The organism is Herbidospora sp. RD11066 (assembly GCF_054661255.1).
Genome location: NZ_BAAGDO010000001.1, coordinates 1392349 through 1450019, shown reverse-complemented (window position 1 = coordinate 1450019; position 57671 = coordinate 1392349). Strand labels below are relative to the sequence as shown.

4 protein-coding genes (2 of these 4 only partly in view) are annotated in these 57671 nt (G+C 73.5%); all 4 read right to left on the bottom strand.

From position 1 onward, the window contains the following. Positions 1 to 12755 carry the 5' portion of a type I polyketide synthase gene (locus tag ACYQ78_RS06005; RefSeq protein ID WP_459799660.1) on the bottom strand. Its footprint begins 2179 nt before the window's first position, so 12755 of the gene's 14934 nt are visible here — the first part of the coding sequence; its start codon is at positions 12753 to 12755; its stop codon lies off the left edge, out of view. A 26-nt stretch (positions 12756 to 12781) separates the two neighbouring features. Continuing rightward, complete coding sequence (locus ACYQ78_RS06000; RefSeq protein WP_459799659.1) at positions 12782 to 30505, bottom strand: type I polyketide synthase; 17724 nt, start codon at positions 30503 to 30505, stop codon at positions 12782 to 12784. Between the two features lie 14 nt (positions 30506 to 30519). Next, positions 30520 to 45168 carry an SDR family NAD(P)-dependent oxidoreductase gene (locus ACYQ78_RS05995; RefSeq protein WP_459799658.1) on the bottom strand — a complete coding sequence of 4883 codons (14649 nt, stop codon included), beginning with the start codon at positions 45166 to 45168 and terminating at the stop codon, positions 30520 to 30522. A 203-nt stretch (positions 45169 to 45371) separates the two neighbouring features. After that, positions 45372 to 57671, bottom strand: partial view of an SDR family NAD(P)-dependent oxidoreductase gene (locus tag ACYQ78_RS05990; protein WP_459799657.1) — the 3' portion only. It continues 1617 nt past the right edge of the window; the window shows 12300 of its 13917 coding nt (coding positions 1618-13917); its start codon lies beyond the right edge, outside the window; the stop codon is at positions 45372 to 45374.

Genomic DNA, 57671 nt, shown 5'->3' with positions numbered 1-57671 from the left:
GGCTCGTCGGTCACCGTGACGCAGTCGGCGGCCATCGCGGTCAGCACCGCGTCGGGCCCGATCTCGACGAACACCGTCACACCCTGCGACTCCAGCCGCGTGACGGTGTCGTGGAACCTGACGGTGTCCCGCACGTGGGCGGTCCAGTAGTCGGCGTCCCGGCCGCCGTCGAAGGCGATGACCGCTTCCCTGTACGTGACCCCTTCGGCGACCCGCCGGAAGTCCTCGAGCATCGGGTCCATCAGGCGGGAGTGGAAGGCGTGGCTGACGTCGAGGCGCTTGGTCTTGCGACGCTTCTTCTTGAACCGCGCCGCCTCGGTTTCCACGGCGGCCTCGGCGCCGGAGATGACGACGGCGTTGGGGCCGTTGACGGCGGCGATATCGACATCCGGCGAAATTTCGCCCGGCGCGGCCTGTATGGCGATCATCGCCCCACCGGCCGGAAGCGCCTGCATCAGCGAGGCACGGGCGGAGATCAGCGCGCAGGCGTCGTCGAGCGAGAGGATTCCCGCGCAGTGAGCTGCGGCGATCTCACCGATGGAGTGCCCGGCGACGACATCGGGCCGCACACCCCACGACTCGAAGAGCCGGAAGAGGGCGACCTCGAAGGCGAAGACGGCGGGCTGGGCGTTGCCCGTCTGGCTCAGGTCGTCACCGATGTCCAGCTTCGCCGTCACGGCGTCGTGGGCCTCGGCGAAGGCGGGGTAGGCGTCGTAGAGCTCGCGGCCCATGTTCGCCCGCTGCGCGCCCTGCCCGGTGAACAGGAACGCCACCTTCCCATCGGGCCGCACGACGCCGCTGATCGGGGCGGTGCCCAGCCCGGCGACCAACTCGTCACGGTCATGACCGATGACGACGGTGCGGTGTTCAAGGTCGGCACGGGCCCGGGTCAGCGTGACCGCGACCCCATCAACCGAAATTTCCGGATTGCGGACAAGATGGTCCCGAAGCGCCCCGACCTGCGCCGCAAGAGCGGCAGCGTTCTTCCCGGACACGGGCCACAAGACCGGCGACCGCCGATCCGAACCATCCCCGGAGCCCGCACCACCGGCTTCCTTGCCCGCGATCGCCGGACCTGCGGCGTTCGCGCCCCCGGCTGACGTGCCCGCAAGCGCCGTGCTCGCGTCCGCCGTGCTTGTGCCCATGGTTCGCGTGCCCGGCTTGGTGGTGGTCGGGCGCTTTTCGCCCGACATTTCGGCATTTGCTCCAGCGCGGGGGTTCGGGGTGCTCGGCGCCTGGACAGCCTCCGGTGCCTGTTCCAGGACCGTGTGGACGTTGGTGCCGCTGATCCCGAAGGAGCTCACCGCCGCGCGGCGGGGGCGGCCCGTCGCGGGCCACGCGATCGGTTCGGTGAGGAGGGCGACGGCGCCTTCGGTCCAGTCGACGTGGGGGGAGGGTTCGTCGATGTGGAGGCTCTCGGGGACGACCCCGTGCCGCATGGCCATGACCATCTTGATCACGCCGGCCACGCCCGCCGCCGCCTGCGTGTGCCCGATGTTGGACTTGATCGAGCCGAGCAGCAGCGGCTCGGCGCGGTCCTGACCGTACGTGGCCAACAACGCCTGGGCCTCGATCGGGTCGCCCAGGCGGGTGCCCGTTCCGTGGGCCTCGACCACGTCCACGTCGGCAGTGGTCAGGCGGGCGTTGGCGAGCGCCTGGCGGATCACCCGCTGCTGCGACGGACCATTCGGAGCGGTGAGGCCGTTGGAGGCACCGTCCTGGTTGACGGCGGAGCCCCGGACGATCGCCAGGACCTCGTGGCCGTTGCGCCGGGCGTCGGAGAGGCGCTCGACCAGGAGCATCCCGGCCCCTTCGGCCCAGCCGGTGCCGTCGGCCGCGGCGGCGAAGGGCTTGCAGCGGCCGTCGGAGGCGAGGCCCTGCTGGCGGGAGAACTCGATGAACATGCCGGGCGTCGCCATCACGGTCACGCCACCCGCCAAAGCCATCGTGCACTCGCCCTGCCGGAGCGCCTGCACGGCCAGGTGCAGCGCCACCAGCGACGACGAGCACGCCGTGTCGATGGTGACCGCCGGGCCCTCCAGCCCGAAGGCGTAGGCGACCCGGCCCGACACGACGCTCGTCGCGGTGCCGGTGAGCAGGTAGCCGTCGGCGCCGGAGGAGTCGTACAGGCCCGTGCCGTAAGCGGAGGAAGCGGCGCCCGCGAAGACGCCGATCTGGGCGCCGCGCACCGACGACGGGTCGATGCCCGCCCGCTCGAAGACCTCCCACGCGGTCTCCAGCAGGAGCCGCTGCTGCGGGTCCATCGCCAGCGCCTCGCGCGGCGAGATGCCGAAGAAGTCGGCGTCGAAGCGGGTCGCGTCGTGCACGAAGCCGCCCTCGCGGAACCGGGTGCCCTCGCCGACCATGGCGTTCAGGGCGTCGAGGTCCCAGCCTCGGTCGGCGGGGAAGGCGTCCATGCCGTCGACGCCGGCGGCGACGAGGTCCCAGAGGTCTTCCGGGTTCCGTACACCACCGGGGTATCGGCAGCTCATGCCCACGATCGCGATCGGCTCGTCGTCGAGAACGGCGGCGACGGGGGCGGCGACGGCGGCCTCGGCGCCGAGCAGCCGGTCGGCGAGGTGCCCGGCCAGCGCGGACGGGGTCGGGTAGTCGAACACCAGGGTCGCGGGCAGCCGCTCCCCGGTGGCGACGTTGAGCCGGTTGCGGAGTTCCACGCTGGTCAGCGAGTCGAAGCCGAGCTCTTTAAAAGCCTTCTGTGCTGGTACGGCTTCCGCCGACCCATGCCCCAGCACGATCGCGGCCTGACCCCGCACCAGATCCACCAGAGCCCGTTCGCGTTCGGCCCCGGTGAGAGCGGCGAGCTGCCCGGCCAGCGACGAGGTACCCGCAGAGGCGGCCACCCCCCGCCGGACCGGCTGCCGGACCAGCGCCCGCAGAATCGGCGGCACCGGCCCCGCGCCGGGAGCGACCGAGAGGTGCATCGGCAGTTGCAGCGCCTCGTCCAGCGAGACCGCGAGGTCGAACAGCGCGAGACCCTCGGCGTGGGTGAGCGGCGCCATGCCACCCCGGGAGATGCGCTCCCGGTCGGCGTCGTCGAGCTCGCCGCCCATGCCGCCTCCGGCCCAGAGTCCCCAGGCCAGCGAGTGAGCCTGGAGTCCCAGCGACCGCCGGTGGGCGGCCAGGGCGTCGAGCGCGGTGTTGGCGGCGGCGTAGTTGCCCTGCCCGGCCGAGCCGAACGTCGCGGCCGAGGAGGAGAACAGCACGAACAGCGGCACGTCCCCGGCGAGCTCGTGCAGGTTGAGCGCGGCCTGGACCTTGGGCGCCAGGACGGCGTCCAGGGCGTCGGGGGTGAGCGACTCGATGGTCCCGTCGCGGACCACCCCGGCCGTGTGGATCACCCCGGCGAGGGTCTCGCCCGCGAGCAGGGCGGCCAGGGCCTCCCGGTCGGAGACGTCACACGCGGCGGTGCGCACGAAGTCGGACTGAAGCCCGGCCCGGCCCGACCGGCTGACCAGCAGCAGGTCGGTGTGGCCCTGGGCGAGCAGATGTCCGGCCAGAACAGTGGCGAGAGCGCCGGACCCTCCCGTGATCAGGACGGTGCCGCTCTTGGCGACCGGCTCGGGAACGGTGAGCACGACCTTGCCGATGTGCCTGGCCTGGGAGACGAACCGGAACGCGTCAGGAGCCCGGCGGACGTCCCAGCTGCGCAGCGGCAGCGGGGTCAGCGCGCCCGCCTCGAACAGTCCGAGGAGTTCGACGAGCAGCTCGCGGATCCGGTCGGGCCCGGCCTCCGACAGGTCGAAGGCCCGGTAGCCCTGGCCCGATCGGACGTCGGTCTTGCCCATCTCCAGGAACCGGCCGCCCTCGTTCAGCAGCCCGAGCGAGGCGTCGACGAACTCCCCGGCGAGCGCGTTGAGAACCACGTCCACCTGGGGGAACTCGTCGGCGAAGTCGAGCGTGCGGGAGCTGGCGACCCCGGCCAGCCCTTCGAGCACGTGCTGCTTCGACTCGGACGCGGTGCCGTAGACCTCCGCCCCGAGGTGCTTGGCGATCTGGACGGCCGCCATGCCGACCCCGCCGGCGGCGGCGTGGATCAGGGCCTTCTCGCCGCGCTTGAGGCCGCCGAGGTCGGTGAGGGCGTACAGGGCGGTGAGGAAGACGACCGGGACCGACGCGGCGGTCGCGAACGACCAACCGCAGGGAACCGGCGCGAGCAGCCGCGCGTCGGTGACGACCTGCGGCCCGAAGCCGCCCTGCGCCATGCCGAACACCCGGTCGCCGACGGCGAACGGCGTGCCTTCGCCCGCTTCCAGCACCACACCGGCGACCTCGCCGCCCAGCAGCCCGGCCTCACCGGGGTACATGCCGAGCGCGTTGAGCACGTCGCGGAAGTTGAGACCGGCCGCTCGTACACCGACGCGAACTTCACCGGCCGCGAGAGCGGGCGCCTCGTAGGGCGTGAGGGCCAGCCCGTCGAGGGTCCCCTTCACGGGGATGTCCAGCCGCCAGAGGTCGCCCGGCGGCACCAGCCCGGAGATCGAGCGCACCAGCCGGGGCGCGTAGGCCCGGCCGTCGCGGAGCTTGACCTGGAACTCGTCGGTGGCGAAGACGGCGTCGAAGGGGGTGCCGTCGGTGTCGATCAGGACGAACCGGCCGGGGTTCTCCGACTCCGCCGACCTGACCAGGCCCCACGCGGCGTTCAGCGCGACATCGCCGGGCAGGGCGTTCTCGGTGACCACGGCCAGGCGTCCCGGACGGTCGTCGGCCAGCCACCTCTGCACCAGCTCCAGCGTGCGGGCGGCGACCTCACCGACCGGGCCGGGCTCGACGCGGGCGACGACCACGTCACCCGGCAGGCCGTCGGTGGCGGGCAGGTCGATCGGGGTCCAGTCGACCCGGAACAGCGACTCGTTCACCGAGGGCGCGGTGTGCGCGGGGATCGGGCGGGACAGCACCCCGTCCACGGTCATGACCGGCCGTCCGTCGGCGTCGGCCAGCGTGAGGCTGACCGAGTCGGCGCCGGTGGGCGTCACCTTGACGCGGAGCGCGGTGGCCGAGGTGGCGTGCAGGGTGACGCCGGTCCAGGAGAACGGCAGGCCCGTCACGGAGAGCTCGGTGAGGAAGGTGCCGTGGACGGCGGCGTCGAGCAGCGCCGGGTGGATGCCGAACCCGGCCGGGTCGGTCTCCTCGGGCAGGGTGACCTCGGTGAAGACGTCGGCGCCCTGCCGCCAGGCACTGCGCAGCCCCCGGAAGGCGGGCCCGTAGTCGAAGCCGGCGAGGGTGTCGTAGAACCCGTCGACGTCGATGGTTTCGCCGTCCGGCGGCCGGGTGGTCAGCGGCTCGCCCGGGGCGCCGGTCTCGGCGAGGGTGGCGCTGACGTGGCGGACCCACGGCAGGTCGGCGGGCGCGTCGTCGGCCCGGGAGTGCACGGTCAGGTTCCGGCGGCCCGATTCGTCGGGTTCGCCCACGACGACCTGGATCCGCACGGCCGCGGGCAGCGCCAGCGGCGTCTCGATGAGCAGTTCCTCGACGTGGCCACATCCGACCTGGTCTGCGGCGTGGACGGCCATCTCGACGAACGCCGCGCCGGGCAGGATCGGCGTGCCGCCGACGACGTGCTCGGCCAGCCACGGGTGGAGCGCGGGCACCAGGCGCGAGCTGAACAGCAGCCCGCCGTCGGCCAGCGGCACCGCCGGTCCGACCAGCGGGTGACCGCCTTCGGCCAGCAGCAGCGCGGCCGGCTTGGGCCAGTAGCGGCGCCGCTGGAAGGCATAGGTCGGCAGGTCGACCGTCCGGGCCCCCGTGAACACCTCGGCCCAGGCGACGGTCCCACCGGACACGTGCACCCGCCCGGCCCCCTCGACGAACGCGCCCACCTCGTCGGCGGCCCGCACGAGCGGGATCCAGGCGTGCTCACCTTCGACGCACTCCTGCCCCATGGCGGTCAGCACCGCTTCGGGCCCGATCTCGACGAACCGGGTGACCCCTTCCGCCTCCAACCAGGAGATCCCCTCGGCGAACCGCACCGCCTCCCGGACATGGTCGACCCAGTAGCCGGGGTCGGCGACATCGGCGAGCTGGCCGGAGACGATCGGGATCTGCGGCTGGTGGAACGTCAGACCTTCGACGACCCGGCGGAAGTCCGCCAGCATCGGGTCCATCAGGCGGGAGTGGAAGGCGTGGGAAACGGTGAGGCGCTTGGTCTTGCGGCCCATCGCGGTGAACCGCGCGGCCTCGGCCTCCACGATGTCCTCGGGCCCGGAGATGACCACCGACTGCGGCCCGTTGACGGCGGCGATGTCGACATTTCCGGAAATTTCAGTATGTGCGGCCTGGATGGCGACCATCGCGCCCCCGGCCGGAAGCGCCTGCATCAGCGCACCCCGGGCCGTGACGAGGGTGCACGCGTCGTCGAGCGACAGCACCCCGGCCACATGCGCGGCAGCGATCTCACCGATGGAGTGCCCGGCCAGGAAGTCGGGGCGCAGGCCCCACGACTCGGCCAGCCGGTAGAGGGCGACCTCGAAGGCGAACAACGCCGGCTGCGTCACCTCGGTCTCGTCGAGCCGCTCACCGGTCGCGATGGCGTCGGCCACGCCGAGCCGGGCGCAGATCGTGTCGAAGGCTTCGGCGAAGGCCGGGAACGCCGCGTGGAGCTCGCGGCCCATCCCGGTCCGCTGCGCTCCCTGTCCCGTGAACAGGAACGCCGTCCGGCCTCCCGGCCGTACGACACCCTCCGCCACGCCGGGGGCGGGTCGCCCCTCGGCCAGCGCGTCCAGACCCGACATCAACCCATCCCGGTCACCGGCGACGACAACTGCACGATGCTCAAGACTTGATCGCGTGGTGGCCAGGGACAACCCCACATCACGGGGGTCGAACCCCTGCTCACCTGCCAGATGACGGCTCAGACCGGCCGCCTGGGCACGCAGCGCGGCCTCGCTCGCACCGGAGACCAGCCAGGCCGCCGGGACCCCCGGGTTAGGGGTCGATCCGGGGTCGGTGATCTTCACCGAATCCCGCACCGGGGCCTGTTCGATGATCGTGTGGACGTTCGTGCCGGAGATGCCGAACGACGAGATGCCCGCGCGGCGCGGGGCGCCCGTCTCGGGCCACGGGGTCGGTTCGGTGGCCAGGACCACCGAGCCGCCCGCCCAGTCGACGTGGGAGGTGGGGGCGTCGACGTGCAGGGTGCGCGGGATGAGGCCGTGGCGCATCGCCAGGACCATCTTGATCACACCGGCCACGCCGGCCGCGGCCTGGGTGTGGCCGATGTTCGACTTCACCGAGCCGAGCCACAGCGGCGTCTCCCGGCCCTTGCCGTAGGCCGACAGCAGGGCCTGGGCCTCGATGGGGTCGCCGAGGCGGGTGCCGGTGCCGTGCGCTTCGACGGCGTCCACCTGGGAGGCGGTGAGACCGGCCGAGGCGAGGGCCTGGCGGATCACGCGCTGCTGCGACGGGCCGTTGGGGGCGGTGAGGCCGTTGGAGGCGCCGTCCTGGTTCACGGCGGAACCGGCGACCACCGCGAGCACGGGGTGGCCGTGGGCGCGGGCGTCGGACAGGCGCTCGACGACGAGCATGCCGACGCCGTCGGAGAACCCGGCCCCGTCGGCCTGCTCGGCGAACGCCTTGCAGCGGCCGTCGGCGGCGAGCCCGCCCTGGAGGGAGAACTCGGCGAACAGGGTCGGCGTGGCCATCACGGTCACGCCGCCCGCCAGCGCCAGCGAACACTCGCCCTGCCGGAGCGCCTGCGCGGCCATGTGCAGCGCGACGAGCGACGAGGAACAGGCGGTGTCGACGGTGACGGCGGGACCTTCCAGGCCGAGCGTGTACGACACCCGCCCGGACAGCACCGACGCGGTGTTGCCGGTGCCGAGGTAGCCGCCGACGTCCTCACCGGAGCCGACGAGCAGGGTCGCGTAGTCCTGGCCGTTGGTGCCCGCGAAGACGCCGGTGGACGACCCCTTCAGCGCCAGCGGGTCGATCCCGGCCCGCTCCAGCGCCTCCCAGGAGGTCTCCAGCAGCAACCGCTGCTGCGGGTCCATCGCCAGCGCCTCACGCGGCGAGATGCCGAAGAACGCCGCGTCGAACCCGGCCGCGTCGGACAGGAAGCCGCCCTGGAGGCGGAAGCCGTCGGGGTCGGTGTACCGGTCGAGGTCCCAGCCACGGTCGGTCGGGAAGTCGCCGATGCCGTCGCGTCCCCCGGCGAGCAGCGCCCACAGGTCCTCGGGTGAGGAGACGCCGCCGGGGAAGCGGCAGGCCATGCCCACGATGACGATCGGGTCGTCGGTGTCGACCGCGACCGTGGCCACTGGGGCCGCGACGTCGTCGGCGCCGAAGAGTTCGTCCTTCAGGTGCCGGGCCAGCGCCGCGGGGGTCGGGTAGTCGAAGACGAGCGTGGTCGGCAGGCGGAGGCCGGTGACGGCGCCGAGGCGGTTGCGCAGTTCGACGGCGGTGAGCGAGTCGAAGCCGAGCTCCTTGAACGCCCGCTCGGCCTCGACCGCGTCCGGGGAGGCGTGCCCGAGGACACCGGCAACGTGGGTGCGCACGACGGCGAGCAGCCGCCGGAGCCGTTCCGCCGCCGGGAGGTCCGCCAGCGCGGAAAGGTCGCCCGTGGCGGGCGCCGACTCGGGGGCGGGGCGCGAGAGGATGCGCCGCATCTCCGGCAGATCGGACAGGGCGGGCAGCGGGCGGGCGGAGCTGAAGATGTGCGCGAGGCCGTCCCAGTCGATCTCGACGACGGCCAGGAAGGTCTCGTCGGCGGAGAGGGCCTGGCCGAGGATGGTCAGCGCGGTCGCGGGGTCGAGCGACCGGCCGCCCCGGCGCTTCATCTGCTCCTCGACGAGCCCGTGGTCGGCCATCCCGCCGCCCGACCAGTGGCCCCAGCCGACCGACAGCGCGGGCAGCCCGAGGCCGCGGCGGTGGTGCGCCAGGGCGTCGAGGAAGGCGTTGCCGGGGGCGTAGTTGCCCTGCCCGGCCACGCCGAACGACCCGGCGAACGAGGAGAACAGGATGAAGCTCTCCACGTCGCCGGCGAGTTCGTGCAGGTTGACGGCCGCGTCGACCTTGACCCGCAGCACCCGTTCGATCTGGGCGGGGGTTAGGTCCTCGACGACGGCGTCGTCCAGGATCGCGGCGGTGTGCACGACCCCGTTGACCGGGTGCTCGGCCAGCAGCGCGGCGAGCGCGTCACGGTCGGAGACGTCGCACGCCGCGACGGTGACCCGGGCGCCGAGGTCGGTGAGTTCGCGCCGCAGGTCGTCGGCGCCGGGCGCGTCGGGGCCGCTCCGGCTGACCAGCAGCAGGTGGTCGGCGCCGCGTCCGGCGTACCAGCGGGCCACGTGCGCGCCGAGCGCGCCGGTCCCGCCGGTGATCAGAATCGTTCCGGCCGGTACGTCTTCAGCGACCTCCCCGCCCTGGAACGGCGCCCGCGAGAGCCGCCGCCCGAAGACCCCGCCCTCGCGGACGGCCACTTCCTCTTCCCCGATCCCGCCGAGCACCGCGACGAGCCGGTCGAAGTCACGTTCGCCCATCTCGGCGGGCAGGTCGGCCACGCCGCCCCAGCGCTGGAGGTGCTCCTGGGCGACCACGCGCCCGAGCCCCCAGACGAGCGCCTGGAGGGGCGAGGTGACGATGTCCCCCCGGCCGGTGGCCACGGCTCCCCGGGTGAGGCACCAGAGCGGCGCGTCGATCCCGGCGTCCCCGAGCGCCTGCACGAGCAGCACGGTCCTGGCCATCCCGTCGCGCGACCCGTCGAGGGCGACCAGGGAGACGACCCCGGCGACGTCGGTGGGCAGGCGCTCGGCGAGTTCGTCCCGCGAGAGCCCGTTGATCGGGACGGTGACTACCCGCGTGGCCCGGTCGCCCAGCCCCCGCACGATCTCGGGCTCACCCGATCCGGCGACCACCACGAGCCAGGTGCCGGTCAGCGATCCCTCCCTGACCTGCGGCACTGGCTTCCACGTCACGCGGTAGCGCAGGTCGTCGGCCGGGTCGGCGTTCTTCTGGCGCCGCCGCCACGCCGACAGCACCGGGAGCGTGCCGCCCAGCCCGTCGATGTCGGCGGCGTCGGCCACGTCGAGGGCGGCGGCGACGGCGGCCGGGTCCCCGGCCTCGACCGCCGACCAGAACACCTGCTCCTCGGGCGTGACGATCAGCGGCGGGACGTAGGTGGGCCAGAACCGGGTGCGCTGGAAGGCGTAGGTGGGCAGGTCGGTCGTGGCGGCCCGGCCGAAGGCGGGCGTCCAGTCGACCTCGACGCCGGAGACCCAGGCCTCGCCGAGCGAGGTGTGGAACCGGGCGAGCGAGCCCTCGTCGCGGCGCAGCGTGCCGACGACGGTGACGTTCTCGAGCGTCTCCTCGATGCCGACGATGAGCCCCGGATGCGGGCTGGCCTCGACGAACGTGGTGTAGCCCTGCTCGGCCAGCGCTCGGACCGACTCCTCCAGCCGCACGGTCCGCCGCAGGTTCTCGTACCAGTACTCCCCCGTCATGACGGAGGTGTCGAGCCAATCGGCCGTCACCGTGGAGAACACCGGCACCTCGGAGGCACGCGGCGAGATCCCGGCCAGCGCGGTCAGCACGGCCTCGCGGATCTCCTCGACGTGGTGCGAGTGCGAGGCGTAGTCGACCGGGAGGATCCGGGTGCGGGCGTCGATGCGATCCCGCAGTTCCTCCAGCGCCTCGACATCACCGGACACCACGACCGACGAGGGGCCGTTGACGACGGCGACGCTGAGCCGGTCGTCCAATTCCAAAGCGGAAGCGGGCAGCGCGACCGACATCATGCCGCCGCGCCCGGCCAGCGGACGCAGCGCCCGCGCCCGCAGCACCACCACCGCCGCCGCATCGGCCAAGGTCAGCGCCCCGGCCACACACGCGGCGGCGATCTCGCCCTGCGAATGACCGATCACTGCGGCCGGTGTCACGCCGTAGGACTTCCACAGTTCGGCCAGCGACACCATCACCGCCCACAGCGCGGGCTGCACCACTTCGACGTCGTCCAGCGAACCGTCGCGCACCACGTCCAGCGGCGACCAGTCGATGTGAGGCGCCAGGGCCTCGGCGCACTCGGCCATCCGGGCCGCGAAGACGGGTGAGGTGTCGAGCAGGTCGGCGGCCATCCCCGTCCACTGCGAGCCCTGGCCGGGGAAGACCATGACCACGCGGCCGTCGCCGGAACCGGTCACGCCGCGCGCGACCTCGGCGCCGTCGATCAGCACCGCCCGGTGGTCCATGGCGGTGCGGGTGGTGGCGAGGGAGAGACCCACGTCCGCGACCGGCGCGGAAGTGCGCGAGGCGTGGGCGCGGAGACGTACCAGCTGATCGTCGAGACCCTGAGCGGTCTTGGCGGAGAGCACCCACGGGACCGACGGCGGCGGGGGGCCGGGCACGATCTCTTCCGCGTCCTCGTCGGCGGGGGTCTCCTCGATGATCGCGTGGGCGTTGGTGCCGCTCACGCCGAACGACGAGATCCCGGCCCGGCGCGGCCGGTCGCCCGCGGGCCACGGCACCGCCTCGGTCAGCAGCGAGACGGCGCCCGCGTCCCACTCGACGTGCGACGACGGCTCGTCGACGTGCAGGGTCTTGGGCAGGACGCCGTTCCGCAGCGCCATCACCATCTTGATGACGCCCGCGACGCCGGCCGCCGCCTGGGTGTGGCCGAGGTTCGACTTCACCGAGCCGAGCCACAGCGGGCGGTCGCGGTCCTGGCCGTAGGTCGACAGGAGCGCCTGCGCCTCGATCGGGTCGCCGAGCGTGGTGCCGGTGCCGTGCGCCTCGACGACGTCCACGTCCTGGGTGGTGAGGGAGGCGTTCTCCAGAGCGGCCCTGATGACGCGCTGCTGCGCGGGGCCGTTGGGTGCGGTCAGGCCGGAGGAGGCGCCGTCCTGGTTGACGGCCGTGCCGCGGATGACGGCGAGCACGGGGTGGCCGTTCTTCCGCGCGTCCGACAGGCGCTCGACGAGCAGCATGCCGACGCCCTCGCCCCAGCCGGTGCCGTCGGCCGCGTTCGCGAACGCCTTGCAGCGACCGTCGGGCGCGAGACCACGCTGCCGGGAGAAGTCGATGAAGGCGACCGGCGTCGACATGATCGTGACGCCGCCCGCCAGGGCGAGGGAGCTCTCCCCCGACCGGAGCGACTGGACGGCCATGTGCAGCGCCACCAGCGACGCCGAGCACGCCGTGTCGACGGTGACCGCCGGGCCTTCGAGGCCGAGCGCGTAGGCGATGCGGCCGGACACGACGCTGGCCGCGTTGCCGGTGCCGAGGTAGCCCTCGACGCCCTCGGTGCCGCTCATCAGCAGCGACGCGTAGTCCTGGCCGTTGCTGCCGACGAACACGCCGACCGAGGTGCCGCGCGCCGAGGCGGGGTCGATCATGGCCCGCTCGAACGCCTCCCACGACGTCTCCAGCAGGAGCCGCTGCTGCGGGTCCATCGCCAGCGCCTCACGCGGCGAGATCCCGAAGAAGTCCGCGTCGAAGTCGCCCGCCGCGTCGAGGAAACCGCCCTCCCTGGCGTAGGAGGTGCCCTGGTGGTCGGGGTCGGGGTCGTAGAGGGCGTCGGTGTCCCAGCCCCGGTCGTGCGGGAACTCCCCGACGGCGTCGCCGCCGGCCGCCAGCAGCCGCCACAGGTCCTCCGGTGAGCGCACTCCCCCGGCGTAGCGGCAGGCCATTCCGACGATCGCGATCGGCTCCTGCTCGCCCGACTCCAGTTCGCGCAGGCGCCGGTGGGCCTTCCGCAGGTCCGCGGTCACCCACTTGAGGTATTCCCGGAGCTTGTCCTCGTTTGCCACTCTCATCACTCCTGGAAGGGCGAGGTTCAGGACTTGCCGAACTCTTTGTTGATCAGGTCGAAGATCTCGTCGTCCGAGGCGAAGTCGAGCGCCTCGTCCTCGGCGTCCGCGCCCGGCCGGAACCGGGCGACGAGGGTCTCCAGGCGGGTCAGGATCCGGGCGGCGTCCTCGTCGTCGAGCGTGGCGAGGGCGGCCTCGACCTTGTCCAGGTCGCCGGATATCGCGTCGGCGGGGCCGCCGCCGGGCGCGATCTCGCCGCGCAGGAAGCGGGCCAGGGCGATCGGGGTCGGGTAGTCGAACACGAGGGTCGAGGGCAGCCGCAGGCCGGTGACGGCCGCGAGGCGGTTGCGCAGCTCGACGGCGGTGAGCGAGTCGAAGCCCAGGTCGAGGAAGCCCCGGGTGGGCGCGACCGCGTCGGTGCGCTCGTAGCCGAGGACGATCGCGACGTGGGCGCGGACCAGCTCGGTGACGAGGCGGTCGCGTTCGGCGTCGGTGGCGGCGGCCAGCTTGGCGGCCAGCTCGTTCGCCTCCGACCGGTCGTCGGTGCGCGACTCGGCCGCGGCGGCCAGGGCGCGCCGCACCTCGGGCAGGTCCATCACCAGGCGGCTGGGCCGGGTGGCGGTGTAGGCCGGGTGGAACCGCGCCCAGTCGACGTCGCCGATCATCAGCACGGTGTCGCCGTGGTCGACCGCCCCGCGCATCGCGGCGAGCGCCCGGTCGGCGCGCATGGGCGGCATGCCGCTGCGGCGCAGCCGCTTCTCGACCAGCCCGCCGTCGGCCGCCATGCCGCCGTCGGCCCACGGTCCCCAGCCGATCGAGGTGGCGGGCAGGCCCTCCGCGCGGCGCATCTCGGCGAGGGCGTCGAGGTGGGCGTTGGCGGCGGCGTAGCTGCCCTGCCCGGCGCCGCCGAGGGTGCCGGCCGCCGAGGAGAAGAACACGAACGCGTCGAGGTTCCGGTCTCTGGTGAGTTCGTGCAGGTGGCGGGCGGCCTCGGTCTTCGGCTTGAGGACGTATTCGAGCCGGTCGGGGGTCATCGAGACGACGATGCCGTCGTCCAGGACACCGGCGGCGTGGACGACCGCCGTCAGGTCGGGCAGCGTGGCGAGCAGTTCCTCCAAGGCGGCGCGGTCGGCGGCGTCGCAGGCGGCGATGGTGACCCGGGCGCCCAGCGCCTCGATCTCCGCCTGGAGTTCGGCGGCGCCCTCGGCGTCCGGTCCGCGCCTGCTGGTGAGCACCAGATGTTCGGCGCCCTCTTCGGCCAGCTTGCGGGCGACGTGGGCGCCCAGGGCGCCGGTGCCGCCGGTGATGAGCACGCTGCCGCGCGGGGTCCACCCGTCGGGCGTCCCGGTCAGCGGCGCCCGGACGAGCCGGCGGGCCAGCACCCGGCCCTCGCGCACAGCCACCTCGTCTTCACCGGTCGAGCCGGAGAGGGCGGTCAGCAGGCCGATGCGGGCCAGGTCGTCGAAGACGGGCGGCAGGTCGATGAGACCGCCCCACTGGGCGGGGTGCTCCAGGCCGACCACGCGGCCCAGGCCCCAGATCTGGGCCTGCTCCGCGCTGGTGACGTCCGGGCCGGACGCGCCCCGGGTGACGCACCACAGGGGCACCTCGACCCCCGCCTCGACGACGGCCCGCACCAGCGTGACGGTCCGGTCGAGGCCCAGGGTGAGGGCCGGGTGGTCGGGATGGGGTCGTACGTCGAGACCGAGCAGGGAGACCACCCCGGCCAGGCCGTCGGCCTCCCGCAGGATCTCGGCGACGCGCTCACCGGGGGTGTCGGCGGGCACGCTGATGACGTCGGCGCCCCCGACGGCGAGGGTCTCGGCCATCGACGGGTCGTCGCCGACGAGCACCCAGGTGCCGGGGATCGTCGTGGTGCCGCCGTCCACGGGAACCCAGGTGGTCGTGTAGCGCCAGTCGGCGGTCTCGTCGCGGCGGCCGCGCCGCCAGGCCGTGATGGCGGGGAGGACCTCCGAGAACGGCCGGTCGGCGTCGACGCCGAGGAGCCCGGCCAGTTCGCCGCTGTCGACGGCGTCCCAGAAGCCGCTGTCCTCGGTGACCGGGAGGTGCGGGGCGATGTCGGGCCAGAAGCGGCCGCGCCGGAACGGGTAGGTCGGCAGGTCGACCTTGGCCCTCGGCCCGTCGAACACGGCCTCCCAGTCGAGCGCCACACCGTGGGCGTGGAGCCGGGCGACGGCGGTCATCAGGGCGTGGCCCTCGGGCCGGTCGCCGCGCAGCGCCGGGACGAGCAGCAGGCCGCCGTCGTCGAGGCAGCCCTGCGCGAGCGCGGTCAGCACGCCGTCCGGGCCGAGTTCGACGAACCGGGTGACCCCTTCGGCCGCCAGCGCGGCGATCCCGTCGCGGAACCGGACCGCCCGGCGCACGTGCCTGACCCAGTAGCCGGGCTCGGTCAGCTCGGTCGCGACCGCGCCGGTGACGTTGGAGACGACCGGGATCAGCGGCGGGTGGTAGGTCAGCCCGGCGGCGACCCGCTGGAAGTCGGCCAGCATCGGGTCCATGTGGGGCGAGTGGAAGGCGTGCGAGACGTTGAGCTTCTTCGTCTTGCGGCCCTTCGCGGCCCACAGGTCGGCGACGGCGCAGGCGTCGGCCTCGTCGCCGGAGACGACGACGGCCCTCGGCCCGTTGATCGCGGCGATGTCGACGTCTCCGGCCAGGGTGGGCCGGACCTCGTCCTCGGACGCCTGAATCGAGATCATCGCGCCGCCCGGCGGGAGCGCCTGCATCAGCGCGCCGCGCGCAGCGACCAGGGTGCACGCGTCCTCCAGGGACAGCACCCCGGCGACGTGGGCGGCGGTCAGTTCGCCGATCGAGTGACCGGCCACGAAGTCGGGCCGCAGGCCCCACGACTCGGCCAGCCGGAACAGCGCGACCTCGATGACGAACAGGCTCGCCTGCGTGTACATCGTCTGGTGCAGCGCGTCGTTCATGCCGTCGGCGGCGAAGATGACGTCGCGCAGCGGCCGGTCGAGCGCCGCGTCGAGGTGCGCGCACGCCTGGTCGAACGCCTCGGCGAAGACGGGGAAGCTCTCGTAGAGCTCGCGGCCCATTCCGGCGCGCTGGGCGCCCTGGCCGCTGAACAGCACGGCGAGCAGCCCGTCGGAGACGACCCCCTCGACCAGCCCGGCCGAGGCGCCCCCGGTGGCGAGGGCGTCGAGGCCGCGCAGCAGCCCTTCGGTCTCCTGGCCGACGACGACGGCCCGGTGCTCGAAGGAGGCGCGGGCGGTGGCCAGGGTGTATCCGACGGCGGCGGGGTCGGCGTCGTCGGCGAGGTGGTCGCGGAGCCTGGCGGCCTGGGCGCGGAGCGCCTCCTCGCTGCGGCCCGACAGCAGCCACGGCACGGTCGACAGGCCCGTGTTCGCCGCGACCGGGGCCGGGACGGCGGGCGGCGCCTCCTCGATGATCACGTGGGCGTTGGTGCCGCTCACGCCGAACGAGGAGATGCCGGCCCGGCGCGGCCGCTCACCGGCGGGCCAGGCCTCAGCCTCGTGGAGCAGTTCGACGCGGCCGGCCGTCCAGTCGATCTCGGTGGAGGGGCGGTCGGCGTGCAGCGTCTTGGGCAGCAGGTCGTTCTGGAGGGCGAGCACCATCTTGATGACGCCCGCGACGCCCGCCGCCGCCTGCGTGTGGCCGATGTTCGACTTGGACGAGCCCAGCTTGAGCGGTTCGTCCCGGTCCTGGCCGTAGGTGGCGAGGAGCGCCTGGGCCTCGATCGGGTCGCCCAGGCGGGTGCCGGTGCCGTGCGCCTCGACGGCGTCGACCTCGGGGGCGGTCAGCCGCGCGTTGGCGAGGGCCTGGCGGATGACGCGCTGCTGCGAGGGGCCGTTGGGGGCGGTGAGGCCGTTGGAGGCGCCGTCCTGGTTGACGGCCGAGCCGCGGATCACCGCGAGGACCGGGTGGCCGTTGCGCTCGGCGTCCGACAGGCGCTCCAGGAGGAGGACTCCGGCGCCCTCGCCCCAGCCGGTGCCGTCGGCCTCGTCGGAGAAGGGCTTGCAGCGGCCGTCCTCGGCGAGGCCGCGCTGCTTGCTGAACCCGATGAACGCGCCCGGCGTCGCCATGACGGTGACGCCGCCGGTCAGCGCGAGCGTGCACTCGCCCTGGCGGAGCGCCTGGACCGCCAGGTGCAGGGCGACCAGCGACGCGGAGCAGGCGGTGTCGACGGTGACCGCCGGGCCCTCCAGCCCGAGGGCGTAGGACAGGCGGCCGGAGACGACGCTGGCGGCGTTGCCGGTGGTCAGGTAGCCGTCGGTGTCGACCTGTCCGGCGATGAGCAGGGCTGCGTAGTCCTGGCCGTTGGTGCCCGCGAAGACGCCGGTCGGGGTGCCCTTCAGCGACGACGGGTCGATCCCGGCGCGCTCGACGGCCTCCCAGGCGGTCTCCAGCAGGAGCCGCTGCTGCGGGTCCATCGCGACGGCCTCGCGGGGGGCGATGCCGAAGAATCCGGGGTCGAAGTCGGCGGCCTCGTAGAGGAACGCGCCCTCCCGGGCGTAGCTGGTGCCGGGGCTGTCGGGGTCGGGGTCGTACAGGCCCTCGACATCCCAGCCCCGGTCGGCGGGGAACGGGCCGACGGCGTCGACTCCCCCGGCGAGCAGGTCCCAGAACTCCTCGGGGGTGGTGACCCCGCCGGGGAACCGGCAGCCCATCGAGACGATGGCGATCGGCTCGTCGGAGGCGGCGGCCGTGAGGGGCGTGGTGTCCTCCTCCTGTACGCCGGTCAGCTCGCCGCGCAGGAACACCGCCAGGGCGGTGGGGGTCGGGTGGTCGAACACCATCGTGGCCGGGAGCCGCAGGCCGGTCGCCGTGGCGACCAGGTTGCGGAGCTCGACGCTGGTGAGGGAGTCGAAGCCCAGGTCCTTGAAGGGCTTTCCGGGCTCGATCGTGTCGGGGGTGGCGTGCCCCAGCACGGCCGCGACCTGGGTGCGGACCAGATCGAGCAGCTCCCGCTCCGACAGTCCGGCCGCCGCGACGGGCTCGGCCTGGGCCGGGGTCTCGGTGCGGCGCGACTCGGGCACTCCGTCGAGCACCGGCCGGGGCCGGGCGGCGGTGAAGGCGGGGGCGAACTTCTCCCAGTCGACGTCGGCGACGGCGACGGAGGTGTCGCCGCAGTCGAGCGCCCGCTGGAGCGCGGCCAGCGCCAGGGCGGGCCGCATCGGCGTCAGTCCGCTGCGGCGCATGCGCGCCTCGATCTTCTCCTCGGTGGCCAGGCCCGCCTCCGCCCAGGGGCCCCACGCCACCGAGGTGGCGGTGAGGCCGAGCGAGCGGCGGTGCCCGGCGAGGGCGTCGAGGTAGGCGTTGGCGGCGGCGTAGTTGCCCTGCCCGGCGGCGCCGAGCGTCCCGGCGATCGAGGAGAACAGGACGAACGCGTCGAGGTCCCCGGCCAGTTCGTGCAGGTGCCGGGCGGCGCCGGCCTTGGCGGCCAGCACCCGGTCGAAGCGTTCGGCGGTCAGGGTCTCGACCAGGCCGTCGTCGAGCACGGCGGCGGCGTGGAAGATCGACGTCACGGGGTGTTCTGCCAGGAGGGCGGCCACGCTGTCGCGGTCGGCGATGTCACAGGCGACGACCTTCGCGCCCAGCTCGGTCACGAGGTCGGCGGCGCCCGGGGCGTCGGGCCCCGAACGGCTGACCAGCAGCAGGTCGCGGACGCCCTGGTCGTACAGCCAGCGGGCGACGAAGCGGCCGACGCCGCCGGTGCCGCCGGTGACCAGCACGGTGCCTCCGGGGCGCCACGGGGTTCCGGTCTCGCTCCCGGCGCGGGTGAGCCGGGCGGCGAAGACGCCCGACGGGCGGATGGCGATCTGGTCCTCCGCGCCGATGCCGACCAACACGGTGGCCAGGCGCGCGGTGGCCCGGTCGTCGAGGTCGGCGGGCAGGTCGATCAGGCCGCCCCAGCGGTCGGGGTGCTCCAGGCCGATCACCCGGCCGAGGCCCCAGAGCGGCGCCTGGTCGACGTCGATCGGGCCGTCGGAACGGCCGACGCTCACCGCGCCCCGAGTGACGATCCAGAGCGGCGCGGTGGTGCCGTTCAGTGCGCGGAGCAGGTCGGCGGTCGCGGCGAGGCCGAGCAGCGAGACCACTCCGGCCGGTGCCGGGACACCGGTCAGGTCGTCTCCAGGGGCCACGACGACGACCTCGGCGCCGTGGGCGGTCAGGGCGGCCGCGATCGGGTGGCCGGGCTCGTCGGTGACGACGATCCAGGTGCCGGTCAGGCTCCGGGCGGGCGGGGTGAGCGGCTTCCACGTGAGGACGTAGCGCAGGGCGTCGACCGCCGACGTCTCCCGGCGGCGGCGCCGCCACGACGCCAGCGCCGGAAGCGCGTCGCCCAGGGGGCCGAGGTCGAGCGCGGCCAGGCCGTCGAGGTCCTCCTGCTCGACGGCGGTCCAGAAGGCGTCGTCGAGGGGGTCGCCGGAGGAGACCGGGGCGGCCGGGGTGGGCCAGTAGCGCTGGCGCACGAAGGCGGAGGTCGGCAGTTCGACCGGGGCGCCGTCGAGCTTCCAGTCGACCGGCACGCCGTCGGCGAAGGCCTGGCCGAGCGAGGTCAGGAAGCGGCCGAGGCCGCCCTCGTCGCGCCGCAGCGACCCGAGGACCGAGGCGGCGGAGCCCTGCGCGTCGAGCGTCTCCTGGATCGGCACGGTCAGCACCGGGTGCGTGCTGACCTCGATGAACGTGCCGAATCCCTGCTGGGCGAGCGCGGTGACGGCCTCGTCGAAGCGCACGGTGCGCCGCAGGTTGGTGTACCAGTACTCCGCGTCCATCACCGTGGTGTCGAGCCAGGCCGCGGTGACGGTGGAGAAGAACGGGACATCGCTGACGCGGGGCGAAATTTCGCTCAACAGCTGGATGAGCTCGTCGTGGATCTCCTCCGCGTGGTGCGAGTGGGAGGCGTAGTCGACCGGGAGGACGCGGGTCCGCACGCTCAGCGACGCACCGAGTTCCTCCAGGGCCGCCACGTCGCCCGAGACCACGACCGACGACGGGCCGTTGATCGTGGCGACCGACAGGCGGTCGTCCAGGACGAGTTCGGAGGCGGGCAGCGCGACCGACATCATGCCCCCGCGCCCGGCCAGCGCCAGGATCGCCCTGCTGCGCAGGGCCACGACGGCGGCGCCGTCCTCGATCGAGAGAGCGCCCGCCACGACGGCGGCGGCGATCTCCCCCTGCGAGTGGCCGACGACGGCGGCGGGCTCGACGCCGTAGGACCGCCAGAGCGCGGCCAGCGAGACCATCACGGCCCACAGCGCGGGCTGCACCACGTCGGTCCGCTCCAGCGAGCCGCCGCGCACCGTCTCGATCAACGGCCAGTCCGTGTACGGCTCCAGCGCCGCCGCGCACTCCTCCATCCGCGCCGCGAACACCGGCGAGGAGTCGAGCAGCCCGGCTGCCATGCCGACCCACTGCGAGCCCTGGCCGGGGAAGACCATCACCACCTGGCCGGCGGCCGGGTTCACGGTGCCGCGCGCCAGCCCGGCGGCCGACCGTCCGGAGGCCAGCGCCTCCAGCGCGGAGCGGTCGAGGACGACGGCCCGGTGGTCGTGCAGGGCGCGGGTGGCGAGCAGCGAGGCGGCCACGCGGGCCGGGTCGGCGACCGGCCAGTCGCGCAGGCGGGCGGCCTGCTCGCGCAGCGCCTCGGGGCTCTTGGCCGACAGCACCCAGGGAGTGATCTCCGCCGGGGTGGCGGCCTCGATCGGGGCCGGCTCGGGGGCCTGCTCCAGGATGATGTGCGCGTTGGTGCCGCTCAGGCCGAACGACGACACACCGGCCCGGCGCGGGCGGCCGGTCTCGGGCCACGGCATCGCCTCGGTGACCAGCTCGACCGCGCCCGCCGACCAGTCGACGTGCGACGACGGCGCGTCGACGTGCAGGGTCGGCGGCAGTTCGGCGTGCCCCAGCGCGAGGACCATCTTGATGATGCCGGCGATCCCGGCGGCGGCCTGGGTGTGGCCGATGTTCGACTTGACCGAGCCGAGCCACAGGGGTTCGTCGCGCTCCTGCCCGTACGTCGCCAGCAGGGCCTGCGCCTCGATCGGGTCACCGAGGGTGGTCCCGGTGCCGTGCGCCTCGACGGCGTCGACCTCGCGGGCGGTCAGGCGGGCGTTCGCGAGGGCCTGCCTGATGACCCGCTGCTGCGAGGGGCCGTTGGGGGCGGTCAGGCCGTTGGAGGCGCCGTCCTGGTTGACGGCGGTGCCCCTGATGACGGCGAGGATCGGATGGCCGTTGGCCTCGGCGTCGGCGAGGCGCTCCACGACGATCATGCCCGCGCCCTCGGAGAAACCGGCGCCGTCGGCCGCGTCGGCGAACGCCTTGCAGCGGCCGTCGGCGGCGACGCCCTTCTGGCGGGAGAACTCGACGAACAGGCCCGGCGTGGACATGATCGTCGCGCCGCCCGCGAGGGCCAGCGAGCACTCGTTGCTTCTGAGGGCCTGGACCGCCATGTGCAGCGCCACCAGCGACGCCGAGCACGCGGTGTCGACGGTGACGGCGGGGCCCTCCAGGCCCAGGCTGTAGGCGATGCGGCCGGAGAGCACGCTGGCGGTGGTGCCGGTGGCGACATAACCGCCGACGTCCTCCGTCGCGGTCATCAGCAGCGGCAGGTAGTCCTGGCCGTTCGTGCCGGCGAAGACGCCGGTCGCGGTGCCCTTGAGCGACGACGGGTCGATGCCCGCCCGCTCCAGCGCCTCCCACGAGATCTCCAGGAGCACCCGCTGCTGCGGGTCCATCGCGAGGGCCTCGCGGGGCGAGATGCCGAAGAAGGCAGGGTCGAAGTCGGCCGCGCCGTCCAGGAAGCCGCCTTCTGCGGCGTCGCTGACCAGCCCGTCGAGGTCCCAGCCCCGGTCGGCCGGGAACGGGCCGATCCCGTCGGCGCCGGTCGAGAGCATCTCCCACAGCTCGCCGGGGGTGCCGACCCCGCCGGGCAGCCGCAGCCCGATGCCCACGATGGCGATCGGCTCGTCGGAGCTCACCGTGGCGGTCACGGCGGCGACGGCGGCCTGGGTGCCGAGCAGTTCGTCCCTGATGTACGCCGCCAGCACGCGGGGGCTCGGGTGGTCGAACACCAGCGTGGCCGGCAGCCGCAGCCCGGTCGCGGCGGCGAGCCGGTTGCGCAGGTCGACGGAGGTCAGCGAGTCGAAGCCGAGCTCCTTGAACGCCCGGCCCGGGTCGACGGCCTCGGCCGAGGCGTGCCCGAGCACGTCGGCGACCTGGCTCTTGACCAGGTCGAGCACGAGGAGGTCGCGGTCGGCGGGCGACAGCCCGGCCAGCCGGTCGGAGACGGTCTCCGGAGCGGCGACGGCGGTGACCCGGTCGCGGAGTTCGGGCAGGTCGCTCAGCGCGGGCGGGATCGAGGCGCCGGTACGGCCGTCGGTCGAGGCGGCCCAGTCGACGTCGGCGACCGCGACGAACGTCTCGTCGAGGGCGAGGGCCTGGTCGAGCAGGGTCAGCGCCTTGGCGGGGTCGAGCGACCGGCCGCCGCGCCGCTTCATCTGCTCCTCGACGACGTCGTCACCGGCCATGCCGTCGCCGGCCCAGTGGCCCCAGCCGATCGAGGTGGCTTTGAGGCCCAGCGAGCGGCGGTGGTGGGCGAGGGCGTCGAGGTACGCGTTGCCCGGTGCGTAGTTGCCCTGGCCCGCCACGCCGTAGGAACCGGCGAAGGAGGAGAACAGGACGAACAGGGAGAGATCGCCGGTGAGTTCGTGCAGGTTGCGGGCGGCGTCGACCTTGACCTGGGTGACCCTCTCGACCTGGGCGGTGGTCAGGGCGTCGATGACGGCGTCGTCCAGGATCGCGGCCGTGTGGACCACGCCAGCGATCGGGTGGGTGTCCAGGAGGACGGCGAGCTGGTCATGGTCGGAGACGTCGCACGCCACGACCGTGGCGCCGAGTTCCTCGGCGAGCTCCTGGGCTCCGGGGGCGTTCGGCCCCGAGCGGGAGACCAGGAGCAGGTCGCGGGCGCCCTTGTCGTGGAGCCAGCGGGCGACCTGGGCGCCGAGGGCGCCGGTGCCGCCGGTGACCAGGATCGTGCCCTCGGGCATCCAGTCGCGCGGAGTGCGTGCCGGTCGCGTCCCGTGGACGAGACGGCGGGCGAAGACACCCGACGGCTTGATGGCGAGTTCGTCCTCCGGGCCGTGCAGGGCCGCGAGGAGGTCGTCGCGGTTGTAGCCGTCGGCCAGGTCGATCAGGCCGCCCCAGCGGTCGGGGTGCTCGGCGGCGGCGACCCGGCCGAAGCCCCAGAGCATGGCCTGGTCGGGGCCGGTCGACGCGTCGGTGACGCACCAGAGCGGGGCGCCGATCCCGGCGTCACCGAGGGCCTGGACGAGGGCGAGCGTCGCGGGGAGCGTGCCGAGCAGCGAGATCACGCCGTCGGCCGGGGTGAGGGCTTCGGCATAGGCCGCGCGGTCGGGGGCGCCGACCTCGACGACCGTGCCGCCGAGGGCCGCGGCCACTCCCCGGTCGTCGCCGCCTTCGGGGACGACGACCAGCCAGGTGCCGGTGGCGGGGCCGGGCCGCAGGGTGACGGGCTTCCAGTCGATCGCGTAGCGCCAGCCGTCGAGCTCGCCCGACTCCTGGCGCGAGCGGTGCCAGGCGGAGAGGGCGGGCAGCACCTCGGCCAGGGCGGGGCCGTTCTCGATGCCCAGCGTGGTGGCCAGTTCGCCGAGGTCGGCGCGGCCGACGACGTCCCAGAAGGCGGCGTCGGCCGGGCCCTGCGCCGGTGCCGTCTTCGGGAGGGACGGCCAGAAGCGGTCGCGCCGGAACGCGTAGGTCGGCAGGGGGACGCGGACGGCGCCCGTACCGGAGAAGACGGCCGGCCAGTCGACCGGGACGCCCTGGACGTGGGCCTCGGCCACGGAGCGCAGGAAGCGGCCCAGGCCGCCCTCGCCCCGGCGCAGTGTGCCCACGACGGCGGCGCTCGCCGCGCTTTCCTGGATCCCGGCGGTGAGGCCCGGATGCGGGCTGACCTCGACGAACGCGCCGTAGCCCTGGCGTACGAGGCTCCGCACGGAGTCCTCCAGCAGGACGGTGCTCCGCAGGTTCCGGTACCAGTAGGCGGCGTCCATCGTGGTCGTGTCGAGCCAGTCGCCGGTGACCGTGGAGAAGAACGGGACCTCGCTGTCACGCGGCGAGATGCCGTCGAGGAGCTCCAGGAGCTCGTCGTGGATCTCCTCCACGTGGTGGGAGTGGCTCGCGTAGTCGACCGGGATCACCCGGGTTCGCGCGTTCACCGACGCGCGGAGTTCTTCGAGCGCGTCCACGTCGCCCGAGACGACGATCGACGACGGCCCGTTGATCGCGGCGATCGAGAGGCGGTCGTCCAGGTCGAGCTCGGCGGCGGGCAGCGCGACCGACATCATGCCGCCGCGCCCGGCCAGCGCCAGGATCGCCTTGCTGCGCAGGGCCACGACGGCGGCGCCGTCCTCGATCGACAGCGCGCCCGCCACGACGGCGGCGGCGATCTCGCCCTGCGAGTGGCCCACCACGGCGGCGGGCTCGACGCCGTACGACCGCCAGACGGCCGCCAGGGAGACCATGACGGCCCAGAGCGCGGGCTGGACGACGTCCACCCGCTCGATCTCGCCGCTGCGGACGACGTCGAGCAGCGACCAGTCGACGTGCGGGGCCAGCGCGTCGGCGCACTCGCCCAGGCGGTCGAGGAAGACGGCCGAGGTCTCCATCAGCTCGGCGGCCATGCCGGCCCACTGCGAACCCTGGCCGGGGAAGACCATGACGGCCCGCTCGGCGTCCCGGGCGGCGACGCCGGACACCAGGCCGGGGCCGGTGCGCCCGGCGGCGAGCGCGTCGAGGGCGGCCGGGTCGAACACGACCGCCCGGTGGTCGAGCGAGGCGCGGGTGGTGACGAGGGAGTAGCCGACGTTGACCACGTCCTGACCGGAGTGGTCGCGGAGCCGGGCCGCCTGGGCGCGCAGCGCCTCGGGGGTCTTGGCCGACAGCACCCACGGCGTGATCTCCAGCGGGGTGGCGTCGTCGATCGGGGCGGGCTCGGGGGCCTGCTCCAGGATCGTGTGGGCGTTGGTGCCGCTGAACCCGAACGACGACACGGCCGCGCGGCGCGGACGGCCGGTCTCGGGCCAGGGGATCGTCTCGGTGACGAGTTCGACGGCGCCGGACGTCCAGTCGACGTGGGGGCTGGGTTCGTCGGCGTGCAGCGTCTTGGGCAGGACGCCGTGCTGGAGCGCCAGCACCATCTTGATCACGCCCGCCACACCGGCGGCGGCCTGGGTGTGGCCGATGTTCGACTTCACCGAGCCGAGCCGCAGCGGTTCCGCGCGGTCGCGGCCGTAGGTGGCGAGCAGGGCCTGGGCCTCGATGGGGTCACCGAGGGTGGTGCCGGTGCCGTGGGCCTCGACCGCGTCGACGTCGGCGGTGGTCAGGCGGGCGTTGGCGAGCGCCTGCCGGATGACCCGCTGCTGCGAGGGGCCGTTGGGGGCGGTCAGCCCGTTGGAGGCGCCGTCCTGGTTGATGGCCGAACCCCGGACGATCGCCAGCACCGGGTGACCGTCGCGCACGGCGTCGGACAGGCGCTCGACAACGAGCACGCCGACGCCCTCTCCCCAGCCCGTGCCGTCGGCGGACGCCGCGAACGCCTTGCACCGCCCGTCGGGGGCCAGCCCCCGCTGCCGCGAGAACTCCACGAACGCGCCCGGCGTCGACATCACGGTCACGCCGCCCGCCAGCGCGAGCGTGCACTCCCCCTGCCGCAGTGCCTGGACGGCCAGGTGCAGCGCCACCAGCGAGGCCGAGCAGGCGGTGTCGACCGTGACCGCCGGACCTTCGAGACCGAAGGTGTACGCCAGCCGTCCCGACACCACGGAGGCCGCGTTGCCGGTGCCGAGGTAGCCCTCCGACCCCTCGGGCGCGCGCTGGGCGAGCTGCGCGTAGTCCTGTCCGTTCGTGCCGACGAACACGCCGGTACGTCCGCCCTTGAGCGACAGCGGATCGATGCCGGCCCGCTCGAACGCCTCCCACGAGGTCTCCAGCAGGAGCCGCTGCTGCGGGTCCATCGCCAGCGCCTCACGGGGCGAGATGCCGAAGAAGTCGGCGTCGAAGTCGGCCACGCCGCGCAGGAACGCGCCCTCGCGGGTGTAGGAGGTGCCCGGGTTCTCCGGGTCGGGGTGGTAGAGGGCGTCGAGGTCCCAGCCGCGGTCCATCGGCAGCTCCGACACGGCGTCGCCGCCGTCGACGAGGAGCCGCCACAGGTCCTCCGGCGAGGAGACGCCACCGGGGAACCGCAGGCCCATGCCGACGATCGCGATCGGCTCGTCGTCGGCGGCCACGACCACGGGGGCGAGGTCGGCGGGGGCGTGTCCCTCACCGAGTTCCCCGCCGAGGAAGCCCGCGAGGGTGAGGGGGGTCGGGTGGTCGTACACCAGAGTCGGTGGCAGTGAGAGGCCGGTGGCGGCGGCGAGCCGGTTGCGGAATTCGACCGCCGTCAGGGAGGTGAAGCCGAGGTCCTTGAAGGCGCGCGTCGTCTCGACCGACGCGGAGGAGGGATGGCCGAGGACGACCGCGACGGCGTCCCTGACCACGTCGAGCAGGAGCCGGTCGCGGGCCGCGCCGCCGAGTCCCGCGAGCCGTCCGGCCAGGCCGGTGGGGGCGTCGGCCCTGACCGGACGGCTCTCCGTCAGGTTGCTCAGCAGAGGACCGGGCACGCCCTGGGCGAACCGGTCCCAGTCGACGTCGGCGACCGCGACGACGCCGGGTCCCGCCTGTCCGAGCACGTCGAGCGCCAGGCCGGGCGGCAGGGCGGTGAGACCGCCACGGCGCAGGCGCGCGGCCACCTCGTCGTCGTCGGCCATGCCGCCGTCGGCCCACGGACCCCAGGCGATGGACGTGCCGGGCTTGCCGTCGGCGCGGCGCTTCTCGACGAGGGCGTCGAGGTAGGCGTTGGCGGCGGCGTAGTTGGCCTGCCCGGCGGCGCCGACGACGCCCGCCAGGGAGGAGAAGGTGACGAAGGCGTCGAGGTCGCCGGTCAGCTCGTCGAGGTTGCGGGCGGCGTCGGCCTTGGCGGCGATGACGGCGTGCAGTCGCTCGGGGGTGAGCCCGTCGATGACGCCGTCGTCGAGAATTCCCGCGGCGTGCACGACGGCGGTGACCGGCGTGCGCTCCAGCAGCGCCCTGAGCTGGTCACGGTCGGAGACATCACAGGCCACGACGGTGGCCGGCAGCTCGGCAGCACCCGGCGCGTCGAGCCCTCTGCGGCTCGCGACGACGACCTCGGCGCCCTGGTCGGCCAGCCAGTGGACCACGCGGCGGCCGATCGCGCCGGTGCCGCCGGTGACCAGGACGGTCCCCGACGGTGTCCAGGACGGTCCGCCGAGCGGAGCACGGCCGAGGCGCCGGGCGAACACGCCGGAGGGCCTGATCGCGACCTGGTCCTCGGTCCCGGCGAGCACCTGGTTCAGCAGGGGCGTGGTGCGTTCGTCCAGTACGGCGTCGACCAGCCCACCCCAACGGTCGGGCGCCTCAAGCGCGGCCGACCGGCCGAAGCCCCAGAGCATGGCCTGGTCAGGGTCGGTGACCGTGTCGGTGCCGCCGATACCGACGGCGCCCTCAGTGAGGATCCAGAGCCTGCCCTGGCCGATGGCCTGGGTGAGCGCGAGCGCCTGCGCGGGTGACGGCTTGACGGCGAGAACGCCCTGGATGTCGTCGTATGCGCCGAGCCGCGCGGCCATGACCTCACGGTCGTCAGTGGCCTCGACGATGATCGTCTCGGTGTCCAGTACGGGGGTCTCGACGCCCTCGTGGGCGACGATGAGCCACCGGCCGTCGATGGAGCCGGTGGGCGGGGCGGAGGTCCACTCGACCCGGTAGCGCCACTGGTCGACGCGCGAGCTCTCCCGGCGCTGGCGGCGCCATCCGGCGAGGGCGGGGAGGACGACCTCCAGCGATGCGCGTTCGACGTCGAGTGTGCCGGCGAGGGTGTCGAGGTCCTCGCGTTCGACGGCGTCCCAGAAGGTGCCGTCGACGGGGTGGTGGTCGGGCTCACCGGCGTCGAGCCAGTAGCGGTGATGCTGGAAGGCGTAGGTGGGCAGGTCGACCCGTTCGGCGCCCGGGAAGTCCCAGGTGACGGTGGCGCCGCGCTGCCACATCCCGGCGAGGGCGCGGTGGAAGGCGGTGACCTCGTCCTGGTCCTTGCGGAGCGCCGGGACGGCGTCGTCGACCATGGCGGAGAGCACGGCGTCCGGCCCGATCTCCAGCACCCGCACGGCGTCGAGCGCTTCGACGGCGTCGGCGAACCTGACCGTGGCGCGGACGTGCCTGACCCAGTAGCCGGGGTCGGTCACATCGGCCCCCGCCTCGACCGACGAGACGAAGTCGATGGCCGGGGGGTGGAAGGAGATCCCGGTGAGGGCGCGGCGGAAGTCGTCGAGCATCGGCTCCATGAGGGCCGAGTGGAAGGCGTGCGAGACGGTGAGCCGCTTGGTCCTGCGGCCGAGGGCGGCCAGGCGGGCGGCCTCTTCCAGGATGTCGGCCTCGGGGCCGGAGATGACGACCGAGTCCGGGCCGTTGATCGCGGCGATATCGACATTGCCCGAAATTTCGGTATGTGCGGCCTGGATGGCGACCATCGCCCCACCGGGCGGAAGCGCCTGCATCAGCGCACCCCGCGCCTTGACGAGCGTGCACGCGTCGTCGAGCGACAGCACACCCGCGCAGTGCGCGGCGGCGATCTCCCCGATCGAGTGCCCGGCCACGACATCGGGCCGGACGCCGAACGACTCGAACAGCCGGAACAGCGCGACCTCTAAGGCGAAGATCGCGGCCTGGGTGGTGGCGGTCTCGTTCAACTCGGAACCCTGGAGCCGCAGCCCCGGGAAACGGGTCAGGACCTCATCGAAGGCGGCGGCGAACACGGGGAACTCCCGGTGGAGTTCAGCCCCCATGTGGTCGCGCTGCGCCCCTTGCCCGGTGAACACGAACGCGGTCCGCCCCCGCCGAGCCTGAACCGCCTCGACCGCCCGCAGCCCACCGACCAGCCGCTCCCGGTCCCCAACCACGACCCCGCGCCACTCCATCGAGGAGCGGTGGGTAAGCGAAAGCGCCACATCGGCAACGTCTTCGGTGGTGACGAACCGGCGAAGCCGATCAGCCTGCGCCTGAAGCGCCCCCTCGGACCGCGCCGACAGAATCCACGGCACGACCGGCCCGGACGAGATGGACGACCCATCGGCCGACATTTCCGAAATGTCGGGCGCGATCGATGGGTCATGGGCTGACGTCCCCGACGTCTCACCTGTCGACATTTCCGAAATATCGGTGGTGGCGGAGGAAACCGACCGCACACCCGTGTTCGGCGCACCACGCCGCCCCTTTGTCGGAGCGGGCGACATATCCGAAATATCGGGTGTGGAGGAGTTCTGTCCGGCCGGGGCCTGTTCGATGATGGTGTGGGCGTTGGTGCCGCTGATGCCGAAGGACGAGATGGCCGCGCGGCGGGGGTTGCCGGTTTCCGGCCAGGAGCGGTGTTCGGTCAGGAGGGAGACCTGGCCGGTGGTCCAGTCGACCATGGGGGTGGGTTCGTCCACGTGGAGGGTCCTGGGGAGGACGCCCGCGCGGATGGCCATGACCATTTTGATGATGCCGCCGACGCCGGCCGCCGCCTGGGTGTGGCCCAGGTTCGACTTCAGGGAGCCGAGCCACAACGGCTCCGACCGGTCCTGGCCGTAGGTGGCGAGGAGGGCCTGGGCCTCGATGGGGTCGCCCAGGGACGTGCCGGTGCCGTGGGCTTCGACCGCGTCCACTTCGGTGGGACTCAGGCGGGCGTTCTCCAGGGCGGCGCGGATGACGCGCTGCTGTGACGGGCCGTTGGGGGCGGTCAGGCCGCTGGAGGCGCCGTCCTGGTTGACGGCGGTGCCGCGCACGACGGCGAGGACCGGGTGGCCGTTGGCGATCGCGTCGGAGAGCTTCTCGACCAGGAGGACGCCGACGCCCTCCGACCAGCCCGTGCCGTCGGCGCCGGCGGCGAACGACTTGCACCGGCCGTCGGGGGCCAGGCCGCGCTGGCGGCTGAAGTCGAGGAACGACGACGGCGTGGCCATCACGGTCACGCCGCCCGCCAGGGCCAGGTCGCACTCGCCGCTGCGGAGCGATGTGACGGCCAGGTGCAGGGCGACCAAGGACGACGAACAGGCCGTGTCGACCGTGACGGCCGGGCCTTCCAGACCGAAGGTGTACGCCACGCGTCCGGACACGACGGAGCCCGAGTTGCCCGTACCGAGGAAACCCTCGACGTCCTCGGGCAGGGAGCGCAGGCGGGAGGCGTAGTCGTGGTACATGACCCCGGCGAAGACGCCCGTCTTCGACCCCTTCAGCGACGCCGGGTCGAGGCCCGAGCGCTCGATCGCCTCCCACGACACCTCAAGGAGAAGCCGCTGCTGCGGGTCCATGGCGACGGCCTCCCGGGGGGAGATGCCGAAGAAACCCGCGTCGAAGTCGGCGGCCTCGTGGAGGAAGCCGCCCTCGGTGACGTAGGAGCCGCGGGCGAGGAAGTCCAGGTCCCAGCCGCGGTCGGTGGGGAAGACGGAGATCCCGTCACCTCCCGAGGCCACCAGTGACCACAGGTCCTCCGGCGACCGCACGCCCCCGGGATAGCGGCAGCTCATCCCGACGATCGCGATCGGCTCGTGGTCACGCTCCTCGGCCTCGCGCAGACGCTGTCGGGTCTCGCGCAGGTCAGCGGTCGCACGCTTGAGGTAGTCGAGATACTTTTCCTCATTCACCATCTGACGTCACCATCTCAGGAGACTCCGAGCTCGTTGTCGAGCAGGTCGAAGAGTTCGTCCGCCGTGGCCGTGTCCAGCTCGGCGGCACTGCGGGGGTCGCTCAGTTTGGCCAGCAGGCCGCGCAGACGTCCGGTGAGGTAGGCCCGCTCCCGGTCGTCCGGCCGGAGGCCGTCGAGCAGGGTGTCCAGCCGGTCGAGCTCGGCGTGGGCGGGCGGGGCGGTCTCACCGTCACGGGGGAGCCCGGCGTCCAGGTGGCGGGCCAGGGCGTCCGGGGTCGGATAGTCGAAGACGGTCGTGGCGGGCAGGGCCAGCCCGGTGACCGCGTTGATGCGGTTGCGGAGCTCGACCGCCGTCAGCGAGTCGAAGCCCAGTTCGGTGAAGCCGCGCTCGGGGTCGACGGCGGCGCCAGAGGAGTGCCCGAGGACACCGGCGACGTGCGTACAGACCAGATCGAGCAGGACCCGCGCGCGCCCGTCGGGGTCGAGCCCCGCCAGCCGGGCCGGGAGTTCCGGAGCCGCCGGGGCGGCGGCGGGCCGGGCCGGAGCCCGGACCAGCCCGCGCAGCAGCGGCGGCAGCGCGCCGGCGCGGGCCTGCGCGTGGAGCGAGGTGAGGTCGAGCCGCATCGGCGCCGCGGCGGCGTGCCCGGAGGCGACGGCGGTGTCGAACAGCGCCAGCCCCTCCTCCGTGGACAGCGCGCCGACGCCGGAACGGGTGATGCGGATCAGGTCGGCCTGGAGCAGGTCGCCGGTCATCGCGCTGCGGTCGGCCCACATGCCCCAGGCGAGCGAGGTGGCGTGGCGGCCGATCGAGCGGCGATGCTGGGCGAGCGCGTCGAGGAAGGAGTTCGCGGCGGCGTAGTTGCCCTGGCCGGGGGCACCGAAGATGCCGGAGGCGGAGGAGAACAGCACGAACGCGCCGTCTCCGGCGAGCTCGTGGAGGTTCCACGCGGCGTCGACCTTGGGCCGCATCACGGTGGCCAGCCGCTCGGGCGTGAGCGACTCGACGATCCCGTCGTCGACCACCCCCGCGACGTGCACGACCGCGCCGATCGCGACCCCGTCGAGCGCGGCGGCCAGCGCATCCCTGTCGGCGGCGTCGGCGGCCTTCACGCTCACCCGGGCGCCCAGCCCTTCGAGCTCGGCCACCAGCTCGGCCGCGCCAGGCGCGTCGATCCCCCGACGCGAAAGCAGCACCAGCTCACCGGCCCCGTGGGCCGTGACCAGATACCGCGCGACATGCCCGCCGAGCGTTCCGGTAGCGCCCGTGACCAGGACGGGCCCGGAGAAGTCGACCGGCTGAACCTCCTCGACGACCATCCGCGCCAACCTGGGCACGAACACCGCACCGCCACGAATCGCCGCCTGCGCCTCCCCCGAGGCCACAACGGCAGCCAGAGCGGACAACACACCATCGGCCAGCGGTCCGCCGAACACCCCGCCATCAGACACGGCGCCAATGGCCGACTCGCCGACGAACAGCGCGCCTTCGGCCGAGGAGGCACTCGGCGGCGGGGCACCAGTCCCAGTACCGCCTACATCCACCAGGACGAAACGTCCCGGATGTTCCGCTTGAGCGGAGCGGATCAGGCCCCACACTGCGGCGCCGGCGGGGTCCGGGTTCTGGTCGTGTACGGCACCTCGCGTCACCACCACCAATCGCGACGACACGTATCGGGTGTCCCCGACCCACATCTGCGCCAAGTCCAGCGCCTCGATGACCGCGCGATGGGTGGCGGAGACGACGTCGCCCGAAGGAACGATCGGCGCGAAAACCACATCGGGCACCGCGCCAGACGTTCCGCCGGGAACTTCGTCAGACATCCGGTCAGACAGCCCGCCAGGCACCATGTCGGACACTGCATCAACCAGTGCGTTGGAGCCCAGGCCAGGCACGATTCCGGATAGCTCGTTGGGCGTCAGGTTCCAGATAGGTAGCTCAAGGCCGATGTCGCCGAGGGTCGTCCAGTGGCCCGGAGATGCCGGGGTGACGGTTATCGGGGTCCAGTCGACCTGGAACAACGAGTCGTTGCGGGCTCCCGCCGCGCGCAGCCGCTCCCCGTTGACCGGGCGGGAGGTGAAGCCCTCCACTGTCGCGACCGGGCGGCCTGTCAGGTCGGTCAGGTCGAGGCTGATGGTTCCCGAGCCGGTCAGCCGGACCCGGACCTCCGTCGCGCCGGACGCGTGGAGTTCGACGCCGGTCCACGAGAACGGGAGGCCCGGCTCGTCGGACTCGGCGCCGGGGGCCAGGCGGCCGCTGTGGAGGGCGGCGTCCAGGACGGCGGGGTGGAGGCCGAAGCCGGACTCCGCCGACGGCAGGGAGACCTCGGCGAAGACCTCGTCATCGCGGGTCCAGGCGGCCACGACGCCCTGGAAGGCGGGGCCGTAGGGGAAGCCCGATTCGGCCAGGCGGTCGTAGAGGTCGTCGACCGGCGCGGAGACCGCTCCGGCGGGGGGCCAGACCTCGAACTCCGCCGGAACGGCAGTCGCCACGGACAACCGGCCGCTCGCGTGGCGGACCCACGGCTCGTCGCCCTCGGGGCGGGAGTGGATCGTCACCGGGCGGTGCCCCACGGCGTCGGGTTCGCCGACGACGATCTGGAGTTGGACTCCGCCCTGGTCCGGCAGGATGAGCGGCGCCTCCAGGGTCAGTTCCTCCAGCCGGTCGCAACCGGCCGGGGAGCCCGCCGTCAAAGCGAGTTCGACGAACGCGGTCCCGGGAAGCAGCACGACACCCATGACCGCGTGGTCGGCCAGCCACGGATGGGTCGCCAGAGCCAGGCGGCCGGTGTAGACGAAGCCGTCCCCGCCCGCCAGGGGCACGGCCGCGCCGAGCAACGGGTGTCCGGCGGCGCCGATGCCGAGGCCGGCGGCTCCGGCGGCGGTGCCGGGGGCGGCCTTCATCCAGTACGTCTCCCGCTGGAACGGGTACGTCGGCGCGTCGACGTCGGCGCCCGAAGGGATGACCTGCGCCCAGTCGACGGCGACGCCCCGCACGTGCAGCGTGGCCAGGGCCGTGATCAGTGCTTCGGTCTCGGGGACGCTGCGGGTCAGGGTCGGGATGACCGGCGCGTCGGCCATCGCGGTGAGCGCCGCGTCGGGGCCGATCTCCACGAAGACCGCCCCGGCGTGCCGGGTCAGCGTGTCGTGGAACCTGACCGTGTCGCGCACGTGCCGGACCCAGTAGTCGGCGTCCCGCCCACCCTCGAACGGGATGACCGGCTCGTTGAAGGTGAGCCCGGCGATGGCGCGGCGGAAGTCGTCCAGCATCGGGTCCATCAGCTGCGAGTGGAAGGCGTGCGAGACCTTGAGCCGCTTGCTGGTGGGGAAGCGCGCCGCCTCGGCCAGTACTGCGTCTTCAGGTCCGGAGATGACCACCGACGTCGGTCCGTTGATGGCCGCTATGTCGACATCGGGTGAAATTTCCCCAGGAGGAACCTGGAGAGCCACCATCGCGCCCCCGGAAGGCAGCGCGGCCATCAGCGACGCCCGTGCCGTGACCAGTGCGCACGCGTCGTCGAGCGAGAGGATCCCGGCGCAGTGCGCGGCGGCCAGTTCGCCGACCGAGTGTCCGGCCACCGCATCGGGGGTCACGCCCCACGACTCCAGCAGGCGGAACAGCGCCACCTCCAGCGCGAAGATCGCGGGCTGGGCGTAGGCGGTGTCGTCGAGGCCCTCCCCCGTGGCGATGACGTCGTGCAGGGGACGGTCGAGGTCGAAGCGGGCGCAGACCGCGTCGAAGGCGTCGGCGAAAACGGGATACCTGGAATACAGGCCGGAGCCCATCCCCGCCCGCTGCGAGCCCTGCCCGGTGAACAGGAACACCGTCGCCGGGTCGCTGCGCACGACGCCCTGGAGCGGATGGTGGCCCGCGAGGATCGCGTCGAGGCCGGTCAGCAGGTCGTCGCGGGTCGAGCCGGTGATCGCGGCGCGGTGTTCGAAGACGGTGCGGGTGGTGGCGAGGGTGTGTGCCAGACCTGTCAGCGGGGTCGTGGCGCCGATGTGTTCGCGAAGCCGTACAACACCTGCTTTGAGGGCCTCGGCGGTACGCGCGGACAGCAACCAGGGCACGAACGCGGCGGGATCCTCCCGCCGCGCCACGGCGGCGGGGGCCTGCTCGATGACCACGTGGGCGTTGGTGCCGCTGACGCCGAACGACGACACCGCGGCCCGGCGCGGGCGGTCGGATGACGGCCACGGCGTGGGATCGGCGAGGAGTTCGACGGACCCGGCGGTCCAGTCGACGTGGGGGGTGGGCTCGGCGGCGTGGAGGGTGCGCGGGATGACGTCGTGGTCGAGCGAGAGGACCATCTTGATCACCCCGGCGACGCCGGAGGCCGACTGGGTGTGGCCGATGTTCGACTTGACCGAGCCCAGGTAGAGCGGGGTGTCGCGGTCCTGGCCGTAGGTGGCGAGGAGCGCCTGGGCTTCGATCGGGTCGCCCAGTCGGGTGCCGGTGCCGTGGGCCTCGACGACGTCGACGTCCTTGGTGGTGAGGCCGGCGTTGGCGAGCGCCTGGCGGATCACCCGCTGCTGCGACGGGCCGTTGGGGGCCGACAGGCCGTTGGAGGCGCCGTCTTGGTTGACGGCCGAGCCCCTGACCACGGCGAGCACGCGGTGCCCGTTCGCCTTCGCGTCGGACAGGCGCTCCAGGAGCAGGAGGCCGACGCCCTCGCCCCAGCCGGTGCCGTCGGCGTCGGCCGAGAAGGCCTTGCAGCGGCCGTCGGCGGCCAGGCCGCGCTGGCGGGAGAACTCGATGAACGCGCCCGGCGTCGCCATGACGGTCACGCCGCCCGCGAGCGCCAGGGTGCACTCGCCGTTGCGGAGCGACTGGACCGCCAGGTGCAGGGCCACCAGCGACGAGGAGCAGGCCGTGTCGACGGTGATGGCGGGCCCTTCCAGACCGAGGGTGTACGCCACCCGTCCCGACACCACCGCCGTCGCGCTGCCCGTGAGGAAGTATCCCTCCGCGCCCTCCGGCGCGGCTTCGAGTCCGGTGCCGTAGCCCTGGGTCGAGGCGCCGACGAACACCCCGGCGGGGGTGCCGCGCAGGGTCGCCGGGTCGATGCCGGCCCGCTCGACGACCTCCCACGACGCTTCGAGGAGGATGCGCTGCTGCGGGTCCATCGCGAGGGCCTCGCGCGGCGAGATGCCGAAGAAGCCCGGGTCGAAGCCGCCCGCGTCGTGCAGGAAACCGCCCTTTTTCGTGTACGTCGTCCCGCTGCTGTCCGGGTCGGCGTCGTAGAGCGCGTCCACGTTCCAGCCCCGGTCGGCGGGGAAGGCGCCGATGGCGTCGGTCCCGTCGGACAGGAGTTTCCAGAGGTCCTCCGGGGTCCGCACGCCGCCCGGATAACGGCAGGCCATCGCGACGATGGCGATCGGCTCGTCGCTCGTGGACGCGGCCTGGGCCTGGCCCGTCTCCGCGGACACGCCGACCAGTTCGCGTTCCAGGTGGTCGGCCAGGGCGGCCGGGTTCGGGTGGTCGAACACGAGGCTGGCCGGGAGGCGCAGGCCGGTCGCGGTCTTCAGGCGGTCGCGCAGTTCGACGGCGGTCAGCGAGTCGAAGCCGATCTCGCGGAAGGCCCGGCGGGCGTCGACCGTCGTCGCGTCGGCGTGGCCGAGCACCCCGGCGGCCTGCTCCCTGACGAGGGTGAGCAGCGCGCGGCGGCGTTCGGTGCCGGTGAGCGCGGCCAGGCGGCGGGCCAGGCCGGAGACCTCCTCGGCGGGGCCGGTCTCCTCGTCGAGGATGCGTCGCGCTTCGGTCAGGTCGGCGATGAGGGGGCGGGCGCGTTCGGCGACGTAGCCGGGGACGAACCGGTCCCAGTCGACGTCGGCGACGGCCATGAAGGTGTCGTCGGCGTCCATGACCTGCTGCAACGCGGCGATGGCCAGGGCCGGGTCCATCGGGCGCAGGCCGCGCCGGCGCAGGTGGTCGCCCGCGTCGCCGGACGCGAGGCCGTCTCCGGCCCAGGCGCCCCACGCGACCGAGGTGGCCTTGGCGCCGCTCGCGCGGCGGTGGTGGGCGAGGGCGTCGAGGTAGGCGTTCGCTGCGGCGTAGGCGCCCTGGCCTCCCCCGCCCCAGACTCCGGAGTTGGACGAGTAGAGGATGAAGGCGTCCAGGTTCGGGAGGAGTTCGTGCAGGTGGCGGGCGCCGTCGACCTTGGCGGCGACGACCTCGCGCAGTTCCTCGGGGGTGGTGTCGGCGAGCGAGGTCCGCTGGCCGACTCCGGCGGTGTGGACGACGGCGTCGATCGCGTGTTCCGCGACCAGTTGCTCGACCGCCCGGCGGTCGGAGAGGTCGCAGGCGACCACCGTCGCGGAGAGTTCTTCCGCGAGTTCGGCCGCGCCCGGGGCGTCGGGGCCCCTTCTCGACACGAGGATCAGGTGCTCGGCGCCGTTGCGGGCCAGCCAGCGGGCGGCGTGCGCGCCGAGCGCGCCGGTTCCCCCGGTGATCAGGACGGTGCCGCGCGGGGTCCAGCTTCCGGTACTCGCCGGCTTCGGGGCGTGGACCAGGCGCCGGGCGAACACCCCGCCTGCGCGGATCGCCACCTGGTCTTCGTCTCCGGCCAGGACCGCGACCAAGCGGGCCGCCGCTCGGTCGTCCAGTTCCTCCGGTACGTCGATCAGGCCGCCCCAGCTCTCGGGGAGCTCCAGCGCGGCGACTCCGCCCAGGCCCCAGAGCTGGGCCCGCTCGGGGTGGTCGACCCTGTCGGCCTTTCCGGTGGAGACCGCGCCCGAGGTGACGACCCAGGTCTTCGCCTCCGGGTTCTTTACGGCCGCCAGCAGCTCCTCCAGCGAGGGGTTGTGCAGGATCACGCCTTCGAGGTCGCCCTCGGTGGGAAGGTCCAGCGGGAGCGTCTCGGGGACCTGCCAACGGCCCGTCGGAGCACCGCTGACCTGCACGGGCTTCCAGGTGATCGTGTAGCGCCAGCCGTCGAGGACGGCGAGTTCGTCGCGGGAGCGGCGCCAGGCGGTGAGCGCCGGGAGGACCTCGTCCAGGGCCTCTTGGGAGACGCCGAGGTCCAGGGAGCCGTCGTCGACGGCCAGCCAGAAGGCGGTGTCCCCGGCGGTCGCGGGGGCCGGTTCGGCAGGGGCGGGCCAGAAGCGCTGTCCCTGGAAGGCGTAGGTGGGCAGGTCGACGCGGTTGCCGGTGATCTTCCAGTCGACGCGTGCGCCCTTGACGTGGGCCTCGGCGACCGAGGCGAGGAAGCGGTCCAGGCCGCCCTCGCCCCTTCGCAGGGTGCCGGCCACGGCGGCGCTCGACTCCATGGCGTCGAGGGTTTCCTGGATGCCGAACGTGAGGCCGGGGTGCGGGCTGACCTCGACGAACGAGCCGTAGCCCTGGTCGACGAGGGCCCTGGTGGCCTCCTCCAGGCGGACGGTGTTGCGGAGGTTCCGGTACCAGTAGTCGCCGGTCATCGTGGTCGTGTCGAGCCAGTCGCCGGTGACCGTGGAGAAGAACGGGACGTGGCTGTTCTGGGGCGAGATTTCGGCCAATAAGCGGATCAGGTCGTCGTGGATCTCTTCGACGTGGTGCGAGTGGCTGGCGTAGTCGACCGGGATGACGCGGGTGCGGGCTTCTGTGTTCGCCCGGAGCTCTTCGATGGCGTCCACATCGCCGGAGACGACGACTGACGAGGGGCCGTTGATGGCGGCGATCGAGAGGCGGTCGCCTAGGTCGAGTTCGGCGGCGGGCAGCGCGACCGACATCATGCCGCCGCGACCGGCCAACGCCAGGATCGCCTTGCTGCGGAGGGCCACGACCGCTGCGGCGTCGTCGATGCTGAGGGCGCCCGCGACGCAGGCCGCCGCGATCTCACCTTGGGAGTGGCCGATGACGGCGGCGGGTTCCACGCCGTAGGAGCGCCAGAGTTCGGCCAGCGAGACCATCACGGCCCAGAGCACCGGCTGGACCACGTCGACCCGGTCGAGCTCGCCGCTCCGGGCGGTTTCGATGAGGTCCCAGTCGACGTGGGGGCGCAATGCGGCGGCGCATTCGTTGAGGCGCGCGGCGAAGACCGGGGCGGTGTCCATCAGCTCGGCCGCCATGCCGATCCACTGGGAACCCTGGCCGGGGAAGACCATCACGACGCGGTCGCCGCCCGGGACCACGTTTCCCTTGATCGGGGTGGCGGCGAGCAGGTCTGTGGTCGTCGCGCCCACGAGCACGGCGCGGTGGTCGAAGACCGACCGGGTCTCGATCAGGGAGGCGGCGATGTCGTGCGGAGAGGTGGTTGCGTCAACGGCCTCGCGGAGCCGGGCAAGCTGGGCATCGACGGCCGGTCCCGACTTGGCCGAAACGGGCCAGACGGCCGGGCGCACCGGGTCGATGGCCGAGCCGGCAGACGCTTCAGAGGCCTGGTGGAGCTCCGGGCCACCCGCCCCGCGAGGCTCCGGCTTGGGGGCTCGGCTGGGCTTGGGGGCGGGGGCCTCTTCGATGATGGTGTGGGCGTTGGTGCCGCTGACGCCGAACGACGAGATGGCCGCGCGGCGGGGGCGGGTTCCGGCGGGCCACGGGAGGGGCTCGGTGAGGAGTTCGACAGCGCCTTCGGTCCAGTCGACGTGGGGTGAGGGTGCGTCGACGTGGAGGGTCTTCGGGAGCAGGCCGTGGCGGAGGGCCATGGTCATCTTGATGACACCGGCGACGCCCGCCGCGGCCTGGGTGTGGCCGATGTTCGACTTGATGGAGCCCAGCCGTGCGGGTTCGTCGCGGTCCTGGCCATACGTGGCGAGGAGGGCCTGGGCCTCGATCGGGTCGCCCAACGTCGTGCCGGTGCCGTGGGCCTCGATGGCGTCGACGTCCTGCGGGGTCAGGCCCGCCCCGGCCAGGGCCTGGCGGATGACGCGCTGCTGGGACGGGCCGTTGGGGGCGGTCAGGCCGTTGGAGGCGCCGTCCTGGTTGACGGCGGAGCCCTTGATCAGGGCGAGGATCGGGTGACCGTGGCGGCGGGCGTCGGAGACGCGCTCCAGCAGGAGCATGCCCGCCCCCTCGGCGAACCCGGCGCCGTCGGCGGCGGCGGCGAACGCCTTCGAGCGGCCGTCGGCGGCCAGGCCGCGCTGCTTGCTGAACTCGGTGAACAGGCCCGGCGTGGCCAAGACGGTCACGCCGCCCGCGAGGGCCAGGTCGCACTCGCCGTTGCGCAGCGCCTGGGCGGCCAGGTGCAGCGCGACCAGCGACGACGAACACGCGGTGTCGACCGTGACGGCCGGGCCCTCCAGGCCGAACGAATAGGCGACCCGCCCCGACGCGACGCTGCCCGCGCTGCCGTTGCCGAGGTAGCCCTCCAGCTCGGTCAGGTCGTCGCCGCCGGCGATGAGGTGCGAGGCGTAGTCGTGGTACATGACCCCGGCGAACACGCCGGTCAGGCTGCCCCTGACGGTCTCGGGGCGGATGCCGGCCCGCTCGAACGCCTCCCACGAGGTCTCCAGCAGCAGGCGCTGCTGCGGGTCCATCGCGAGGGCCTCACGCGGGGAGATGCCGAAGAAGGAGGCGTCGAAGTCGGCCACGCCGTCGAGGAAGCCGCCCTCGCGGGCGTAGCTGGTGCCGGGGTGGTCGGGGTCGGGGTCGTACAAGGCCTCGAGGTCCCAGCCCCGGTCGGCGGGGAAGGCGGAGACGGCGTCGACGCCCTCGGAGACGAGCCGCCAGAGGTCCTCGGGCGAGCGCACTCCACCGGGGTAGCGGCAGCCGATGCCGACGATCGCGACCGGCTCGTCGGCGACGGCGGTCCGCTTCCTGACGGTCGCCGTGGTGCCGGAGAAGCGGCTCGACAGGTGCGCGGCCAGCGCCTCGGGGTTCGGGTAGTCGAACACGAGCGTGGCCGGAAGCTTGAGCCCGGTGGCGGCGCCCAGCCGGTTGCGCAGGTCGACCGCCGTGAGGGAGTCGAAGCCGAGTTCCTTGAAGGCCCGGGTGGTGTCGAGGGCTTCGGGGGTGGCGTACCCGAGCACGGTCGCGACCTGCGCCGCGACGAGGTCGAGCAGGTAGCGCTCCCGGTCAGGGGCGGCGGCCAGCCGGTCGGCGAACGACTCGGCCCCCGCGCTCTCGGCGACCCGCCTGGCGGGCGCCCGGACGAGCCCGCGCAGCAGCGGCGGCACCTGCCCCGACCGCCGCACCGCCGCGAGGTCGAGCCGGACCGGCACGATCAGCGGCTCACCCGAGGCCACACCGGCGTCGAACAGCGCCAGCCCTTCGGCGGAGGAGAGCGGCGCCACCCCGGAACGGCCCATGCGGCCGACCTGGGCGTCGTCGAGGTGGCCGGTCAGCCCGCTGCGCTCGGCCCAGAAACCCCAGGCCAGCGCGGTCGCCGGCTTGCCGTGGTGGCGGCGGTGGCGGGCCAGGGCGTCGGTGAAGGCGTTCGCGGCGGCGTAGTTGCCCTGCCCCGGCCCGCCGAGGATCCCGGCGGCGGCCGAGAAGAGGATCAGCGGGGCGTCGGTGAGCTCGTGCAGGTGCACGACGGCGTCGACCTTGGGCGCGAACACGGCGTCCAGCCGCTCGGGAGTGAGCGAGGCGACGACCCCGTCGTCGAGCGCGCCCGCCGTGTGGACGACCGCGCCGATGTCGTGTCTTTCGAAGACCTCCGCCAGTTGGGCGCGGTCGGTGACATCGCAGGCCTCGATCACGGCCTCGGCACCCAGGGCGGTGAGCTCCGCGAGGAGATCGGGGGCCTGCCCGGTGCGGCTGACCAGGACCAGGCTTGTCACGCCATGGGCGGTGACGAGGTGCCTGGCGACGAGCCCGCCGAGGGTGCCGGTGCCGCCGGTGACCAGGACGGTGCCGGAGAACTCGGGGGCCGTCTCGGGGAGCGGGGCGCGGGCGAGGCGGGGGGCGAGGAACTCTCCGTCGCGCACCACGACCTGCGGTTCGCCGGTCGCGACCGCTTCGGCGATCAGTGTTTCGTCGTCGGTGTCGACCAGGACGAAGCGCCCCGGCGTCTCCGATTGAGCCGACCTGACCAGGCCCCAGATGGGGGAGTTCGCCAGATCGTGGACGTCCTCCTCGCCGACGCCCACCGCTCCCGAGGTGACGAAGACGACGACGCCCTCGGTGTCGGCCTGGAGGTGTTCCAGCGCTCGGGCGGTGGCCTGGCGGGCCGCTCGGGCCAGGTCGCCGGCGGGTTCCGGGGCGAAGCGGACCACCGTGTGGTCCGGCGCTTCGGTCGTCGGGGTCACCGGCTGCCAGGTCAGCGTGTAGAAGGCGTCGTGGTGGGTGGTGGCCTTCTCGGGGGCGCGGGAGGTCAGGGCGCCGATGGTGGCGACCGGGGCGCCGGTCGGGTCGGCGATGGTGAGAGTGACCGTGGAGGGGCCCGTCGGGGTGAGGCGGACGCGCAGTTCGGTGGCGCCGGTGGCGTGCAGGGCGACGTCCGACCAGGCGAACGGCAGGCCCGGGGCGCCGTCCTGGCGGAGGAACCCGGTGTGGAGGGCGGCGTCGAGCAGGGCCGGGTGGATGCCGAAGCCGGGGGCCGGTGGGAGGGCGATCTCGGCGTAGAGGTCGGCGCCGTCGCGCCAGGCCCGCTTGAGGCCCTGGAACGCCGGTCCGTAGGCGAATCCGGTCTCGGCCAGCGCCTCGTAAAAGCCTTCCAGCTGGACGGGTTCGCCCACCGGCCAGGTCTCCAGCCCCTCCCCTGCCGAAGCGGCGGGGGCCAGGGTGCCGGTGGCGTGGCGGGTCCACGGGTCGTCGTCGCCGCGCCGGGAGTGGATCGTGATCGACCGGCCGGAGGTGACCGCGACCTGGACGGTGACCGACTCCTGGCCGGTCAGGGTCAGCGGGGCCTCAAGGGTGAGGTCTTCGACGAGGGCGCAGCCGGTCTCGTCCCCCGCGCGCAGCGCCATCTCGACGAAGGCGGTGCCGGGGAGCAGGACGGTGCCGTCGACGGCGTGGTCGGCCAGCCAGGGGTGGGTGCGCAGGCTGATCCGCCCGGTGAACAGGAACCCACCGGAGTCGGCCAGAGGTGCCGCGGCACCCAGGAGCGGGTGGCCGGGCGCGGCGAGTCCGGCTGCGGTGACGTCGCCGGTGCCGGCGGGCGGGCGGGGCCAGAAACGTTCCTGCTGGAACGGGTACGTCGGCAGCGCGACCCGGGTGCCGGTGATCTTCCAGTCGACGGTGGTCCCCGCCACGTGGACTTCGGCGAGCGAGGTCAGGAACCGGGCCGGGCCGCCCTCGCCGCGGCGCAGCGTGCCGACGACGGTGGCGTTGTCGGCGGTGTCCTGAATGGCGGAGGTGAGTCCGGGGTGCGGGCTGACCTCGACGAACGTGCCGAACCCCTGGTCGGCGAGGGCCCGGGTGACCTCTTCCAGGCGGACGGTGTTGCGGAGGTTCCGGTACCAGTACTCGGCATCCATCGTGGTGGTGTCGAGCCAGGTCGCAGTGACCGTGGAGAAGAACGGGACCTCGCTGCTGCGCGGCGCGATGTCGGCCAGCAGCCGGACGAGTTCGTCGTGGATCTCTTCGACGTGGTGCGAGTGGCTGGCGTAGTCGACCGGGATGACGCGGGTTCTCGCCGTTGTGGAAGCGCGGAGTTCTTCGATGGCATCCACATCACCCGAGACGACGACCGACGAGGGCCCGTTGATCGCGGCGATCGAGAGGCGGTCGTCCAGGTCGAGTTCGGCGGCGGGCAGCGCGACCGACATCATCCCGCCGCGCCCGGCCAGCGCCAGGATCGCCCTGCTCCGGAGGGCCACGACGGCGGCGGCGTCCTCGACGCTCAACGCGCCCGCGACGCAGGCGGCGGCGATCTCGCCCTGGGAGTGCCCGACGACGGCCGACGGCTCGACCCCGTGATGCCGCCACACCTCCGCCAGCGAGACCATCACCGCCCAGAGCACCGGCTGCACCACATCGACCCGCTCCAGCTCGCCACCCCGGGCGACCTCGACGAGGTCCCAGCCGACGTGCGGCCGAAGGGCCGCGGCGCACTCCTCCATCCGCGCGGCGAAAACGGGCGAGGTGTCCATCAGTTCGGCCGCCATACCGACCCACTGAGAACCCTGACCGGGAAAGACGAACGCGACCCGATCGGCAGTGGGAGACGCGAGCCCCTTGACAAGGCCGGGCGCCGGCTCGCCCTCGGCAAGGGCACTGAGAGCGGCCGAGTCGAACACAACCGCGCGGTGCTCCAGCGTGGCCCGGGTGGTCAGCAGGGAGAAGGCCACGTCCTCAGGAGCAGCCGTGACGTCACGAAGGCGACCGGCCTGCGCCTGCAGCGCGCCGGCGGTCTTACCCGAAATGACCCACGGCGTGGTGGGCCGGGGCCCGCCCGGCTTCTCGGGCTGCCCTGAGGCTGCCTCGGGCGCGGGGGCCTCTTCGATGATCGTGTGGGCGTTGGTGCCGCTGACGCCGAAGGACGAGATGCCCGCTCTGCGGGGGCGGTCGCCCTTGGGCCAGGGCTGGGCGTCGGCGAGGAGTTCGACCGCGCCGGTCGTCCAGTCGACGTGAGGAGTGGGGGCGTCGACGTGAAGGGTCTTGGGGAGGAGGTCGTGGCGGAGGGCCAGGACCATCTTGATGACTCCCGCCACGCCGGCCGCCGCCTGGGTGTGGCCGAGGTTCGACTTGACGGAGCCGAGTTTGAGGGGTTCCGTCCGGTCCTGGCCGTAGGTGGCGAGAAGCGCTTGGGCCTCGATCGGGTCGCCCAGCGTCGTGCCGGTGCCGTGGGCCTCGACCGCGTCCACGTCGGCCGTGGTCAGGTGGGCGTCGGCGAGGGCGCGGAGGATCACGCGCTGCTGGGACAGGCCGTTGGGGGCGGTGAGGCCGTTGGAGGCGCCGTCCTGGTTGACAGCCGAGCCCCTGACGACGGCGAGGACCTCGTGGCCGAGGCGCTGGGCGTCCGAGAGGCGCATCAGCAGGAGCATGCCGACGCCCTCGCCCCAGCCGGTGCCGTCGGCGGCGGCGGCGAAGGCCTTGCAGCGGCCGTCTTCGGCCAGGCCGCGCTGGCGGGAGAACTCCACGAAGGCGCCGGGCGTCGACATGATCGTGATGCCGCCCGCGATGGCGGCCGAACATTCCCGCGAGCGCAGCGACCGGACGGCCAGGTGCAGCGCCACAAGGGAGGCCGAACACGCCGTGTCGACGGTGACGGCCGGGCCCTCCAGGCCGAAGGCGTAGCTGATGCGGCCCGAGACGACGCTGGCGGCGTTGCCGGTGGAGACGAAGCCGCCGACCGGCTCCTCGGAGGCGACCAGCAGGCCGGCGTAGTCCTGGCCGTTGGTGCCGATGAACACGCCGGTCTGGGTGCCCTTCAGCGACAGGGGGTCGATGCCGCCGCGCTCCAGGACCTCCCAGGAGGTCTCCAGCAGGAGCCGCTGCTGCGGGTCCATGGCGAGCGCTTCGCGGGGCGAGATGCCGAACAGACCGGCGTCGAAGTCTCCGGCGCCGGTCAGGAATCCGCCTTCCCGGGTGTAGCTGGTCCCGGGGCGGTCGGGATCGGGGTCGTACAGGGACTCGAGATCCCAGCCACGGTCGGCGGGGAAGCCGCCGACGGCGTCGCCGCCCTCGGCGAGCAGCCGCCAGAGGTCCTCGGGGGTGCGCACGCCGCCCGCGAAGCGGCAGCTCATGCCGACGATCGCGATGGGTTCGGTCGCGTCGGTCTCCAGCTCCCTCAGGCGATGCCGGGTCTGCTGGAGATCGGCCATGGCCAGTTTGAGGTACTCGCGGAGGGTCTCTTCATTCGCCATTCGATGCCACCCCGTAAGAGTGTCCGGCCCAGGTAGTCGGCATTTGTGCTTTTCACACCTATCGCCAATTCGCGAATTTCGTTCGCAACGCTATGTGGCGATATATCGGGCCAACAACCCCTGGGCACCCCTACCGAACCCGTCCTCCACCTGCGAGAACACCGATCGGCAGGGGTTTCCCCGAATAGCGAATGAATGGCGGGCTAGCGCCCGAGGCCACCATTGAATAAAGCGAACAGTTCCTCGTCGGACGCGTCGTCGAGCGTCGCCGCGCCGCCGTCGGCGCCCGGGGAACCGGTCCAGCGCGACAGCAGCGCCTGGAGCCGCAGAGTGATCTTCGTGCGGGTCAGCGTGTCCGCCGGCACCGACGCGAGCGCGTCGTCGAGCCGGTCGAGCTCGGCCAGCACGGCCGCGCCCTCCGACTCGTCGGGCAGCAGCGTGGTCTTCAGCAGCCCGGCGAGGGCCTGCGGGGTCGGATAGTCGAAGACCAGCGTCGCCGGGAGCTTCACGCCCGTGGACGCCCCGAGCCGGTTGCGCAGCTCGACCGCCGTGAGCGAGTCGAACCCGAGCTCCTTGAACGGCCTCGACGGCGGGATCTCCCCCGCCCCCGTGTGCCCCAGCACGGCCGCGACCTGCGCGAGCACGGCGTCGAGCAGGATGCGCTCCCGCTCGGCGGGCTGCGCGCCGGCGAGCCGCGCCGCCAGGTTCGCGGTGTCGTGCCCGGGTTCGGTGGCGAAGCCGCTGACCAGAGGGCTCCTGCGGGTCAGGGTGTACGCGGGTGCGAACACGTCCCAGTCGACGTCGGCCACGACCAGATGGGTCTCGTCGTCGTCGAGCGCCCGCTGGAGCGCCGCCAGCGCCCGGCCCGGCGCGAGCGGCTTGATGCCTCCCCTGCGCATGCGGGCCGCCTTCTCCCCGCCCGCCATGCCGCCTTCGTCCCAGGGACCCCAGGCGATGGACGTGGCGGTCAGGCCGCGCTCCCGGCGATCCCTGGCGAGGGCGTCGAGGGCGGCGTTGGCGGCGGCGTAGTTACCCTGGCCGGCCACGCCGAGCGTGCCGGCGAAGGAGGAGAACAGGACGAACGCGTCGAGGTCGCCGGTGAGCTCGTCGAGGTGCCGCGCGGCGTCGGCCTTGGCGGCCATGACGGTGGCCAGCCGTTCGGGGGTGAGCGACTCGACCACGCCGTCGTCGAGGACCCCGCCAGCGTGGAAGACCGAGGTGACGTCGTGTTCGGCGAGCAGCGCCTCGACCTGGGACCTTTGGGAGACGTCGCAGGCCACGACGGTGGCGCCCAGCTCCGCCGCGAGTTCGGCGGCGCCGGGGGCGTCGGGGCCGCGGCGGCTCACGAGCAGCAGGCGTTCGGCGCCGTTGCGCGCCAGCCAGCGGGCGACGTGGCCGCCCAGTGCCCCCGTTCCCCCGGTGATCAGGGTGGTGCCGGTGGGTCGCCAGGAACGTACAGGAGAGGAGGCGGCGGGGCGCACCAGACGGCGGGCCAGCGTGCGGTCGGCGGTCAGCGCGACCTGGTCCTCACCGGAGGTGAGCGCGGCGAGGAGCCGCACGGGGTCGAGATCATCGTCGTGGAGGTCTATGAAGCCGCCCCAGCGTTCGGGGTGCTCCAGCGCGGCGACCACGGCGAGGCCCCAGGCGGGGTCGCCCTTCTGCCCGGTGCGGGTCGCGATCCACAGGGGTGCGCCGATTCCGGCGTCGCCCAAAGCCTGGACCAGGGACAGGGTCTCGGCGAGAGGCCGGCCGTCGAGAGTGAGGGTCGAGACGACGCCGTCGAAGGGGGTCCCGTCGAGCCCGCGCAGGGCCACGGCCATCGCCTCACGGGCAGGGGGCAGCTGGAGGACGACCACCCGGCCGCCCTGGGATTCCAGGGCGGTGGTGAGGCCGTGGTCGGGGCCGATGACGAGCCAGGTCCCGGGTGTCGCGGCCGGGGCAGGGGTGATCTCCGTCCAGCGCAGGTGGTAGCGGAGGCCGTCGGCGGCCGAATGGTCCTGGTTCCTTCTCCGGTACGCCGCCAGCGACGGCAGCAACGTCCCCAGTGCTTCGTGGTCGTCGAGGGCCAGGGTGCCCGCGAGGGCGTCGAGGTCGCCCCGGTCGACCGCGTCCCAGAAACCGGCGTCGGCGGTGTCGGCCCGGCGGGGAGCCGCCTCGGGCCAGTAGCGGCGGCGCTCGAAGGCGTAGGTCGGCAGGTCGGTCAGGCGGGCCGGTGGGAGGATGTCCGCCCAGTCGGGGGTGAGACCGTGGGTGTGGAGGCGGGCGACGGCGGCCAGCAGGGTGGTCGCCTCGTCGCGGTCGCGGCGGGCCGAGGCGACCAGGAGCGCCTCGTTCTCCAGGCAGTCGGCGGCCGCGGCGGTGAGGATGCCGTCGGGACCGATCTCCAGGTAGGCCGTGACCCCGGCGCCTTCGAGGGCACGCATGGCGGCGAGGAAGTCGACCGGCCTCCTGACGTGGTCGACCCAGTAGGCGGCGTCCCGGCCGCCGTCGAAGGCGATGACCGGCTCGTGGTACGTCAGCCCTTCGCAGACCCGGCGGAAGTCATCGAGCATCGGGTCCATCAGGCGGGAGTGGAAGGCGTGCGAGACCTTGAGCCGCCGGGTCTTCTCGAAGCGCGCCGCCTCCGCGAGCACCGCCTCTTCCGGCCCCGCGATGACGACGGAGCGAGGCCCGTTGACCGCGGCGACATCGACATCGGGCGAAATTTCGCCTGACGTGGCCTGTATGGCGACCATCGCCCCGCCGGGCGGTAGCGCCCCCATCAGCGAGGCCCGCGCGGACACCAGCGCGCAGGCGTCCGCCAGCGACAGAATCCCGGCGACGTGCGCGGCGGCGATCTCACCGATCGAGTGACCCGCGACGTGGCCGGGCCGGACGCCCCACGACTCGATCAGCCGGAACAGCGCGACCTGGAAGGCGAAGATCGCCGGCTGGGTGTGGACGGTGTCGTCGAGCCCGGCACCGCTCTCCACCACCTCCCGCAGGCCCGGATCGAGCAGATCGAGCACGGCGTCGTAGGCCTCGGCGAAGACGGGGAACCGCTCGTACAACCCCTGCCCCATACCCGGACGCTGAGCGCCCTGACCGGTGAAGAGATAGGCGAGCGAGGGCGCGGCGTGCCCCTCCTCGGAGAGCCCACCATCGGCGAACGAGTTCAGCAGAGCGGCGGCCTCGGCATGGTCCCGAGCGACCACGGAAGCCCGCCGCGGGAGAAGCCCACGGCCCATGGCCAGCGTGAACGCGACATCGGCCAGAGACGTGGCATGCGAATCCCAGCCGACCGGGACCACGGCCCTATCTGACTCGACCGTGGAGCCCTCACGGTTTCCCGCCGATCCAGCGTCATTCGGGTCGACCAGCGCACTCTGGTCGGTCATGAGGACGGCAGCGGCCTCGATCCGGTCCCGGGCCGAACCGGCTGTTCCGGTGGCCGACGAATCGACCGAAAGACCCCGCGCGGCCACGGTGGGGGCGATGTCCGTCAGGTGGGTGGCCAGGCGGCGGGCCTGTGCCTTGAGTGCCTCATCCGTGTGGGCCGAGAGGAGGAGCGGGAACGGGCCCTCGGAGGCTTCCTCCTGTGTGGAGGGCGGGGCAGCCTCCAGGATGGTGTGGGCGTTGGTGCCGCTGAAGCCGAACGACGAGACCGCCGCGCGGCGGGCCCTGCCCGTCTCCGGCCAGGGGATCGTCTCGGTGAGCAGTTCGACCGCCCCCGCCGACCAGTCGACATGCGGGGTCGGCTGGTCGACGTGCAGGGTCTTGGGCAGCACGCCGTGCTCCAGGGCCAGCACCATCTTGATGACCCCGGCGATCCCGGCGGCGGCCTGGGTGTGGCCGATGTTCGACTTGATCGACCCGAGCCGCAGCGGTTCGACCCGATCCCGGCCGTAGGTGGCGAGGAGGGCCTGGGCCTCGATCGGGTCGCCCAGGGTGGTTCCGGTGCCGTGGGCCTCCACCACGTCGACGTCCCGGGAGGTCAGGCGGGCGTTGGCGAGGGCCTGGGTGATGACGCGCTGCTGCGAGGGGCCGTTGGGGGCGGTCAACCCGTTGGAGGCGCCGTCCTGGTTGACGGCCGAACCACGTACCAGGGCGAGAACCCGGTGGCCGTTGGCGAGCGCGTCGGAGAGGCGTTCGACGAGGACGACCCCGGCGCCCTCCCCCCAGCCCGTACCGTCGGCCGCCCCCGCGAAGGCCTTGCAGCGGCCGTCGGCGGCGAGCCCGCGCTGGCGGGAGAACTCGATGAACGCGCCGGGCGTCGACATGACGGTCACGCCACCGGCCAGCGCCAGCGAGCACTCTCCCTGCCTCAGTGCCTGGACCGCGAGGTGCAGGGCGACGAGGGAGGCCGAGCAGGCGGTGTCGACGGTCACGGCCGGGCCCTCGAACCCGAATGCATAGGCCAGGCGGCCTGACACGACGCTGGCCGCGTTGCCGGTGCCGAGGTAGCCCTCCACACCCTCCGCGTGGGCGGCGAGGTTCACGTAGTCCTGGCCGTTGGTGCCGACGAACACGCCGGTCCGCGACTCCTTGAGCGCGGCCGGGTCGATGCCCGCGCGTTCCATCGCCTCCCACGAGATCTCCAGCAGCAGCCGCTGCTGCGGGTCCATCGCGAGGGCCTCGCGGGGCGAGATGCCGAAGAACGCGGCGTCGAAGTCGGCGGCGCCGGTCAGGAAGCCGCCCTCCCTGGCATACGAGGTGCCCGGATTGTCGGGGTCAGGGTGGTAGAGCGCGTCCACGTCCCAGCCCCGGTCGAGGGGGAAGCCGGTGACGGCGTCGCCGCCGTCGAGCAGCAGCCGCCACAGGTCGCCGGGCGTCTCGACCCCGCCGGGGAACCGTAGGCCGAGGCCCACGATCGCGATCGGCTCGTCGTCGGCGCTGATGACGACGGTCTTCGTCTCTGTACGGCTCCCGCCCCCCAGTTCGGCCGACAGGTGCGCGGCCAGTGCGGCAGGGGTCGGATGGTCGTAGATCAGCGTCGGCGGCAGGGCCAGCCCGGTCACCGCCTGCAGCCGGTTGCGGAGTTCGACCGCCGTGAGCGAGGTGAACCCGAGCGACTTGAACGCCTTGCCGGGCTCGACCCCGTCGACGGAGGCGTGCCCGAGCGCCGCGGCGACGGTCTCCCTGACCAGCCCGAGCAGGTCTCCGTCGCGAAGTGGCCCGGCGACGGCCTTCGGCGCGGTGCCGCCCGGGGAGAAGAACCCGAGGAGCGGCGAGGGCCGGGTGGCGGTGAAGGCGGGCGCGAACCGCTCCCACGCGACGTCGGCGACCACGGGCGCGACGTCGCCCCGGTCGAGGGTGCGCTGGAGGGCCCGGATCGCCAGGTCGGCGGGCATGGGCGGCAGCCCGCTGCGGACCATCCTGTCGGCGACGTCGTCGGCCATGCCGCCCTCGGCCCACGGGCCCCAGGCGATCGACGTGGCGGGCAGCCCCGCTCCCCTGCGGGCCTCGGCGAAGGCGTCGAGGTAGGCGTTGGCGGCGGCGTATCCGGCCTGCCCGGCCGAGCCGATGACCCCGGCGAGCGAGGAGAACAGCACCAGGTCGGTCAGGTCTCCGGCGAGGTCGTGCAGGTTCTCGGCGGCGGTGCGCTTGGCCCGCAGGACGGTCTCCAGCCGCTCGGGCGTCAGCGACGAGATGACCCCGTCGTCGAGCACCCCGGCCGTGTGGAACACCGCCTCGACGGGATGCGCGGCCAGCAGCCCCGCCAGCGCGTCGCGGTCGGCGGCGTCACAGGCGACGACTGAGACCTCGGCCCCCATCGCGGTCAGCTCGGCGGCCAGCTCACCCGCACCGGGAGCGTCGGGCCCCCGCCGTCCGGCGAGCACGAGCTGCCGCGCGCCCCGCTCGGTGAGCCAGCGGGCGACATGGGCGCCGAGAGCACCCGTACCGCCCGTGACCAGCACCCGCTCCGGAGCCCGCCATTCCTGGACGGGCCGGTCCCCCGCCGGGGTGAGCCTGCGGCCGAACACACCCGAGGGCCGCACGGCGACCTGGTCCTCGCCCCCGGCGAGCACCGCCGAAACCCGGTCAGCGCACCCTTCGGCGACGTCGACGAGCCCACCCCAGCGGTCGGGGTACTCCAGCGCGGCGACCCGCCCGAACCCCCAGATCGACGCGAGCCCGGGGTCGAGCCCCGCCCGCTCCCCCGCCTTCACGGCGACGGCGTTCGAGGTCAGGCACCACAGCGGAGCCGGAATCCCGGCCTGGACGAGCGCCACGACATCGTCGAGCCGCGACAACGCCGAGATCACCCCCGCGAACGTGCCTTCGGGCAGCGGGTCACAGAGTGCGGTCGCGACGACCTCGGCGCCCTGGGCGCGCAGGGCCTCGGCCACCTCGGGTTCGACCCCGTCGTGGACGACGAGCCAGGTCCCCGACACCCGCCCCGACGTCTCCACCGGCGCCCACGTGACGGAGTAGCGCCAGGCGTCGAGCCGGTCGCGGGTCTGGCGGCGGCGGTGCCAGTCGGCGAGCGCGGGCAGTACACCGGCGACCTGCTCGGCCGGCAGGTCGAGTTCGGCGGCCAGCCCTTCGGCGTCGTCGCGGGTGACGGCCGACCAGAACTCACCGTCGGCTGTGCCGGTCTCCGGGACCGGCTCCAGCCAGTGGCGTTCGTGCTGGAAGGCGTAGGTCGGCAGGTCGACGCGGGTGCCGCGCTCGAAGGAGGCGGCCCAGTCGCCGTCGAAGCCGTACACCCAAAGGGCACCCAGCGCCGTCGTGAGGGCGGCGACCTCGGAGGTGCCCCGCTGCAGCGGCACGACGTCGCCGTCGACCATCGGCGTCAGCACGGCATCGGGCCCGACCTCGGCGAACACGGTCACGCCCGCGGCCTTGAGCCGCTCGATCGTGTCGTAGAACCGCACGGTGTCCCGGACGTGCCGGACCCAGTAGTCGGCGTCCCGGCCGCCCTCGAACGGGATGACCGGCTCGTGGTAGGTCAGCTCCTCACACACCCGCCGGAAGTCGTCGAGCATCGGGTCCATCAGGCGGGAGTGGAAGGCGTGCGAGACGTTCAGCCGCTTGGTCTTCTCGAACCGGGCGGCCTCCGCGAGCACCGTCTCCTCCGGCCCGGCGATCACCACCGAGCGCGGCCCGTTGACGGCGGCGATATCGACATCAGACGAAATTTCCCCCGGCGCGGCCTGTATGGCGACCATCGCCCCACCACCCGGAAGCGCCTGCATCAACGAAGCCCGAGCCGCCACGAGCGCGCAGGCATCCTCCAGCGAGAGAACCCCCGCGACATGCGCAGCGGCGATCTCCCCGATCGAGTGCCCGGCCACGACCCCAGGCGTCAGACCGAACGACTCCATCAGCCGATAGAGCGCCACTTCAAAGGCGAAGATCGCAGGCTGCGCCACCCCGGTCTCACCAATCGACCCCCCACCGAAAACGGCACCGGCCAGATCGAGTCCGCCCCCCATCACAGCGGAGGCGCCGTCATTCCCGATGGCTTCCGCACCGGTCTCACCATGGATACGGGAGTCGGTATTCCCCCGAGAGCCGACGCGCGTCCCACTGTGGCCCGAACCGGCAGCGGCCGAGAAATGGCCACAGACCTGGTCGAACGTCTCGGCGAACACCGGGAAGGCCTCATAGAGGTCGCGTCCCATGCCCGCCCGCTGGGAGCCCTGCCCCGTGAAGAGAAAAGCCAAAGTTCCGTCGGTACGCCTACCGACAGGCCCCGCCCCATCCGCCAACGCCCGAAGCTCGGCAGCCGACGAGACCACGGCGCGGTGCTCGAAAGCGGTCCGCCCCAGCAGCGACGTGGCCACATCCGCCCAGGCGGCGTCGATCGGCACCAGCCGCCCGGCCTGCGCCCGGACGGCCTCCGGCGAGGCACCGGAGATCCGCCACGGCAGCAAGGGACGACCCTGCGAAATCACACCATGCGCTCCGGCCGCCTCAGGCGACGTGCCGGACATCCCACCGGGCACGGCTCCGGTAACGGGACGAACCGGCGAAACCACGGCGTTCTCACCCGGCCGCGCCGGGGTCCGCCCTGACGGCACGATCCGGGCACCGGCCTCGGCGAACTCTTCGACGATCACGTGGGCGTTGGTGCCGCTGAAGCCGAACGACGAGATCCCCGCCCGGCGCGGCTCCTCCCGCCGTTCCCACGCCACCGGCTCGGTCAGGAGCCCGACCGCGCCGGACGTCCAGTCGACGTGGGGTGAGGGCTCGTCCACGTGAAGGGTCTTGGGCAGGACCCCGTTCCGCATCGCCATGACCATCTTGATCACGCCGCCGACACCGGCGGCCGCCTGGGTGTGGCCGATGTTCGACTTCAGCGAGCCGAGCCACAGCGGGCGGTCGCGCTCCTGGCCGTAGGTGGCGAGGACCGCCTGGGCCTCGATCGGGTCACCCAAGGTGGTGCCGGTGCCGTGGGCCTCGACGGCGTCGACCTGGCCGGGGCGGAGTCCCGCCCCGGCGAGCGCCTGCCGGATGACCCGCTGCTGTGACGGACCGTTGGGGGCGGTCAACCCGTTGGACGCGCCGTCCTGGTTGACCGCGGAACCGCGTACCAGAGCGAGAACCGGATGCCCGTTGGCCACGGCATCGGACAGGCGCTCGACGAGGAGGACGCCGACGCCCTCCGACCAGCCGGTGCCGTCGGCCGCGGCGGCGAAGGGCTTGCAGCGGCCGTCGGGGGCGAGCCCGCGCTGGCGGCTGAACTCCAGGAACGCGCCCGGCGTGGCCATCACGGTCACGCCGCCCGCCAGGGCCATCTCGCACTCGCCGTTGCGCAGCGCCTGGACCGCCAGGTGCAGGGCCACCAGCGACGACGAACAGGCCGTGTCGACCGTGACGGCGGGACCCTCCAGGCCGAAGGTGTACGCGATGCGGCCCGACGCCACACTGCCCGAGGTGCCCGTGCCGAGGTAGCCCTCGACGCCCTCGGGGAGGGTGCCGGGGCGGGTGGCGTAGTCGTGGTACATGACTCCGGCGAACACGCCCGTCCGGGAGCCCTTCACCACGTGCGGGTCGATGCCGGCCCGTTCGAACACCTCCCACGAGGTCTCCAGCAGCAGGCGCTGCTGCGGGTCCATCGCGACGGCCTCCCGGGGGGAGATGCCGAAGAAGGCGGCGTCGAAGTGGCCCGCGTCGTACAGGAAACCGCCTTCGCCGGTGTGGGAGGAGCCTTCGGCGTCGCGGTCGCCGAGCAGGGCGGCGAGGTCCCAGCCCCGGTCGGCGGGGAAGGCGGAGATGCCGTCGCCACCGGCGGCGACGAGCCGCCACAGGTCCTCGGGCGACCGCACGCCGCCGGGGTAGCGGCAGGCCATCCCCACGATCGCGATCGGCTCGTCGGCCACCTTCGTCACCGTCTCCGGAGCGGGGGCGACGGCCCCCGCCAGGTGGTCGGCCAGGGCGGTGGGGGTCGGGTAGTCGAAGATCAGGGTGGCGGGCAGGCGCAGGCCGGTCGCGGTGCCGAGGCGGTTGCGCAGTTCCACCGCCGCGAGCGAGTCGAAGCCGAGGGCGGCGAAGCCGCGCTGCGGGTCCACCGCCTGCGGCCCGGCATGGCCCAGGACGAGCGCGGTCTGGGTCCTGACCAGGTCGAGCGCTCCGGCCGCGTCGAGCCCGGTCACCTTCACGGCCGAGGCGAGGGCCCGGCGGCCTCCCGGGCGCACGAGCGCCCGCAGCATCGGCGGGACGCGGTCGCCGCCGCCGCGCAGGTCGAGCTTGATCGGGACAAGCAGGGCCTCGGGCGCGGCGAGCGCGGCGTCGAACAGCGCCAGGCCCTCGTCCGAGGTGAGCGCGGTGCTCCCGGCCCGGGTCAGCCTGCCGGTGTCGAGGCCGGCGGTGATGGTGCCGCGCTCCTCCCACAGCCCCCACGCGAGCGAGACCGCGGGCAGTCCGAGGGCCCGCCGGTGGGCGGCCAGGGCGTCGAGGGCGGCGTTGGCGGCGGCGTAGTTGCCCTGGCCGGGGTTGCCGAAGACCCCGGCGGCCGAGGAGAAGAGCACGAACAGGTCGAGGTCTCCGGCGAGTTCGTGCAGGTTGACCGCGGCCTGGACCTTGGGGCGCCAGACGGTCTCCAGGCGCTCGGGCGTGAGCGACTCGATGACGCCGTCGTCGAGTACTCCGGCGGCGTGCACGATCCCGCGTACGGGATGGTCGGCCAGCAGCGCGGCCACGGCCTCGCGGTCGGCCACGTCGCAGGCCCGCACGGTCACCTGGGCACCCAGCCCGGTGAGCTCCCCGACCAGTTCGGGGGCCCGGCCCGACCGGCTGACCAGCACCAGTTCGGTCACCCCGTGGGCGGTGACGAGATGCCGGGCGACGAGCCCGCCGAGTGCGCCGGTCGCGCCGGTGACCAGCACAGGACCGCGTACCTCGGGGACCTGTGCACCGGTCGTCCGCACGAGCCGGGGCGCGAAGGCGGCGCCGTCGCGGACCCGCACCTGCTCCTCACCCGTGCGCAGCGCGACGTCCACGTCGCCGTCGATCAGGAGGAACCGGCCCGGGTGCTCCGACTGCGCCGAGCGCACCAGGCCCCAGATCCCGGCCTGGTCCAGGTCCGCTCCTTCGCTCGCGGCCACCACCGCGACCACGCCGTCACGCGAAATCTGCTCCTGTACGACTTCAAGCGCCTCCGCCACGTCACGCGGCCTGACCACCAGGGCCTCGACGGGCTCCCCCGTGGCCGGGACGGGCGTCCATTCGACCGTCAGCAGGTCGTCGCGGCGCCGGGCGAGGGCGCCGGTGGGGAGAGCGCGGAGGGTGAGCGCGCCGATGCGGGCGACCGGCACGCCCGACGTGCTGTCGAGCGCGATGGCCACGGTGTCGGCGCTCACCGGGGTGACGCGCACCCGGAGGGAGGTGGCGCCGGTGGCGTGCAGGGCGACGTCCGACCAGGAGAACGGGAGCATCGGGCCGTCGGAGGTGATAGCGCCGAGGCCGATGGCATGCAGGGACGCGTCGAGCAGCGCCGGGTGCAGCCCGAACGTGGCGGTGTCGCCGCCGAAGGCGACCTCGGCGTAGACGTCGCCGCCCGAGCGGTGGGCGGCGGTCAGGCCGCGGAAGGCGGGGCCGTAACCGAGCCCGACCGAGGCGAGGCCGTCGTAGAAGCCGTCGAGGTCGATCGGCTCGGCGCCCGGCGGCGGCCAGGCGATGGGGTCGGGCGCGGGGGCGCCACTGGTCAGGACGCCGGTGGCGTGCCGCGTCCAGGGGTCGTCACCGGCCTGGGCGTGGATCTGGAACGGCCGCCGGCCGTGGTCGTCGGGGGGCTCGACGGAGACCTGGATCCTGACCGGTTCGGTGAGGACCACGGGGGCCTCGATGGTGAGGTCTTCGACCACGTCGCATCCGGCCTGGTCACCGGCCCGTACGGCCAGCTCGACCAGCGCGGCGCCCGGCAGCAGGACCACGCCGTCGACGGTGTGGTCGGCCAGCCACGGGTGGGTCGGCACGGACAGGCGGCCGGTGAACAGCAGGCCGTCCGATCCGGCGATGGCGGTCGAGGCGGCCAGCAGCGGATGCCCGGTCGGCCCGAGCCCCGCCGAGGCGACGTCCCCGGCCCAGCCCTCGGGGGCCCGCAGCCAGTACGACTCCCGCTCGAACGGATAGGTAGGCAGCTCGACCAGCCGCGCGCCGGGGAAGAACGGCGCCCAGTCGACGCGGCACCCGTCGGCGTGCAGCCGGGCCAGCCCCTCGGTGATCGCGGCGACCTCCCGGCCCGCCCGCACGGCGGGCACCCACAGGTGGTCGCCCTCGACGCACTCCTGCCCCATCGCGGTCAGCACCGCCTCGGGCCCGATCTCGACGAACCGGGTCACCCCGTCGCCCTCCAGCCGCCGCACGGCGTCGGCGAACCGCACCGCGTCACGGACGTGCGCGACCCAGTAGTCGGCGGAGGTGACATCACCCGAGGTCACGACCGGGATCTCCGGGGCGTGGAAGGTCAGCCCGCCGATCGCGGCCCGGAAGTCGTCGAGCATCGGGTCCATCAGGCGGGAGTGGAAGGCGTGCGAGACGGTGAGCCGCTTGGTCTTCTCAAAGCGCGCCGCCTCGGCCAGCACGGCCTCTTCCGGCCCCGAGATCACCACAGACCGAGGGCCGTTGACGGCAGCGATATCGACATTTCCCGAAATTTCGCCCGCCGTGGCCTGTACGGCGACCATCGCCCCACCCCGCGGCAGCGCCTGCATGAGCGCACCCCGCGCGGCCACCAGCCTGGCGGCGTCTTCTAACGACAGCACCCCCGCGCAGTGCGCCGCGGCCACCTCCCCGATCGAATGCCCGGCCAGGAAGTCGGGCCGCACCCCCCAAGAGGCGAACAACCGGAACAGCGCCACCTCGAAGGCGAAAAGGGCGGCCTGCGTGAACGCCGTCTCAGCGAGCCCATCACCCGAGGCGATCACCTCCCGCAACCTGCCAAGCCCCTCGGACGCACCGACCAGCGTGTCGATCGCCTCGTCGTAGGCGGTGGCGAAGACGGGGAAGGACGCGCGCAGCTCCGCCCCCATCGCGGCGCGCTGGGCGCCTTGGCCCGTGAACAGGAAGGCCAGGCC

Bases quoted from the DNA above. Each gene is read 5' to 3' on its own strand.
- ACYQ78_RS06000 (WP_459799659.1), bottom strand. From the start codon at position 30,505: ATGGTGAATGAGGAAAAGTATCTCGACTACCTCAAGCGTGCGACCGCT.
- ACYQ78_RS05995 (WP_459799658.1), bottom strand. From the start codon at position 45,168: ATGGCGAATGAAGAGACCCTCCGCGAGTACCTCAAACTGGCCATGGCC.